The following is a 57,671-nucleotide window of genomic DNA, read 5'->3' as shown; positions in this document are numbered from 1 at the left end:
GGCAGTATCGGCAGGCTGGATAGCCTCAGATGAAAGCTTTCTGAAAGGGAATAAAGTAATCAGTTTTCTGAAGATCCGCGGAAGTTTCGGCTTAACAGGTAATGCCGGGGGCATCGGGAACAATTCATCGAAAACCACCTGGCAGAGCGGCAATCCCTTCATCGGCTATATGGGTAATATCGGTAACGTACCCTTGCAGCCTGCAAATGCAAATCTGCATTGGGAAAAGGGTATTAAATACGATGCCGGTATCGATATGCAGTTGCTGAACAGCCGTTTTTCAACGACAGTTGATTATTATAAGAACACAACCAAAGAGATGCTGCTCTCTATTCCGGCCCCGCTAACTTTCGGCTACAATTCAGCGGCGGGCGACCAGACCTTTCTGGAAAACCGCGGATCCCTATATAACGAAGGGATTGAACTTGCGCTGAACGCAACTATCCTCAAAGGCAAGTTCAGGTGGCAGACAAGTTTCAATATCTCTCATAATATTACCAGGATCACCAGTTTAGGAGGTATTGATCCGAATACTGTATCTGCAGCATCAGGAGATGTGCAGTTGTATGTAGGTAAAAATGCGCCCGTATATTTTCTTGTAGAATCTGCCGGGGTTGATCCTGCGACCGGGGGGGAACTGATCCATGATAAAGATGGTAATACTGTATTGGCCAGCACCCTTAATGCGCAGCAGTTGAATGCTGCCCGCAAACCACAGTATGATAAATCCCCGGCTCCCAAATATTATGGCGGACTGGGAAATAACTTTGATTACAAGGGTTTTAGCCTGAGTGTATTTTTCTCCTACCGCGTGGGGAACTATCTGCTGGATGCCGGCGAACGGGTGATGAGTTATGTAGGGAATATCAGTGTGGCAAATAATTCTACCGTACCCAATATCTTTTTAGGCAACCTGCCGGTATCTATTCTGGACAGGTGGACTACCCCCGGTCAGGTGACAGATATACCTAAGGTTTATTACAACGATCCGGTAAACAATATCCTGCGCAACAGGAATACTACACGCTTTCTTTCTGATGCTTCCTACATCAGGCTGAAGAACGTTCAGTTCAGTTATACGCTTCCGCCAAGCCTGTTGTCAAGACTGAAACTGAAAGCAGCCAGGGTAAATATCACCGGCCAGAACCTCTTCCTCTTAACCAGATTTAAAGGAATAGACCCCGAGTCTGTAACCATACAGACAAACTACCGTGAAAGAAATCTGGGATACGGGATCATCAGAAACGTAGTGCCGCAGTCGAAAACACTGACGGTAGGGCTAAACATTGGATTTTAAAATTTAAAAGAACTGACGATGAAAAAAATATTGTTCTTCATATTAGCGCTCCCCGCACTGACCTTCTGGGGCTGCGAAAAAAAACTCGATATCGTGCCCAACTTTGTGGCAGTAGAATCGGCGGCACTGTCATCCACTGAATCTATTGATGCCGGCCTCAGCTATGCATATTTCCTGTTGCACAGCAACATTGGTACCAATATGACGCTCTGGACAGAGCTGATGTCTGATGAGTTATTCTATAAAGGTACACTCAATAATTACCTGAATTTTTACAACCGCAACCTGAGTGCTGCGGCTGAAGAGCAGATCAGTGGTACCGATCCCAGGGGAGTCAACAATATAAAACAGCGCGAGATGTACAATTGCATCAATTTCGCCAGCCTGATTCTTCGCGCAGCGAAAAATGATGTAGCAGCAGGAGATCCAACGTTTGCTGCAAACAAAGACCGGATCATGGGTGAATGTTATTTCCTGCGTGGCGTGGCTAACTTTGAGCTGCTGAGGTTTTTTTCAAAACCCTGGGGCGCCACATCAGACAATTCACACCCGGGTATTATCATCAACCTGGAACCTGTAGATGACCGGGTGAGCCAGGTGAAGGCCCGGTCCAGGGTATCAGAAGTTTATGCCTTTATTCTGGATGACCTTGCCAAAGCAGAGAGCTTGCTGCCTGATCAGTATAATGCCGGTGTGCATCCCTCCGGATATAATGGAAGGGCATACAGGGATGCTGCCCGGGGTTACCTTGCAAAGGTTTATTTTCAGCAGCAGAATTATGCGGCTGCAAAGGGGGCGATCGACAGGCTTATGGGCGCAACACCAGGAGCAGTTTCAGGCCATGCCCTGGATGCAGATGTCCTGCAGACATTCTCTACCACGGGCCCTAACGATATCAGTCCCGAGATTATCTACCAGAGCACTGCATCCGTTACCGGTATAGGATTAAACTCTTTCTGGTTTAACGGGAATACTGCACTGTATTCCCGGCCAACTACTATCCCTACCAATGTTAATGGTTTGGCAAGTAATGCATTCAAGCTGAACGCCCGGTTCTTCGGGGCAGACCAGCGGAGGGCAAAATTATTTAGTGTGATGACCACGGGCGAGCTCATGCCGATCAAGTATTCATCAAAGGACAATATGAATATTCCTATTATCCGCTCTGCGGAAATGCTGCTCGACAGGGCGGAAATCTATGCTATGGACAACAGTGTGAGCAATGCTGTTAAAGATTGTAACCTGGTACGTGCCCGCGCATTTATCCCTGCCCTTTCAGAAGGCATAAGCCAGCCGGCACTCCTGGATTCCATCCGAATTGAACGAATCAGGGAACTGTGTTTCGAAGGTGACCGTTTCTGGAATTTAAAAAGGCTGAAACTGCCTATCCCGGCAGGGGACAGATCTGCCACAGCATTATTGCCATGGGATGGACTTGAAACCGTATTTAAGTATCTGCTGATTGAGCAGGACAAAAACCCATTATTGGTAAATAACTATTAAACGCTGATTATGAAATATCTATCATATATAGTATTGCTTTGGGGATCCTGCTGTTTCACAGCATGTAAAAAAGATGAGGTTGCAATTTCCGCAAAGGGCATTGAATTTAATCCCATCAGAGCCTACCAGGAAGCCTTACCGGGCTCCATCGCGACATTTAAGGTAAGGGTTAAAACTACTGAGCCGGTCACCAGATTCGGCCTCCGCTTTAAATTTCCAAATACTACAGATTACGTTGCCCTGCCGGCCTATCCGGATTTAAGCCAGCCAGCGGAATTTACACCGGGTTTCGGTGTATTTGAATATGCCCTTCCTCCGGCTGCTGCGGCGACTACTGCGGAAATGAAATTCAAGTTTACAGCTTCTACGGCGAGCCAGTCGTACGAAAGTGAGTATACCGTAAAGATGGTAAGCCTGGGAGAGCGCCGTGCGCGTTTGTACAATCCTGGGGCAGCTTCTTTTTTTAAGTTCAGCGGACTAGACCTGCTGAGCAGTACCGGTGTACCGGCTGCCGCTCCTGATGCAACAAAAGACCTGCTGGCAGCCACTTTTACGGTCACCAATAACATCACCAATCAGCGCTTTACCGTGCTGAGCGGTTTCACAAGCGGCAATGGTACAAAATTCAAACTGGCTACTTTGGCACAGTACAATGCTGTTGCCCAATATGCTGCTGCTTATGCCAGTATTGCAGCGGCCAATGAGTTTAACGGTGCTTCAACACTGGGGGGCGTGCCGGCAACCGGAACAGGACTCCTGGTTGCAGGTACTTTTTACATAGCTAAAATCAACCGCGGCGGGGTATTCAGTTATGCGGGGATATCCCTGAAGAAAATTCCCTCTGCAACATCTGCCGCTACTACTGCCAGTTCCATAGACATGAACAATGAATTCCTGGAAGCGGAGATAAAAAAATAAAGCATTAATGATAAAAATATTCCCATGATAAGAAAATTATTTAGTTTTTTAATCCTGACGGTGATCTCCCTGAATGCCTTCGCACAGGTAAAAAGCAAGATGGTACCGCTAAAGCAGCTTGGTATAACTGCCCTCAACAGGGATAGTCAGTTGGTGCAGACCGGTTATATAGCGCAGCCAAAAAGGCTGATCTCCGGTGCCATCAGTTCTGTATCCGGTACTCAGCTTAAAAACCTGATCGTTCCGAATGTGGAAAGTTCGCTGCAGGGACTCATACCCGGCCTCCATGTGATCCAGTCCAACGGCACACCAGGCAGCGAAACCATCATGCGGATCCGCGGAACCTCATCCATTTTTGCAGAAACTGAACCCCTGTATGTGCTTGATGGCATCCCTGTTTTTGCAGGGCCCCGTGAAGTGGCAGACCAGGGGCTGGCTGGCGGTTGGGGTGCACAGTACAACCCGCTCAGCGATTTCAATATTGCAGATATCCAGTCTGTAGATGTGTTGAAGGACGCTGCATCTACTGCAATGTATGGTGCGCGAGGTGCGAATGGTGTGATCCTGATTACCACCAAAAGAGGTCAGAAAGATAAAACTGATATCAACTTTGACTATTCCCAGGGCGTAACCAGCGTGACAAACCGGATCAACAGTCTCGACGGACCACGATACCTGTCCTTACTGGATGAAGCATGGCTAAACAGCGGGCAGACCGGACAGGGACCGCTGCCGGTAATAACTGGTTTAACCAGAAGCCTCGCCTCTGCAACCAATATCAATAATATGGATCAGATCCTGAACAGCGGGGCACTGAAACAGATGAATTTGTCATTGGCATCAGGAAGTGATAAAACCTATTTTTATCTGTCGGGTTCCTACCGCGATGAAGAAGGTGTGTTAAGGGGAAACAACCAAACGCGTTACACCGCCAGGATGAATGTAAGCAACCAGATCAGCAGGAGGCTCAGCCTTGGTGTCAATCTGGGAATCAATTACATCAACCACAGTGTAATGCCCGTTGGCTACAGTCTGGGGGGCGGGTTTAATGCTGCACAAAGCAACCTGCCAGTCATCCCGCTTTACAATGCCGATGGAACTTATTTCTATCCCAGAGATCCTGTAGCGTTCAATATACCCGGAAACAATGTTGCCTCTTATCAGAGTAAAAAAGAATATTACAACGAAGAGCACACGCGCAGGTTCTTCCTGGCAGCAAATTTCAACTATAAGATCAGTGAAATGCTCAGTTTTGTAACTGATGCGGCGCTGGAACAGTATTACCAGACCCGTGCCAACTACCTGTCTAAACGGCTGCGCAATGGTTCAGTCGGCTCTGGAACAGGAAGGGAAGGTTTTCCAACAGCCTACGCCGGATACGAGAAATATTCCAATAACCTAATTACAGGCCATAGTACTTTGAACTTTAAAAAGAATCAGGGCGATCACCGCATTACGGCGATTGCAGGTGCTGAATATATTTATAATGAAAATCCTGAGTTTTTTGGGGAAGGTGAAGGATATGCCAATGATTTTACCAGGGAACCCAGTGCTGCCGCCTATAAAAACCAAACTACAGGACTTGCCCTGGTAGCCAATACTTATGCCTTTCTTGGTTTTTTTGCGAATGTCAACTACGCATTTAAAAATAAATACCTATTGGGCGCCACCCTGCGGACTGATGGGTCATCACGCTTTGGGGCCGACAATAAATTTGTCACTTTCCCGGCGGTTTCTGCTGGATGGATCCTTTCTGATGAAACATTTTTAAAGCAGAATAAGACGATCAGCATGCTGAAAATCCGTGCCAGTTACGGACAAAGCGGAAACTCCGGAATTGGAAATTACTCTTCGGTTGAACGCTGGTCTCTCAACTCCAACTCCCGTTACCTGCTCCAGTCAGGCATACAAATGCAGAGTTTAGGCAGCCCTGCGCTAAAACCTGAGAAACAAACCCAGCTGGACATAGGACTGGACTACGGTTTGCTCAAAAACCGTATTTCGGGCACAGTAGATTTTTATGATAAAGTAACCAGAAACCTGATCTTAAGTTATGATGCACCCTTATCTGTAGGGGTAAGCCAGCAGGGTTTACTGCTCAATGCGGGTGCATTACGGAACAGAGGTGTTGAACTGAGCATTTCCAGTAAAAATATCACGGGAAGGATTATCCAGTGGAACAGCTCGCTGTCGGTCGCCCGCAATGCTAACAAGGTACTGAAACTTGGTGGCATCACTTCTGAACAACTGAGCTACAACAAAAATATAATTACGGTACAAGGCCGCCCTTTGGGGACGTTTTACCTTGCTGAATATGCAGGTGTGGATGCCGCTACAGGCAGGGAAATGATCTACGATTTAACCGGGAACAAAGTACCTGCCATAAGCGCTGCGCAAATTGATGCCGCCCGTAAACCTCAGTATGACAAACCTTCGGCACCAAAATTCTTTGGAGGATTAAATAATACGCTAAACTATAAAAATTTTGACCTGAGTGCTTTAGTGACATTTTCGTATGGAAATTATGTGCTGGATGAGGGGGAGCGTTACCTGAGTTACCTTAGAGGGAATAACAATTTACGGGAAACGGCCCTGAGCCGCTGGACGCCGCAGAACACAGCTGCAAGTTCTCCGCGTTTGGTTTATAATGATCCTGTTGCCACAAGCAATACCACCCGTTTCCTCCACGATGCCTCTTACCTGAGAATGAAGAATATCACCCTGGGTTATTCGTTTAGGAAATATATAAAAAAGATCAGATTTCTGAAGGATGCCAGGCTGTATGTTTCTGCCCAGAACCTTTTTACCATTACCGAATTCAAAGGATGGGATCCCGAAGTATCAGGCAATTACAGTACCAGCCTGGACCGCAACCTGAACCAGGGAATTACTTATATGGATGTACCCCAGCTGCGCACATTCGCCGCTGGGTTTAACCTCAGTTTTTAATCCTTAAGCGAAGAAAAATGAAACAGAATATCATATACATCCTGCTGATCACTGTGCTGCTTGCAGGATGTAAAAAACTGGATGGTCCTGATCATTCCACACTCACTACAGAAGCAGTGCTGAACACCAGCCGTGACCTGGATAATTTACTCTATGGTGCATATAGTGCTGTAGCGAACGACAATGCTTTGGCTGGATACTGGCGTATCTTCCCGGAAGTCCTTGCCGATCATGTGGACATCAATGTGATAGAAAACCTGCCGGCCGACCCCTATAAGCTGCTTTACGACCGCAATATGGCTCAGGCGCAGTATGCGCAGAGCTGGAAACTGGGTTATACAGCAATTCAGAATGCAAATCTGGTAATCTATGCCATAGAGAATAAGCTGGTGACCAAAGAAAAGGATCCGGAATTCTCTGATTTTAACAGAGACAGAATTGAAGGGGAGTCGCGTTTTATCCGTGCCCTGGCTTATTTTGAGATGGTCCGTTTTTACGGTCATCAGTATGGATACAATTCAGGTTCGACAAACAGTGGTATCGTTTTAAGGGTTAAACCTGCTATCAATGTCACCAATATAGACGAACTGAAAGACGAAGCACGTGCAACGGTTGAAGCAGTTTATCTCCAGATCATCACTGACCTGAAAGCTGCAGAAACGCTTATCCCTTCAGGAAACGATCTTTCACGGCGGGGAAGGGCAAGCAATTATGCTGCTGCGGCTATCCTGGCCCGTGTATATTTCCAGATGAATGACTACCAGAATGCAATGACAGAAATCAATAAGGTTATTGGTGCTGTGCCGGGAACTATACAGACCTATCCCTTGTCCCGCAGTCCGCTTACTGGTCCGATCAATGCTGCACAGGCTGCCGCAAATGTGCTTACTCCCTTTAATACTTCAAGTACCGGAACCACGCTCTCCACAGAAACGATTTTTGATTTTGTAAGCGTGGTTGCTGCCCCTGTAAATGGTGCCATCAGCAGGAAGTACCTCAGGACTGCAGTGGTAGAGCCCCATCTGTCAATCAGCAATGCTTTTCTGGCGGATGCTGTTTTTGGCGTCACGGATGCCCGGAAAGTTGGGCTGATCACTACTGTGGGTGTGAAGAGCTATTCCAGGAAATATGACAGGTTATTGGAGAATATACCGGTTATCCGTTCTGCCGAACTGATACTGGACAGGGCAGAAATCAATGCGATGAATGCTGTTGCAGATCCTGCGGCACATGCAGCTGCAGTAGCGGACCTGAATGTGCTGCGCGACCGGGCCATTCCGGCATATGTACCGGCTACTACCATAACGATCAATGCTGCTACGATCCTGGGCGAAGTGAAAAAAGAACGTATACGTGAGCTTGCTTTTGAGGGCGACCGGCTGCATAACCTGCGCCGCATGCGTGCAAACATTGGCCCTGGAAGCCGTGCCGGTGTTGCACCTGAAGCCTGGAACAGCAATAAACTGCTGTTTAAGATTCCGGATGCAGAGATCAGGTCGAGTCCAAATATTGTACAGAACCCGGATTAAATTATAAACCCAGCCTAAAGAGCTTATTCAATTTAAAAACCTACCTAATCTATATTAAAATGAAATGTTTGAAATTAGTTGCAGCTATTACTGCAATCACGAGTTGTATTTTTTCGGCAGCGGCCGAAGTCGTTCCCAACAGCCTCTTCAGCAGCCACGGGGTATTACAGCGAAACCAGGTGCTGCCGGTATGGGGCACAGCCAGGGATGGCGAAAAGGTGAGTGTTGATTTTGCCGGACAGAGGGCCGAGACTATAGCCAAAGGAGGCAAATGGATGGTGAAAATAAAGCCATTGAAAGCCGGCGGGCCATTTAACATGGTCATCAAAGGAGACAATACGGTTACGCTGACCGACATCCTGATAGGCGAAGTTTGGGTATGCGGCGGTCAGTCGAACATGGCCTACAGGCTCAGCCCTGCAATCTATAACGGCGCGGAGGAAATCAAAAATGCAAATTATCCTCAGATCCGCTTGTACTATGTGCCCAATAAAGTGGCGAGGGAGAATGTTGAGGACATCAAAAGTACCTGGCAGCCCTGTTCGCCGGAACTGATGAAGAACTTTACTGCAGTGGGGTATTTTTTTGCACGTGACCTCTACAAAGAATTGAATGTGCCAATAGGTGTGATTTCTTCTTCTGTAGGGGGAACGCCTGCAGAATACTGGCTGAGCCGTCCGGCGCTGGAGAGCAATCCTGCGCTGCAAAATATCCTGGGTACTTATGATAACCAGGTAGCTACATACCCTGCCAGACTTGAAAAATATAAACGGGAGGAGCCTGTGCTGCTGGAGAAATATACTACTGAGGCCGGAGCCGCAAAAAAAGAGAATAAGCCGGCTCCACGGAAACCAACACCACCACAGAACCCAAAAGAGTCCGGGAACGTAGGCGGACATTTTTACGGGATGATTGAACCTTTGCAGCCTTATGCCATCCGGGGTGTGATCTGGTACCAGGGCGAAGCCAACAGCTCCCGGGCAAAAGAATATCAGTCATTGTTCCCTGCACTGATTGCCGACTGGAGATCGGGATGGGGACAGGGCGATTTTCCCTTTCTCTTCGTGCAGATCGCGCCATTTAACGGTATAAGCCCCGAAATCCGTGAGGCACAGTTACTCACCTGGCAGAAAACACCAAATACTGCAATGGTGGTCACCACAGATTGCGGAAATGCGGAAGATATTCATCCAACTTTAAAACAGCCTGTAGGTGCAAGACTGGCACTGGCAGCAAGGGCACTGGCATACCGGGAAAAAATAGAATACTCTGGTCCGGTTTACCAATCCATGGTGGTTAGAGATGCTAAAGCTATTTTAACTTTCAGCCATCAGAAAAAGCTTGTTGCTAAAGGTGATGGATTAAAAGGATTTGTGATAGCAGGTGCCGATAAAAAATTTGTACCGGCAAAAGTTGAAATTCAGGGAAACAGATTGGTAGTGTACAGTCCTGATGTTGCTGCGCCTGTTGCAGTAAGATATGGCTGGGCCAATTCGCCGGATGTAAACCTGTACAATGAACATGACCTTCCGGCTTCACCGTTCAGGACTGATAGTCAGTAATCCAGAATCAACAGCTTTTGTTTTACATGCCGAAATCAATCTGCTCATGAAAATTATATTTATCCTGCTGCTTTTTGCCGCAAGCACTGCCTTCGGGCAGGATCCCTTTTTACCTTACCTGACCGGCAAGCCACCATTAATAGCGGAAGATTTGGGTACAGAAACGACAGCCGAAGGACTAAGGATTCACCGGCTGGTTTTTCAATCCAGGGTCATTCAGGGGCTTAATGGCCCGATGCCCGTGCTGGTGTACGCAGCGATCGTGCATCCTGCCGGAACGGGCCCGTATCCGGCAATAGTACGTTTGCATGGCGGGGGCGGCAATGCGGATATTCCGGCCGCAATCTCTTCTGCAAAAGAAGGCTACGTTTCACTGGTACTGGATATTCCGGCCATAGCCGGCAAAGGTAAAAACACCAGGAGCAACTTTCCCGACTCAAGAGCTAAGATTGCTGCAAAACCAGATGCAACTTACAGCGGGCTGTTTGATGCAGTATTGGCTGCAGTGCAGTCTTTTTACCTGCTCCGGGCACAGCCTGATGTAGATAAACGCAGGATCGCTATCGCCGGTTCGTCCTGGGGCGGCTATACGGCAACCATGACGGCAAGCCTGCTGGATAAGGATATAGCAGCTACGTATGCTGCATATGGCTCCGGCAATTTCCTGTTGGGGACATATGAAAAGCAGCATATTGAACGGCTTTCTGAAGCTGAAAGGACAGAATGGCTTAAATACCTTGATCCCGGAAAAAGGGCACGTCAGATCACCAAGCCTTATTTAATTGCAACAGCATCTAACGACAGGCACTGGTCCTGGATGGCTGTACAGGCTACCCTGGCCCTGATGAAAGGCCCTGTTCATCAATTTTATTCGCCCAATGACAATCACCAGATGAAATATCCGGGCAGTGCGCTGATGATTCCCTTTTTTAATCAGTACCTGAAGGGAGGCACTCCATTGCCGAAAGTAATCCCGGGAAAAATTGAAAGATTAACAGCTGGCGGAACCTGCATCAGTTACCGCGTAACTGGCACAGCCCATCTGCTGTCATCCAGGATCTATTATACCAATCCTGACGATCAGCCACTCTGGACAGAAAGAAAATGGTCGTTTATTGAAGCAGAACCCTCAGGAAAGGGTTTTCAGGGCATTATTCCTATGACAGGAAAACTCAACTGGTATGTGCTGATTACAGATAATAACCCAAAGCTTGGGAAAGATACAGTGTCTGTTTCGAGCCTGATCCGGGAAAATTAATAGATTGATAGAACTCAATGAATACGAAGATCAAATTGATAAGAAGCTTAATCCTCAAATCCGCTACAATGGCCGTCCTGGTATGGGTATGTTGTCTGCATGCCTTTGCACAATTTGCTGCAGCCAAATTTTCGCCCGTAATTTTTAACAGTAATGAAACTGCCGGACGGGCTGAAGTCTTTGGTGTTCAGGGGGCAGGTTTTGGTGCTGGTGCTGAATTGTGGTGCACAGTAGTCTCCGGAAAGGTAAAATTACTGAAACCTACAGTCAAATTGAAGGTCCTGAGCGCTTCGGAATATAATCTATCTGCCCTGATCCCGGATAAACCTGCTTTTAAAGCAGGCGTTTTAATTGCCGTTTGGGTAAAAAGAACAATGGGAGGAAGGGCCTGGAGCAAACCTGTGTTTTTAAACAGGGCGAGGGGGGTAACGATAGAGTACGATCAGATTATGCCCGGACAGGCATTCCGGATTTTTGGGCGCAACCTCAGATTGAAGGGTTTTATTCCAGTGGTACGATTTGTAGAGGTTAAAACCCGCGAATCATTTCCAGCAAGGGTTACTGGAGGTGATCCTTTTGTACTAAACGTGATTGCACCAGCTGCTATAATGCCGGGCAGTCGCTATCAGCTGGTGCTGAGCAACGGAAACGGAAGCGGCATTGCCGAGGCAGAGAGCACAGCAGAGGAGCTGATGACAGGAATGGCTGCTGCCGCCGATCCCTTTGGTTTAAAGGTACCCTGGGGAACAGAATTTACTTTCTATAAAAATATCTACAATGTAAGATCAGATCCCCGCCTGCAGCTCAAAGCCAAAGGCGATGGAGAGACAAACGACCGGCAGGCGATTCAGCAGGCAATTGACCTGGCCAGCAGGAACGGTGGCGGGGTCGTTTATTTTCCTGAAGGCAAATATAAACTTGATATCCCTTCAGGGAGCGGTTTAATCATGAGATCACGGGTAGTCTTAAAGGGAGAGGGGGATCAGAAAACTTTTATTCAATACGGTTTTGGAACTCCTCCGCCATATCCTGATCCTATAGGTAAGGATGGCTGGCCAAATGCCACTACAGAAGGAGTGGCTATTTTATGGCCGGTTAATACCACCCTAAGCGGTTTATATCAGCTCTGCCTGCAAAACGTAAACACGAGCGGGTTATGGCGGCACAGTTTAAAAACCATGCCGCCGCCGGTTAAAAAACCAGGCGGTTCCGGTTCCAGATTCTTTGCCGCAAACTGCCGTTTTGACTTTTCCGTCGCCTGGGGATTATCATGGGCTTATGTAGACCGTATGATTATTACTGATTGTGATTTCGATAGCAAAGCCCGTATCACATGGCCATGGCTGTGGCATTGTACAGGCTCTACAAACTTCGTAGTGCGCAATAACCGCCTGCGTTACGCGGCGGGGCGTTTTGGATTTAATGACAGTTTTAACGGGATCATTGAAAACAACCACATTACCCGGCTGGGCGACCTGATTAATCCTAAAGGTGAAACCGGTGGTTTTAACATAGATTTTGCACAGGATATAGTGGTGATGAACAACCGGCTTGATGTGGAAGGAAAAGCTATTCCCGATCTCAACCAGGGTGAAACCATACTCAGCCAGGGGGGTAACCCTGAACAAATGTTTGTTGGTAAAGTAAGTGCGGCAACCGCAAATACGCTCACAGACAGCAATCAGCAGTGGGGGCAGATCAAAACGCCTTCGTTGAGTTCATCAGACGCCGTGGCCATTGTATATGGCAGGGGAATGGGCCAGTGGCGACATTTCAAAAGCAACACTAAAAATACTTTACAGCTAACCCGCCATTGGGATGTAATACCTGACGCGACCAGCCGCTATGCTATCATGCACTGGTCTGCAGAAGACTGGCTGGTAAAAGACAATATACTTGAAAATAACAACAGAGGCATCTGGTTCTATTGTGGCAGTACCGATGTTGCTATTACAGGAAATCAACTGAATAACTCAGAAGGGATTTATATCCGCTCCGACCAGCGACTGATCATGGGGCGCTACAATCTAAGCTGGAATGTTTCTGTGACCGACAATCAGGTTATAAATACCAACGGTTTGCGCCCGGCATTTATATGTAATGTTCTGGCGCTTGGGACAAAACCAGATACGCTTTTCGGTGCCGGTAGTATAGGTGTTGAAATCAGAAGGAATCTTGTGCAGGCCCATCAGCCAAACAGTGGGAGCTTTGTGCGGGCTGAAGGTTATTTCAATGAGGTGCTCCCCAAAAATGCTGCAGATAGTATAAAGCCCGGAGTAACCGGAGTGATCGGCACCATATTCGAAAAAAATAAGGCAGTGAATACTGACATTGGTTACCGGCTGTATGGCCCTATTGGCCAAACGATCGTCAAAGATGCAGTTGTTAAAGATGTCCCAACACCCCTTACAAAAGCGGCAGGAACTGTATTTTTAAAAGAAGGTATAACTGAAAGTCCAACTATTGTGCTGAAAGATCATCTCGTCCATCCGGCATTTTCATGGCCGCTGAGTCTGCTGCAATATGAGCTGGATTTTGGGACTGAAGGGGCACTTCAACAGCCTCGGATGCTCATAGAAAAAAGTTCAGGCCGGCAGGTTCCTTTTCAGCTCAGTGAAACTGCAGGCTCCCGATCTGATCAGACAGGTAAAAAAGCAATATTAAGCTTTCTGTCTGATCTTCCTTCCGGAAGCACAAAGACATTTGAACTCCTTCCTGCAACGAAGAAAGTAAAGGCTGCAGGTGCTGTAGTACACGTCACTCAAACTGCTGATGTTTATCAGATCACTAACGGAAAGATCAGGATCGAGATTCCAGCTCATCCGGGAAAAAAAATGACGGCAGCCATCAGACGCTATGGCAATACTGTTAACTGGCTTGGTCATGGTGAAATCCCTGCATTGCCGGTAAAGGAAATTAAAGTGGACGCATTATCGGCCGGGCCGGTCCATGCAGTTTTCCGGATCAGCTACACTTTTGATGCTGACAGGCAGTATAATGTGCTGGTAAAACTAACTGCCGGAATGGAGTTTGCAGAACTGGAAGAAGAAATGAAGGGTTTTAACCCCGGTGAAGGGCTTTCCTGGAAGATGGTTTGGGATGGGATCAGACCAGAGGGTCGTTATGTTTCTACCCGTGTGGAGCAGCCTGGTAAAAAACAAATCCAGTCTGAAAGCATGATCTGGGAACCTATGGAAGGGCGGAAATTGAATGGGACTGCCCATCAGCATCCTGAATTTCCTTCTGATCAGCAGAATGGAAAAGAGGGATTGCTTCCTTTCCGGATATCTCCCTATGACAACTGGCTCTCCTGGTGGCGCATGCCTTCAGCAGCTTTCCGTAGCGAAAGGGAAAATACAACAATTGGCCTGTTCATTAAGGCCAATGAAAAATGGAATGACGGAAAGTATGCGCTCTGGGCTTCCAAAAAAGACCTTAGCATCAGTTTTCACTGGAATAACTCTATTTTGGATTATACCTTTCCAATGGTTACAGGTACACGTTCAACTGCATTGGCAGCGTATGGAAATGAGAGAGAGCAGAATCATGGCGGCAACCAGTCACTGGCGTACATAGATGAGCTCAGGCGCTGGTATGGCTGGATCCCGCTGGATAAAGTTAAAAACTGGATCCTGAATTATGATGCCCCCGAAACCGGATATCCCCGGTTCTTTAAACCTGAAAACGCTGCAAAGAATTTAACGGTGGCCTCACTTGAATCATCTTTGTCAGATCAACTGGGGATTATTCGCAGCGGTTCAGAAAGGATCAATGGTCCCAATCCGGTAAGTTCCCGGATATATTACGATCAGATTGTGCCGGCTTTTGACCTTAATGCGGGGAAAATGTCAGTGTCACAATACCAAAAGCTGAGGAGCTGGTATTTATTTGTGAGTTATCTCTATCGGGATGAGGCGCTGATGCCTGTGCGCAACCTGTTGAGCGGGCATCCAAACTTTTTATCAGATATCAAAGGCGTAACCGGCCTCGCAGCATTTCTCTTTCCGAAACATCCTGAAGCCGCTCAGATGGCAGATCATTTTGGAAAAGTAGTGCAGCTGAACTTCAATTACCATATCCGTCCTGATGTGCCTGCATGGGGATCTCTGGGAGGCAGGTGGACAGAAAATCTGGCGACATATACCTGGGCAGCATTAACTCCTGCAGCGCGTACAAATTATTTACTGCAGCACCATTTCGATGGCAAGAACAGGATGCTTCAGCCAGGCGTTTCTATGCTGGGCAACTGGCTGCTAAACGCAGTGAGTTCTCCCCTGACTAAGCTGGATAATAAAAGAGTGTATCCTCCTCAGGGCGCGCATGCACGTTCGGGGGAAGATGGACCACCAGATGTGCTGCGTGTACTGGGACAGGAACTGACCTATTATGATCCGCTGCTGAGTGAACACCTGCTTTGGTTCACAAGAGCCGGGGACAAACCCTTTGAAAGTACAAAGGAAAAGAATAAAGCATGGAGAGATCTGCTAAGCGGAGAATGGGAAAACAACAAAGGCAGCAATCCCAGACTGAAGTCTGCCAAGTTTACCGGGTATGGTTTTATACTGCGAAGTGCTTTTGGTACCAAAGATGAAATGTATGTGAACCTGCAGCAGATTGATGAAGGCCCGAATTACCGCTGGGGGAGGGCGGCAATGGGGGGCAATGGAGTGATTTATTATTATGCCGGGGGGAAGAGATACAGCCACAACGGTGCCGAAGATGTTGGCGACGGCCCCTTTGGAGATACCGAAAGGATCAGCAACTTTGGTGTAAAAAAACCGGGAGGCTACCGCTCTATAGGTGCCTACAGGAGTGTTGGCCGCAATGATCTTACTGAACCCCTGTATGATTTTGGCTTTGCGCAGTTCGCCAGTATCAGGGGCAATAAGGAGATTTCCGGAGCGTATCATTCACGGAGTGTTCTGCAGTCGGCCGCAGATTACATTGCTGTATTTGATGAAGTACCGGATGAAAAAACAGAGGGCAGGTTTTCCTGGTTTGTGGGTGCTAATGATGAATTCCCGTATATCCATCAGGTGACGCCAGGGGCCCCCGCCTCCGATGCAAACCTGCTGCCATCAAAAAGTAATTACCATACTGATCCAGCTGTAATGCCTACCAAAGGCAGGTATTATGATGGAAAAGGTAGTTTCTTAACTGTCGTTACGCACAAGCCGGAAATCAGGGTAAAAAAAACTGATTTTGGCTGCATTATCCTCAAGAATGAGGGTGAGACTGATCTGGTTTTCAGGGCTCTGAAAGCACTCCGCTTTGCAAATGATGGCCTGAGTTTTAAAGGAAAGGCAGGTATCATTCAGATGCGGAAAGGGATAACTTCTGCCGCTTTATTTGAGGGCTCTGAACTCAGTGTTCCCGGGCTTAAAATTGAGCTTGCCGCTGAAAACAAAGCCGGCATAAGTATGCAAAGCATGCTTTCCGGTTATACTGGTACCTTTCAGAGCCAGGCCCCAGAGAAGGTGGTTTTTACAGTTGGTAACCCAAAACTCAGCTTTTATCTTGATGGAGAGAAGCTGAGTGATGAGTCTCCGGGAACAAAGAGCCATGAAACGCGCAGAAGCTTTTCTTTTCCATCGGGAAAACATACCTGGACCTGGAGCAATGCCGGTGTAAGACCGGCAGCACCAGAAATCACAACTACCATCATTGGCAATCAGCAGGTGCTGCTGAAATGGAACCAGGTTGCCGGTGCAGATAGCTACCGAATGGAGCTGAGCAAAGACGGAGAACTAAACTGGGAAACTGTAGGGGATCAGCTTAAAGGGGTTACAGCATCAGTCGCTGATCTGAAAAACAACAGCAAGATCCATCTGCGTGTAATTGCACAGGGAAAGGGAGGGGACAGTGAGCCCTCTGATGCCTATCCTGCATATATTACCGGCCAGCCGCCTCACGCACCTGAAGGTCTGCTACTGGATCTGAACAGTTCACAGGTAAAACTCAGCTGGGGGAGCATTCTTGGTGCAGGATCTTACAGGTTATACCGCAGAACAAAGGCAGTTAAATCTGATTTTAATAAAATTTACGAAGGTGCAGACACATTTTTTGCAGATCAGAAACCGTCATCAGGACTGATATATGAGTATCGGGTTACCGCAATAAACGGTAATGGGGAAAGTAGTTACAGTCCCCTTGCCACAACTGACCCCAAAAGTTTTATCAACTGGGCGCCCAAAGGCGGAGAGGGTTTCAGGAGAGATACCGAGAACCATGAGAACGGATTTCCTGAATACAATCCTTTTAAAGAAGATGAAATGCCAGTCTTAATCTATCCTATAAACAAAAAATAACAGACATGATAACAATTTTAAAGCCGATAATAGCTTGTGGGCTCTTCAGCGTCTTATTCCAGCCATCATTTGCCCAGAAACCCAGGTCTATTGAAAACAAGAGCCCTCTTGAGATTGTGGTAACCGTCGCCAACAGAATCATCAGGGAAACCCCTTTCAAATTTCAGCTGGTGCTGGAACCAAATCATACGGCATTTGATTTTGTTCAGTATGTGGATTTTGGGAAGACATTTGGACTGGGCATTCCGGCTGTGGCTTATGCTTTAAGTGAGTTTGATAGTAAAGTGGATACTGCTTTCGTCATTCAGGTGAGCCACAACGACGCCCTCAAAATCTGGCTCAATGATGAAGTAGTCTATCAAAAGGAGGGTGCAAGGCCATTAAAGATAGCTGCGCTGGAAAGAGATATTGCCCTCGAGAACGAATTCCCTGTAAAACTCAAAAAGGGGCAGAACAGGATTTTGCTGAAGTCTGAAACCAGGGGGAAAGAATGGACCTTTTATATCCAGCCTAAAGGTGCGTTGATTGAAGAAAGGATTCCCTGGAGTCCTAAACTGAGCATAGCAAAACTACCTGGTATCACGGCGGAAATAGCCAGACTCAGCAACTGGCTGGTCGCCGGGCCTTTTATGATCTCCGGCCAATACCCCTCAGACACAGCCTACGGTCCTGAGAAAGGATTTGAAATTGGTAAGCTCTATACTGACGGCGTAAAAGATATCACCTGGACCATTCCAAAGATCCAGGTCTTTGCGGATGTGATCAATCCAAAACCATACTGGGGGACTTATTATAACTGGAATTATCATGCCGGTGGCCTGGCCTGGGCAATGTCTAATCTGGCTGAAGCCACCGGGATAAAGAAATATGATGATTATTCCAGGCGCTGGACAGATTTCATGCTGGAAAAAAAGCCTTTTATAGGTTACCAGGTAAATAAGATGAACGGCTTCCAGTCTACCCATCACCAGCTTTTTAACACTCCATTGCTGGATTTTACCGCCGCTCCGGCCATGCCTTTTATTTACCGCCTGGCCAGACATAAGAATTTTGACAACCGCAAACAGTACGAAGCATTTGTGAATGACGTTAAAGACTATGTGGTAAATCATCAGATCAGGTTGCCTGAAGGAAATTTCACCAGAGAAACCCCCGAGAAATATACCACCTGGGTAGACGACATGTTTATGGGCATACCCTTTCTGGTACAGGCTTCACTGGAAGCCGATGACCCGAAGGAAAAAACAGCTCTGTTGAATGATGCTGCCAGTCAGGTACTGGCCTTTAACAAACAACTGTTCAATCCTGCGGCAAATTTGTACCAGCATGCGCAATATTCCAGGCGGAAAGCCAGGCTGCCTTACTGGTCAAGAGCCAACGGATGGGGAATATGGGCTAGTACCGAAGTCCTGCTGCGGCTGCCTGAAAATCATCCCATGCGTAAACAGATAATGGATTACTACCAGCGTCATGTCAATGCACTGGTTAAATTACAGGACCAGAAGAGTGGCTGCTGGCATAATGTACTGGATCGTCCTGATTCCTATGAAGAACTTTCAGGAACGGCTATCATCGGTATGAACATCGCCCGTGGCATCAATCAGGGCTGGCTTTCTGGGCAAAAATATCTTCCATCTGTAAGAAAAGCCTGGAAATATATTGCTTCCTGCATTGAACCGGATGGAACTGTCAATAATATTTGTGTGGGCACAATGAGCAGCGAGAATGTAAGTGATTATATGAACAGACCCAAAACAGACAATGATTCGCATGGGCTGATCGGTCTGGTGTTTGCCGGGATTGAAATTGAAAGGCTATTTAAACAGACGAAAACTGATATCTTTAATACTATTCCTTAATATCATCAGCTTATGAGGTTTACAGATATGAAATACATCGCATTGCTGATCCTGAACTTGCTGATGAATGCTGCCGCAGTTCAATCGCAGTCACAAGCGCAAGAAACAACGACTAAAGCACCTGATCCACCTATTGCAATTCCATTTGAACTGAAAGAAGCGGGATATGTAACCCTGGTCATCGAAGATCATAATGGCGTACGTGTAAGGAATCTGGTTTCGGACACATGGTTCAAAGCCGGGAAAAATACCGCATGGTGGGATGGCCTGGACGATCTGGGACGTGATGTGGAAGCCACACATCACGGGCTATATCATATTCCAGCCAGGTTTGTTCTTCCGGGCAAATATAAAGTAAGAGGTCTGGTACATGCAAAAATCAATACCAGCTACGAATTTTCTGTATATACTACAGGTAATCCGCCATGGAGCACCAATGATCATACAGGTGGATGGCTTGCCAATCATACCCCTCCACAGGCTGCCCTATTTGTTCCTGCCCGTCAGAGTCCGACCGGCCAGCCACTGGTATATCTTGGAAACTACATTACAGAAGGTCCGGATGGTTTAGCCTGGGTTGATCTCAATGGTAAAAAACTGGGAGGGAAAAAATGGATAGGAGGAGCATGGACTGCAGCACCGTATTTGGCAAGAGACGCAGGGGAGAAGGCAGTGGCCGGAGTATGTGCGTACGTTGCTTCAGTCTGGGAAACGGCAAAAAAATCGGGAGAAGGAGAGTTGCGGATCAATGCTCTAACCAGCGGATCGGAGAAGAAAGTGCTTTTGCAAACTATTGGTCCGGTCTCCCCAAATGATGATAAAACCGCAGAAATAGGTGGATTGGCGGTCAATAATGCTGTAGCTGTGCTGAGCCTGACTTTAAAAAATCAGTTACTGGCAGCAGATCTGGTCACTGGGAAAATCATAGGTTCCCGATCTTTGAATGCACCACGTGGACTGGCATTTGATGTGCAGGGACGGCTCTATGTGCTATCAGGCAAGCAACTGCTGAGGTTCAATTCTTTAGCAGAGCTGACAGGTAGCGCTGCTCCTCAAACCATCATCTCCAGAGGGCTTGAAGCCCCAGTTGGCATAACACTGGATGCTGATGAAAACCTCTATATCAGTGATGGGGGAGACAGTCACCAGGTAAAGGTATTTAATCCAAGGGGCAGACTGCTCCGTTCAATTGGTAAACCGGGACTGCCGAAAGCAGGTACTTATGATGAACTCCATATGAATAATCCTGCGGGTATGACCATTGATGATCAGCAGCAGCTTTGGGTAACAGAAAATGATTATCTGCCAAAAAGAGTTAGTGTGTGGTCGCTCAGCGGGAAACTACTGAAAGCATTTTACGGCCCTGCCAAATATGGTGGAGGAGGTACAATAGACCCTGCAGATAAAAACAAATTTTACTATGCAGAAGAAACGCGGGGTGCTATGGAATTTCAGCTGGACTGGAATACAGGTACCTCCCGGCTAAAGCGTATACTTTATCGGGCCGGTGCAGGCACACTGCCGCTCGCATTCAGAAGTGGGGGCCCGGAAACCGCTTTGTACCATGATGGAAAACGTTACTTTACCAACTGCTACAATTCCAACCCAACCAGTGGCAATACTACAGCATTCATCTTTGCAGAACGCAATGGGATTGCTTACCCGGCAGCAGCAATGGGCAGGGCAGATAACTGGGATGTGTTAAAAGAAGAGCGCTTCAGAACTTTGCTCCCGGCGGGAGTAGATTTGAATGCAAAGGGAGACCGGTCGCTTGCATTCTTTATCTGGGTAGACCTGAATGCCGATGCGCAGGTACAGCCTGCAGAAGTAAATTTTGAAAAAGGGTTTGCGATGGGAGTAACTGTCATGAACGATTTATCTTTCTGTATTTCACAGCTGGATGGTAAAGCGCTGCAGTTCCCGGTGCAGAATTTTACTGCAGAGGGAATACCTGTATATAAATCAGCGCAAAGGAAAATCCTGGCTGAGGGTGTTCAGGCCTCTGCCTCATCAGGCGGAAACCAGGTGTTAAGCACTGGAACTGGCTGGACAGTAGCATTGCAGGGAATATTGCCCTTTCACCGCTACTCTGTTAGTGGTGCAAAAGATGGCAAGGCGATGTGGAGTTACCCCGATTTATGGCCCGGCCTGCACGCTTCTCATGAGGCGCCAATCCCTTCTTTCCCCGGCGAACTGATTGGAACAACCCATCTGCTGGGCGGTTTAATGGAAAATACAGGTGCTGAAGCTGAGGCCTTATGGGCTGTGAATTCTAACCACGGCATGGTATATATTTTTACAGCTGATGGCCTGTTTGTGACCACGCTGTTTGAACCTATGCGTACAGGAAGACGCTGGCAAATGCCTTCGGCAGATCGCGGAATGAGCCTTGATGGTTTAAGCCTCTCAGAAGAAAATTTCTGGCCCACGATGACAGTGTTGCCAGGAGCTGAAGTTTATCTGGTAGATGGAGGACGCAGCAGTATAGTGAAGGTAGATGGATTAGAAAGTATTCGCCAGCTGCCGGCAACAACGATCAGCGTAAGTAAGGAAGATCTTGATAAAAGCCGTCTTTTCCTGGCCAGGGCAGAAGCTGTACGCCAGGACAATCAGGGAAAAAAGATATTGCTTGTATCGCTCGGCGATCAGCCAATGCAGGTAGACGGAAAATTCGACGATTGGAGGGCTGCGGAATGGGCTGATATAGACAAACGTGGTGTAAAAGCCAATTTCAATTCAAATTCCAAACCTTACGCTATCAAAGGGGCGATTGCAATTGCGGGTGACAAACTTTATATGGCCTGGCAGACAGGTAATGCTGAACTGCTGAAGAACTCCGGGGAAATGCCTGTAGCCCCTTTTAAAACGGGAGGAGCATTGGATCTGATGATCAGTTCAGATCCGGCCGCAAAGCCTGGCAGGATAACAGCTGCAGCAGGGGATCAGCGCTTGCTGGTTACCATGATCAAAGGGAAGCCAAAGGCATTATTGTACCGTGCGGTGGTTACCGGCGCTAAGGAAGCAGATAAAGTTCCTTTTTCTTCACCCTGGAGGACTATAGTTTTTGATCAGGTAACGGACGTAAGCGACAAGATACAGTTTGCAGCCGGCAAAGATGGGGAATATGAAGTATCTGTTCCTTTGGCTGTACTGCAGTTAAAACCTGTCGCAGGGATGCATGTAAAGGGTGATATCGGAATCCTGAGGGGGGAAGAGGAACAGACAGTATCAAGGGTTTACTGGAGTAATAAAGCTACAGGAATAGTTTCGGATGTGCCGGCAGAAGCGGAGCTGATGCCGGGGCTCTGGGGAGATTTCGAATTTAAATAGTTAAATAGCCTGTCAATCAAAAAAGGACAGCCATGCTGTCCCTTTTTATATAAATCGTCTGTGCCACACATCGGTGCGGGATAAAATTCAGGCCTAATTCGCTGTTTCAGAATAACTCATAACAGGAGCAGTTGTGCCAGGTGCTTTTTTTGCACCCCCTCTGTTGGAACGCGCTGTTCTCGAATACACCGAGATTTCCCTGTTGAACAGGAACTGAAATAATAATCTGGTATAGGAAGTATGGTATCCCAGGCTTTCATAGTGATCATCAGCAATAGCCTTTAGTTGTGGCAGCTTATTCCAGGGTACGGAAGGAAAATCATGGTGTTCATTATGAAAACCTACATTCAGGTTAACCACATTTAACCTGCCGTAATAACTTTTGGTTTCCTGGTGATCTCCGTGAGTTAAGAAATGTTCCTGAACCCATCTTGCTCCCAGCGGGTGTAAACCTACAGAGAAGAAAAAGCTTAGCGTTAAATACAATAGGGCAGTCCAGCCGAACAGTGATACGATGGCCACTGCAAAAATCACCTGAACGGCAATATTGATCACTGTCCAGGTATCAAAAAGATTGATCTCCTTTAAGCGCATTGGTCTGAGTGCCTGAAAAATAGGATAAAACAACAGCCACACTGCTTTACCTGCAGTTGAATTGTTAATGAGTTTGGCTTCCCAGCGGTTTGGCATATCAGCATCCAGTTCTTCAACACCCTGGTAAGAGTGATGTTTCATATGGTATTTTGTGAAGGATACCGCACTTGGGAATATAAGCGGCAGATTGGCAAGTATACTGCTCACTACATTTGAGGTCTTATTTTTAAATACCAGGTTGTGTGAACATTCATGGATACAGATAAATAAGGTATGGCAGGCAAAAGCACCTATGAAATAAGCTGCAAGCGCACTCCACCACCAGGCCTGGTTTTGTAACACTCCTGCCAGGGCAATCTGCAGCCCTACACAAAAAAGGATAATCAGAAAGGTATAGGGATTTCGGCCAATCAGCGCCCTGATCTCCGGATGTTCTTTGATAATCGTCTTTGTGCGCAGTTTATGCGGTTCCACTTCATCCGACCAGTTAAAGCTTGTTTTTTTCATCATAGGTAGTAGTTTTGCTAGGAAAGAGTAAGATATGGTTTTAACATGACATACGACTATTTTCAGGTGCCAAATTTAGCTTAAATTAAGTAAATGTATTGGTATTCAAATAAAACGATTAAGCTTTAGCTTTTAAAAAATTGTTTTGATTTGCCTGATCTATGCCGGTAAATTTTTAAATGGAATCTATATATTTGCATTCATCATGAAAGTAAAATACCTATTACTGCTGCTGAGCGTAGCTGGATGCTTCGCCTCTTGTTCTAAAGATAGTTTTGATGCTGATGCACAGTTCAGAACCGATACTACGGCTATCCGTAAGTTTATTACAGATAACAAAATTCCTGCACTGAAAGATAAGTCGGGCGTATTTTATCAGATTATTGCGCCGGGTAGCGGTTCAGTAACCTATACTGCCAATACTTCAATTACCGCTGAGTATGAAGGAAAATTATTGGACGGTACTGTATTTGATGCTACTAAAGCTGGTGCACCCGTTACATTTGCATTGGGTGGCGTAATAACAGGATGGCAGATTGGAATACCATATATCCAGAGTGGGGGGAAGATCCGCATGATTATCCCATCAGGATACGCTTATGGAAATACCAATACCGGGGCAATCGCTGCAAATTCTATACTTGATTTCACAGTTTCGCTTTCAGCAGTTAAATAGATACAGTTTTCATCGGGGTTTGAAGATAGAGGTATATCTTTCTTCAAACCAAAGGATGGCTTCGTTTTTCTCCTGTGCGCGGTAGGCCAGTACAACCTCTGTGCTGATTGACAGGTGTGAAAGATCTATATACCTGATTTTTAAATCCGGAAACTGTTCTTTAATTGCCGATGGCAGGATAGAAACTCCCGCCCCATGCTGCACCATTCTCAGTATGGAATGCACGTTATTCGCTTCATGCGTAATTTCGGGTGAAAAGCCCATGCGCTGGCATATCTCAATTAATTTCTGGTAGTATACCGGGGCATAATCCCTGTTAAAAAAAATAAAAGGCTGCTGTGCCAGGTAGGTACTCCAGTCGCTGTTGTTTTTCAGTTCAGGAGCATCATAGGGAAGGGCTATAAGGAAAGGATCCTGAAAAAGTGAAACAACTGTTAGCTTTTCTGAATTGACAGGTGCCCGCATAATACCAATATCAAGCTTGCCTTCTTCAAGCGCTTTTACCTGTTTTACAGTAGGAATCTCGAACAGCTTTACAGTCAATAGTGGAAAAATACCGCGCATCTCTTTCAGTGTATCCATCAGTTGCTGATGATAAGTGGAACTGATATAACCTATCTTCAGCTCCCCGCTCATATTGTCATGCAGCTGCTTCACTACATTTTTGGTTTCTGCAAGCTGTGAGAAAATGCTCTCTACCTGTTTCCTGAGATATATCCCGGCCGGAGTGAGGGAAACTTTCTTATTGTTGCGCTCAAAAAGTCTTGCACCAAGTTCCTCTTCCAGTTCCCTGATTTGTCTGCTTAAGGGAGGCTGCGATATAAACAGTTTTAATGCCGCTTTTCTGAAATGCAGTTCTTCGGCAACAGTCTTAAAATAGAGGAGATGTCTGAGTTCCATGATACTTTGCTGATATCAATAATTGACAAAATTGATATTTTTCAAATATCATTAATATCTCTAAGTTTATAAAATATTCAAAGGGAAATTGAATAAATGTTGCTCAATAAATAATAATAAAATGGAACAGAACAACTTAAAGCCTAAATCTTCTGTAGAAGAGATACAAAAAAGATTTGACCAGGACGTAGAGCGTTTTTCAAACCTCGATACCGGACAGCAAACGACAATTGATGCTCCGCTCACGCTTGAACTCACTACAAGTGCAGCTGCCACAGTAACACCTGCAGCGGTAACTATGCTGGATATCGGCTGTGGAGCGGGGAATTATACGCTTAAAATGCTGGAAAAGATTCCCGGACTGGACTGCACCCTGATTGATCTGAGCATGCCCATGTTACAAAGGGCGCATGAACGTGTATCAGCCGTAACTACAGGGAATGTAGAAATTTTACAGGCAGATATTTTAGTGGCCGACTTACCGGAAAACCATTATGACATTGTGCTTGCAGCTGCTGTTTTGCATCATTTGAGAGCAGATAGCGACTGGGAAAGCGTCTTTAATAAGATTTACCGCTCACTGAAGCCGGGAGGCAGCTTCTGGATTTCTGATCTGATCAGTCATCAGCCCGGGGAGCTGAACCAGCTTTTTGAAGCAAGATATGCCAGTTACCTGGAGCAGCTTGGTGGCGCTGAATACCGCGATAAGGTGCTTGCCTATATCGATGCTGAAGATTCACCGCGTTCTGTATCCTACCAGCTGGACCTGATGAAAGCCGCCGGATTCAGATACACAGACATTTTACATAAAAATGCCTGTTTCGCTGCCTTTGGTGGAATTAAATAAGGATTTAACCTGAGCAAAATCAGGATACAAACAGTTCCCTGATTTTGCCGTAGGATAGATCTGAATAATTGTCGATATATAAGTTGCAGGGCGGAAGTTCTTCTATTGTATGGCTGCTCAGCACACCTACAACCCGCATACCTGCGTTTAAGGCTGCTGATACGCCCGAAAAGGAATCTTCAAATACCAGGCATTGTTCAGGAATTACTCCCAGATTAGCTGCAGACTTAAGGTAAACCTCAGGGTCTGGTTTGTGTTTTTTTACATCTTCGCTTGCCAGGATAGATCCGAAATGGGTACGGATGGGCACTTTGCCCAGTATCAGATCCAGGTTTGCACGCGGTGCAGAAGTCGCAACTCCAAGCTTAACGTCATTGCTTTTCAAATCCGTCATAAAGTTCACAATTCCGGCAATCGGTTCAATATGTGGTTCATAGATCTTGCGGAACAGTCCTTCTTTTTCTTCTTCCATCTGCAGGAACTCTTCTCCGGTTACTGGTCTTTTAAGAAAATGGCTGAGAATATAACTGTTACTCTTGCCAAACATATGTTCGGCAAACTCTTCGTTAGTTGGGGAGAGGTTTCTGGCAGAAAAAAATTCGCGGAAGGCAAGGGAATGATAAGGGTTGGTGTGGCAGATGACCCCATCCATATCAAAAATTACTGCAATTTCATTGTTCATGCCGCAATTTAGTATGTTTTGCCAAGGTCTTTATCAAAGTATTCACATTTAATCTATCCTTAACGACGCGAATATTTCTCTTTTTATCGTTGTATAATAAACCAGATATATGAGAAAACTTTTATCGGTTATCCTGACTATCATTGTGTTGGCCTTGCATTCAGCCACCTTTCTGGCCCTGCACGGAATGGAGTGGGGTGTAATCAGTGGGGGCGGGCATGTGATTGTGTACGGCATCGACTCCCTGATCGGATGGGAGGCCGGAGAAAACCAGATCTTTGTCCCTAAGAATACTTATACCGGTACTGCAGGCCTGTTCAGTATCATTAACCGGTTTGGCCCGAATGCCATTGCCACACTTGCACATCCCAAAACCAGGGATTACAATAACATTTCTGCCCTTTATGATCCGGCCGCTGATAGCGCCATTGTCGGCTCTGCTCTGGCAAGCGGATCAGCATTTTCCACTAATCTCAGTTATAACCCCGGGAAGTGGAACAGCACCAAAGGCAATGCTACCAGTAGTTCAGGAACATTGACTTTTAGTCATGATGCACTTGCCAATCCTGCCACGGGTTTTTATTATGGCGATATCACCGAAGCTGATGGCAGCCGTATTATTACTTCTCCGATCTGGTATACCAGGGCCATGTAAAACAGTGATTCACCGGTATTGGTGATTTCACAGTCTATATTTTTTGCCAAAATTTGCAGAATGTTTTCAAAAACGTCTGAAATATATGATGTGATCATCATCGGTGCCGGCCAGGCTGGTCTTTCTGCCGGGTACTTTCTGAACAAACATGGGCTCAGTTATGTGATCTTTGAGCGGGGCAGCATTGGTGAGTCCTGGCTGAACCAGCGCTGGGATTCCCTCAGACTGGATACCCCCGCATGGATGAACTGTTTGCCTGGCGATCTGCCTGAGGTTGGAAAAAGAGATCAGTTTATACCTTCACAGGATTTTCATGCAGGGCTGACAAAATATGTGGAAAATAACCGTATTCCCGTTAAGGAACACTACCGCGTGACTGCTCTGGACAAAGACGACAGCACAGGCTTCTTCAATGTGGAAACCGATCACAACGGAGAAATGGAGATCTGGCTTGCCAAAAAGGTAATTGTTGCCTCCGGCATGCTGAATGAGCCTAAAACACCGTCAATCAGCAAAACGCTGCCGGCAAATATCACACAGCTTCATTCTTTCCATTACAAGAATCCTGACCAGCTGCCTGCAGGAAATGTTCTGATCGTTGGGAGTGCAAAATCCGGTGCCCAGATTGCCGAAGAAATAGCTGCCACCGCACATAAAGTTTATCTTGCAACCAGTAAAGTCGGACGTTTACCGCGCCGGTACAGAGGGGCAGACATCACTGATTGGTTTGTAAGGTCAGGGAATTTCGAACTGAGAACTGATGAACTGGCGGATCCCTCAATAGCCCTCAATGATGTTCCATTTCTAGTCTCGGGCGATGGTCCGCTGGGACATACTTTAAGTTTACAGGGCCTTTACAGGGATGGGGTAACGCTCCTGGGAAGTCTGCTGCGCTGGGAAGAAGGGAAACTCTATTTTGACGACAGTACGAAAGCAAACATCCAATTTGGAGATCAGATATCTGCGAAGATAAAGCAAAGAGTAGATGAATATATTCAAAAGAATGGTATTGCGGCTTCTCCTGCAGATGTTGACGATGCCGATCTGCCAGATCCGGAGGGATTAAGTGTCACTACGGATACGCAGCTGGATATCGCCGAACATGGAATTACTACAGTGATTTGGGCTACAGGTTTACGCGGAAATTTCGGCTGGCTAAAACTTCCGGTATTTGATCAGCAGAGTAAACTTGTTCACGAGGAGGGAGTTTCTCCGATCAGGGGTTTATTCTTTCTGGGATTTCCCTGGCTCCGCACACGCAAATCCGGCACGATATATGGGTTGCAGGACGATGCTGCCTATATCACAGATCAGCTGGCCGCACAGTTATCCATTGATTAACTGTGTTGTACCTGCCTTCAATGCATATTTTGTAAAAAGATGAAGGCAGATTTTTAACGGATAGAGTTGCGTGTTCAGTTCCGGCAGGGATTTCTGCAAGCAGCTGATAGTAGTCTGCTTTGCCTTCTTTGATATTATTCTCCCTGCATACCCAGATTTTTACCTTATCAGCTTTATCCAGCGCTTTCCAGCAGATATCCAGGCTGCCCTGAATGTAATTCACAACTGGCTGGGCTACCGAAACGGGGCCTGTTAATGAAATCCCATCAATTTCCCTTTTTTGCGCTACAGGGATATCAATGTGCATATATGCTGCGATGCTTGGCATAATATCTACGATGCCGGGAAAGTAGTATTGCTGATAAGTATTCAGCTTAGCTGCATTGGTCACTATCCAGGTTGAACGCTGTCTTTCAGATTGTCCGCCATGGTTACGGCCGGTTTTTTCATCCCTTCCATGATCTGAGGTGATAAAGATCAGCCATTCCTCGTTAAAATTCTGTTCCCTGTACTGTATTGCATTCCAGATCCTGCCCACCTGCTGGTCCATCAATTCTACTGCATGGGTATACTGGGGACTGTCGCCATACATGTGTCCCATATCGTCTGTATATTCCAGGTATACCCATGAAAGATCAGGAGCTTTTGTTTTGATGCGTGAAACAGCCTCATCTATAACTTTTTCATCGATGCGGTGCATAAAATCACGCATTTTATCATGTTTGAAGTTTAGGGTATCCAGTTCATATCCATCTGCATGCTCGTCGACATGCAGCTGATTGGTAGCTGCCAGGCCATCACCTGCTAATTTTGTACGGTTATCCTGCCAGCTGGAAAAGATTGCAATTTTTTTATCAGTATACTGATCTTTAAATAACCTGAATATAGTTGGGTAGTTATAATTGGGCGCTTTGATATCATTGTCCCACACATTGTGTTTATTCACCCATGTACCTGTCAGTAAACTATTGTAACCGACAGCCGAAATAGTGGGAGTCTGTGAGTACGTATCTTTACCACCGCCAACATGCGCCCTCATGTATTTGCCTTTTTTGGCGATCAGGTTGAGGTTTGGTGTAGCAGTTCGCTCTATAACATCAGCAGATATTCCGTCGGCAATAATAAACAGGGTTTTCTGTACTTTCTTTTGCGCATGGCTGGATACGCTCAGAGATAATAAAAGGATAAACAGAGAACTGAACTTTATAGACTGTGTCATTTCTTAAGGAAATTATTTGAAACGAATTTAAGTGAAGAAAAAGAGGTGCAGGTTAAACTACTGTTATTTTTTAAAACAACATCAGCTACCGGTTGTTTACCAGAAAATTAGACACTTAAAAGTAATCGCTATGAAAAAGCTATTTGCAATGCTGCTACTTGCAGCCTTTTCTCTCAGCACATTTGCAGGGGTATCTCCTCAGCAAGACACTACTAAAAAAGTTCAAAAACACAAGATGAAGCCGAAATCCAAAATGAAAAAGAGCACCAGAACAGATACAATGCGGACTGACACGCTGAGAAAAACGAAGCCTTAATCTCTTCAAAATTAACGAAGCCCGGTTTGAACATTCAAACCGGGCTTTTTATTGTATTTCGTTGATAGGATTATTGTTACTGTTGCTGCTGGATCTGCTGCATCAGTTCGAGGTTCCGGCGGTAACTATTGCTTTGTCCAACCGGGATTTCAGGTTCAGGATCCAGAAGTTCCTCAACGGGATCAAGTGTTTCAGTCACTCCGTCATCATAACTCACAATCACCTGAACGGTCAACTTATGACTCGAAGGACCTTTGTAAACGCCTTTCACCGGTGAGCAGTCGGTAAAACTTCTGCCATAGGCAAGAATTACATAAGTTTCACTGGCAATACAGTTGTTGGTAGGATCAAGCCCAAGCCATCCGTAGGAAGGAATATAAGCTTCAACCCAGGCATGCGTAGCACCCTCTCCGCGCATACCATCCTTATTGGGGCAAATATATCCACTCACATATTTTGCAGGGATATTTACCATGCGCAGCATCTGTGAAAGGATGTGGGCGAAATCCTGGCATACACCGGCTTTCAACTGCCAGATCTCATCGAGTTTAGTCTGTACAGTAGTTACCCCCTGTATATAATTGAACTTTTCGTAAACAAAGGTGCAGTAGTTAAGGGCTGTCTGGTAAGGGGTGCCTATTTCCGGTATGCTATCACTGATCATTGACCTTAGTTCCGGTAAACCGTCAAAAGCTTCCCATTTAAGATAGTCTATGTAGGGCACCTGGTACCGCAGGCGCTGGATTTCATCCCATTCCATAGCACCAAACATAGTTTCCGCAGGAGGTTCCTTAGCTGTAGTTGTAACAGTCAGTTCAGAATAGATCTCCAGTTCCCTGTGGCGTTCACTATAAGTGAAAAAGCCAACTTTGTTCCCGTAATAATCAACAAATGTATCTACCCGGGGTTTTCCTGAAATTTTAAGGTCATGTTTCAGTACTTTCTGGTGCTCATCTTCTTTGGGATATAAAATGATATGGTTCACACTGTCCTTTACCAGGGATTCATAAGTGTATTTAGTGATATGTTTGATATTAAATTCCGGCATCTTTACAAATTTTAAGACAGTGAAAAACAAGTTTGGTTGAATGCATTTCCTATACCATAGAGCTCAGATTTGATCTCGGCCAGGAACAAGTGCAGGTCGTCCTGCTTCAGTCCTTTGAGCGCGCTGTACTTTACCTTACTTTGCAGTCTCCCTATCAGAAAACCCAGGTCACCCGGATTGATATGCCCGTCAACCTTTAAACGGTCAAAGTATTTGTTCAGCTGGTTCATTGAATAAATTACCGATCGCGGGAATTCATTGTTCAGGACCACCTGCGCCAGTACGTTCTCTGCTTCAATGCCCTGACGGTAAGTTTTTAAATACAATTCGTAACCGCCTATAGACAGCAACAGGTGTTTCCAGTAACTCGTATTGGTAAGGAGATCGGGATTATGATCTACCGATCCAAACTTGATATCCAAAACATCGACCGACTGTATACTGCGTTCAAGGTATTTGCCGATGCGCATAAAACTGCTGCATTCATTTCTGGGCATAGTTACCTCAGTAGTTCCATAAAACAGAGTACCCTGTTTGATCAGGATATCCAGTACCGAAATCGGATCATCCTTTTTCAGCATCAGCTTCAGCTTCGGATCTTTTACGGTATGGTAATATTCGTTTAAGCACTGCCATACATCCTTGGTAATGTGGTCTTGCACACTGCGGGCATTTTCCCTTACCTGTGTGATAATATTGATAATGGAATTTGGATTGTTCCTGTCCGTTACCATAAACTGCAAGACAGCGCGGCTGTTGAACTCAATTCCTTCAGCACCTTCAGGTTCCGGGCCACAAAATATGCGGATCACCGGGCTCCATGAAAATTCTGACACTGCATCCTGCGATGCAGCATAATTTATTTTAAGCATGCGCAACATACCATCCGTTCTCTCTACATAACGGCTCATCCAATATAAACTCTCTGCAACCCTGCTTAACATATTAATATGATCATTTAATTTATGAAAGTACCCATGTATCTTTACTGCCGCCGCCCTGCGAGCTGTTCACTACCAGTGAGCCTTCTTTTAAAGCTACACGTGTCAATCCGCCGGGAACAATGGTTATTCCACTGGGGCCGCATACGGCAAAAGGCCTGAAATCTACCCGCCGTGGCTGCATTACCCCATTCATATAACAAGGTGCAGAGGACAGGCTGATTGTTGGCTGGGCAATAAACTGCCGCGGATCTTTCATGATCTCGATCTTATACGCCTCAATTTCCTCAGGCGTAGCTGCATGCCCCATCAGCATGCCATAGCCGCCACTGCCGTTTGTTTGTTTTACGACCATGTTGTTGATATTCTCAAAAACGTGTGCCCGCTCATCTTTATTACCCAGCTGGTAGGTCGGTACGTTTTTCAGCAGGGGCTCCTCATTCAGGTAGTACCTGATCATGTCCGGTACATAGACATAAACAGCTTTATCATCGGCTACGCCATTACCAACTGCATTTACGATAGTGACATTGCCCCTGCGGTATGCATTCATCAGTCCGGCGACACCAAGCATACTGTTAGCATTGAAAACCAATGGATCCAGGTACTCATCATCTACCCGGCGGTAAATTACGTCCACTTGCTGCAGGCCTGCTGTTGTTTTCATATATACTTTATGATCTTCAACGATAAGGTCAGGTCCTTCAACCAGTTCAATTCCCATTAAGCGGGCGAGGGTAGTATGCTCAAAATAAGCTGAGTTGAAGCTACCTGGACTTAGTAATACAATCGTGGGATTATCAATCTGACGGGGCGACAGTTCCCTCAGGTTATTGTATAATACATTCGGATATTCTGTTACGCTCCTGACCTTGCACTGCGGTAGCAAATCGGGAAACAGTCTTTTCGTAATCTCGCGGTTCTCCAGCATGTAACTCACTCCCGAAGGTGTACGCACGTTGTCTTCCAGGATATAGTAGGTACCATCGTTATCCCTGATCAGGTCAATACCTGCGATATGGATATAGATATCATGAGGCACCTTTACATTACACATTTCCCTGAGAAAGTGGGGACATGAATAGATGATCTCGATGGGTACGATACCATCTTTGATAATAAACTGATCACTGTAAACATCTTTCAGGAACAGGTTTAAAGCTGTTACCCTTTGTTTAATGCCTTTTTCGATATATTCCCATTCATCAGAATTGATGATCCTCGGGATAATATCAAAGGGGAAGATCTTTTCGATGCCTTCTCCGCTGTTGTATACAGTGAACGTGATACCCTGGCTCATGAAGAGTACCTTGGAAAGCTCTTCTTTTTTATTCAGCTCTTCTGTAGATTCCAGTTCCAGGTAATCCATGACCACTTTGTATTCAGTCCTGACCTGTTTCAACTGATCAAACATTTCATCCCAGGTATTGCTGGGCATATTATACAATTCTGTATGCGTATTTTTAGTCATTTTAGCCGGATAATATAAATGCCTGGTAAATTATTTGAAATCTGTGTAGGGGTATTCAGTTTTATTTTGTTAAAATATGAATATTTGCCTGTTAAAAACAAGTTTATTATTCACATAACAACTCAAAATATTATTTATACTAATAAAATGATTTTTTTTTCGGAGTGATCGATATATTTAGCGCTATATTTAAAATGAAAGGTATATTATGACGTATTGTTTGGGAATAAAAGTTAAGGACGGATTAGTGGCAATTGCAGATACAAGGGTTACTTCAGGTACAGATACCACAGAAAAAAAGAAAATATATTTATATCAGAAAGACAAGTACTCACTCTTTATTATGACCAGCGGACTCCGCTCTGTGAGGGATAAGGCCGTATTGTATTTTAAGGAACGGATTGATGAGGGTATAGAGCATAATAAGCTTTACAAGGCGGTAAATGATTTCGGTGAGCAGGTGAAAAGGGTGGCAAGGGAAGACAAAGAGTCGCTGGAAGCGTCGGGCTTTAAATTTAACCTGAATACTATCATCGGCGGGCAGCTAAAGGACGATGAAGAACATAAACTATTTTTATTGTATCCTGAAGGGAACTGGGTAGAGCTGGGGCAGGGAGCACCATTTGTGATCGTAGGAAATTCGGGGCATGGCAAAGCGATACTGAACAGAACACTGACCAATGAATCGAGTATGCACCTCGCATTGAAAAGTGGCTTTCTTTCTTTTGATTCTACGCGTGTAAGCGCAAATGATGTTGACTTTCCCATCGATGTGGTCCTTTATCAGAACAACAGTTTTGAAATGATCGAACAAAGGTATACAAAAAAAGATCTTGAAAATATTTCAGAGCAATGGGCAGAAGAGCTGAAAACAGCGCTTACCAAAATTCCTGATGGATGGATGGACACAGCTTTCAGTAAAATGCACGTATCTAATGAAAACGAAATATGAAATTTGAGGTATCGGCAACCGTCGCCTACAAAGCTTTATCAGCTTCAACGCTGATCTTAAATATACAACCTTTCAGATCGGGAAACCAGGTGGTGCTGGAGGAAAGTTTTGAAACCAGTCCCTCACTGAAGATGAAAGAACTGAATTCCATTTCGGGGGAGAAGAGGTTCAAGATCATCGAAATACCAGAAACCGGGGATATCAATATAAGTTATAAGGCTACAGTGGAAAATCAGTTCAGGATCATTCCCGCTGAACAGCTTGACGATGTGCCAATCAGTTTAATGCCGGCATCTGCACTGAATTACCTCAATCCAAGCCGGTATTGCCAGTCGGACAGGTTATACAGATTTGCTTATCATCAGTTTGGGAGTAACCAGCACGCTTATCAAAAAGTAATGGCCATCCGCGACTGGATATATACCAATGTACAATATGGAGGATTTACCACAGCACAAACATCAGCATATGATACTATTACTGAACAGATAGGGGTATGCCGTGATTTTGCACATTTAGGCGTTGCACTTTGCAGGGCGCTGACCATCCCTGCGAGATATTTTACCGGATATGCTTACAACCTGACTCCGCCGGATTTTCATGCCTGCTTTGAAGCCTATCTTGGGGGCAATTGGGTGGTTATAGATGCTACAAAACTGGCTCCTCTGAATGGTCTTGTGAAAATAGCCACGGGTGTGGATGCCGTTGATACGGCATTTGCCAGTATATTTGGAAACCTCCAATTTTTGAATATGAATGTCAATACCGTTTCATTAAATGCTGAGTTTGAGAAACTCGACTTTGATTCGGCTTTGCAGGGATACTCTTATATTTAGTCAGGCTTCACGTCTGCCCCTTGGATGATCTTTTTCTTGAATGCCAAGATCTTTGAGACATCTGTCATATCCATCTTCGAAACCCTGCTTGAGTAATCTGCTATGCTCATCCGAATTAAGCTCACGCACCTTATTAAAATAATCTGAAGATATAGCATGCATCGGTATCATACGCACCTTAACAAGGTGCCTGTTTCTAAGTATTTTCATAGCTATAGGATCTGGTATAAATGTAATACGTAAAATTGATGTTCTTAGTTTGACGTTTTTTCTATTTTCTTAAATTAATTTAAAAGCTCACAATTATTTTTATTTGCGATAATGAATTTATAAAATATTATCAGGAAATACTCTTGGTTCTCGTAATTGTTTTACGGATATGTGTATTTGTCACAAAATAATAGAAGATGATATATATAATTAGAGGATCTTTGAAATTTTCGCCATAACAATGAAGGCCTGATCTTCAGGCCTTCAGTTGATTGAGCTGCATAAACAAACTCATTATTTTGCTTCCGAAATTATTGATGCGTCCCGGTGGTTTCCATATATCTGATAATACGGTAAAAGGTTTCGTTTACCGGGGTTGCAATCTTGTGTGTTTTACCCATTTCCATGACTGCGCCGGCAAATATTTCTACTTCGGTCTTCCGGTTTGCTTCGATATCCTGCAGCATGGAAGTTTTCCCATCCGGAGTAAGTGTTTCAATGATTTTGATGAATTCGGTGATATCGGCTTCGCTAAGCTCAACTCCATAATATTGCGAAAGCTGTAAAACTTCACGTGCTGCCATGAGCATCAGCTCTCTGGCTGGGGAAGGCTTTTGAAATTCGCCATATGGCGCTTTCAATATCGTAGAAGCCTGATTGATTCCAACATTCATCATAAACTTTGTCCACAATGCCCGTTCGATGTTTTCCGGCGTTAGAAAAGGAATCTTCGCCCGTTCAAAAAGATCCTTCAGCGCAAGTACCTTTACCGTACTGTTACCATTGCCTTTGTCACCAAATACAATCCTGCCCATATTTGAATACCGGAACACCATACCTTTACGCATAGCATCCATTCCAACAGCATAGGCGTGTAGCAGATGTTCAGTACCTACCACTGCTCCAATCAGCTCTTCGCTACCAATACCATTTAAAAGAGAAATGATGGTTGTATCCGGACCAACGAAAGACCTTATATCCTGTATGGCCTGGCTCAGCGCGTGAAATTTCACGGTCACAATGATTAGGTCGGCATAAGGTACAGGATCTCCCGGGGAAATATACTGGAAGCTACGCTGCTCAGCGTTAACGGTAAACCTGGATCTCCGGTATTTCTCCATCCGCTGTGGATCTGCGATAATCTTCACGCTATCCTGATCAAGGTCCTGAAGCTTTGAAGCGTACATTGCGCCCAACGCGCCGAGACCTACTATGTATATATTATTTAAAGCTTTGAAAGACATCCGGTAAAAGTATGAAACGCTTATTCAACAGTAATGATAAATGTATAATTTTACTACCAGGTTACTCTGCTATTTACCCCCATATAAGTACTAAATTGGGGATTTTTGCAGGTGGTTGTGATTAGCTAAACCGAATTGTTTCTTTTATTTTGAATTTTCGTACATTTAATTAGTCTGATTGCCAGATTTAAGTGTCTTTACCTTGAATCAGCCTGAATTTTATTAATTATAATATGAAAAGAAGAGAACTTGTTAAAAGTTTAGCAGCACTGCCATTGGCAGGAGGTATTATCGGCAGTGGATTATCTGCATTTGCTGCAGAGAAACCAGCAGCACCGACACGTGATTTTTTTAAGGAACTGGGCGTAACACCTGTTATTAATGCAGCTGCAACGATGACATTTTTATCAGGTTCACTAATGCTTCCGGAAGTGATGGAGGCCATCAACTCTACGAGTCACCATTTTGCAAACATGTATGAACTGCAGGACAAAGTGGGAGCGAAGATCGCTGAAATGCTTCATGTTGAAGCCGCAATGGTTACCTCTGGCGCAGCCTGTGCAATGTTACTGGGAACAGCTGCATGTATCACTGGTTTGGATGAGAAAAAAATCAAAATACTTCCAAACTTTGTTGGCGAACGCCCGGAGGTGATTATCCAGAAGTCGCACCGCTATTTATTTGACCAGGCAATTACCACTACCGGCGCAAAGTTTGTTGAAGTGGAAGGTGCGGAAGAAATGGATAAAGCTTTTAACGCAAATACAGTGATGGCTTTATTTTTCAATGCTGGTGAAGTAGGGAAAAACCCAATCAGTCATGAAAAATTTGTCGAGCTGGCAAAAAAACATAAAGTTCCTTCATTTATAGATGCAGCCGCAGATGTTCCTCCGGTAGAGAACCTGTTCCGTTTCCAGAAAATAGGTTTTGACCTGGTTACTTTTTCTGGCGGAAAAATGATGAGAGGACCTCAGAGTGCTGGTGTTTTGTTTGGCCGTAAAGATCTGATCGAAGCCGCAAGAGCAAACCATAGTCCTAACGAAGCACCTATCGGCAGACCGATGAAAGTAAATAAGGAGGAGATGTTCGGCATGTATGCTGCATTGAAATCTTATATAGAACGAGATCACAAAAAAGAATGGCAGGGATGGCTTGACCTGGCAGCACGTATGAATAAAGCATTTGAAACTGTTCCAACTGTAAAGTCTAAAACTGTAATCAGCCCGGGACCTGCAAACGCATTTCCCGGACTTGAGGTGACCTGGGACCAGTCAAAGATTAAAGTTACCGGTGAAGATGTTAAAACCGCTTTAAAGAACGGTACACCAAGTATTGTCATCAACGGTAATAAAAACGCACTGCATGTAGGTATTGTATTGCTGAAGCCTGAAGAGGTTGATATCGTAGTCAACCGCGTGAAGGAAGTGTTACTGAAGACTGTTTAAAATTAGCTAACCAAATTTTACTGTGAACAAATTTAATATCTACAAGCTGTCTTTGGGTTTAGCAGCCTTGTGTGTACTCACTGTTATAGTACTTCTATTTACAACTGGTCTTGCTCAGGCAGGACCAGTTGTAATTGCTTTCTTTATTTTGCTGGCTATCGGCTTCAGGGGCTATCCAACACTAAAAGGCTTTGCTTACACTGTCATCATTTTTGCTGCTGTCTCTACAGCACTTTATTACCCTTCTTATTTTGTGCAGTATGAAGGCTTTAAATTTGCCGTACTGATTACACCACTGATCCAGGTGATCATGTTTGGGATGGGTACATCTATGAGCCTTGATGATTTTGTGGGCGTGGTAAAAATGCCCAAAGGTGTTTTTATTGGTGTATTCAGCCATTTCCTGATTATGCCCCTGCTGGGATTTACCCTGGCTAATGTCAGTGGCTTTGAGCCGGAGATTGCGGCGGGTATTATCCTTATCGGCTGCTCGCCGAATGGGATGGCATCCAATGTGATATCTTATCTCGCGAAGGCGAATTTAGCACTTTCTATTACGATTACAGCAGTTTCTACGCTGCTGGCGCCACTGTTGACACCGCTTTTAATGAAGTTTTTTGCAGGCGCATTTATAAAGATCGACGTGATACATATGATGCTGGATATCCTGAAAATGGTAATCGTTCCTATCGCTGCCGGATTGGTAGTGAACAAGCTTTTAAAAGGGCGGGATAAATGGCTGGAAACTATCATGCCTTTGATATCGATGTCCGGAATTGCATTTATCATCGTGATCATTACCGCTGCCGGGCATGACAGCCTGCTGGATATAGGTTTCAAACTGATCCTGCTGGTATTGATTCATAACTTGTTGGGTTACACGTTGGGCTATTGGTCTGGCCGCTTATTCAAAATGAAGGAGCGCGACTGCCGGACAATGGCCATAGAGGTGGGTATGCAGAACGGGGGACTTGCCTCCGGACTAGCCAAAGAAATGGGTAAAATGGCTACTGTAGGACTTGCACCTGCAGTATTCGGGCCCTTGATGAACGTAACAGGATCTATCCTTGCTTCATACTGGCACCGCAAACCTATTACGGATGAAGTAATTCCTGAAGAAGAGATTGTTCCTGTAACGTAAATTGATTACTGAAGTATTAAACTTCAGGATCTCTCATAAAATGACTGTCATTAACGGTGTCCAGGGGGATATAGAGACGTTCCCACTGGTCGCCGTCAATGATTTCCCAGCTATGGCCGGGGCCTGTAACATCTTCGGCAATCAGAATAATGCCCGGTTCTACAATAAAGGTTGATCCGTCAGAAACTTTAAACCGGAGTTTTCCCTTAAGTGTAACCACATATTGCCTGCGCGGAGCAGGATGCGGAACCTTCTCATAGGCATCAACTTTGGTCTGGCCAAAGAAATAGCTGACATCAATTTTAATCTGGGTAGGTAAGGTGCCGGTTTCAAATGCACATTCCGTTTCGCTGGTATTGTAAAGTCTGATCGCTTTCAGTGCTGAATTATTGTTGTCTTCCATAAGCTGGAGGCAAATTACGGTTTTTGATAAACTTCTGCTTCAATAATATCCAGCGTACTTTTAGGATCTGATGCCGGCCGGTTAATTCCGTCATCCAGGTTCTTCCCGTTCATTTCCTTGCCAATAGCCGTGTTGCCCTCGCTTGCCCCGCTATCTGTTAATTGTATGGTTAAGGTTTTGCCTTTTGCTGGTTTGAGTATTGCGGTGAAGTATCCGAGGCTGGTGGTCGTAATTCCTTTAAAAACTTCCTGCTGATCGACAAGTATGCGGATAGGATATTTTTTTGTCCTGAAGCCATTCAGTTTCAGGGTTACTTCCGTTACTGTGCTTTCTTTTTCCAAATCATACCTGATCCATGCGCTGGAGATCTTTCCGTCATTCGTCCAGTCACTCAGTTCATTGTCATCGTAGCTGAGGACTGCTTTTTCAGTATTTGCTCCGGCGGTTGCGCCAACGATCTTAACTGCTTTACGGCTTACCGTAAAAGATGCACCCGCAGGTGTTGCACCTCTTTTGGTATAGGATTTTAAGCCATCCGAAGGAAAGGTCTTGGAAAGACCGTTTGTTACCTGTACCGGCAGGGATTCAAAAGTGATGGTCTGTGCTTTCAAACCGGCCGACTGTGCGCTGAGACTGATCTTTCCGGCGGTAGTAGTAGAACGGATCAGTACCCTGTTAACTCCACATTCTACAGGTAAATCTTTTGAGAGGATATAATTGTCTTTTCCCTGTGCAATACCTCCGCGCCATTCGGCAGGGCCCTTGACCGAGAAGTTTACCATGTTAAGTGCATCCGGGCAGCGGTTGCCATCTTTGTCAACAACTTCAACCTGTACCAGCGTCAGATCGGCACCGTCAGCCTTGAATCCAGCCGGGTTGCTGATTGGTGTTAAACGAAGTGCAGCTGGCATTCCCGATGTTTTCAATTGCGTTTGGGCCAGCTTCTTGCCTGCAGAATTGTATGATACAGCTTCCAGCATGCCCGCTTTCCATTCTATATTTTTAAATGTAAATAGAAAGGTATTGCTGCGCTTACCGAAACCGAGCGACTGGCGGTTGAGCAGCAGTTCTACTTTATCACCTGCGGAAACAACAGTAATATCTTTTTTTACACCTTTTTTGTAATTCCAGTGACCGATAAGGTGAATACCTGTTCGTTTAGGTTCCACCCAACCGTCCCACATCACCTGATGGGCAAAATAGCTGTCTTTGGGAATGCGCATGGCATCTACCTCACCGCTGCGGCGGTAGTTTTCTTCTCCGCGGTGATGGGTGTTGGAATCAGAGAAAATGATATTTACACCACCAGAGCTTACACGGCTGCCTGTTCCCGGGCGCTCTGCATAATATTCATTCCAACGCATCACGTCTTCTATAGCCTGAGAATCCTGGTTGCGGTTGTAGTCACTCGCATTCGCTCCTTTGTATAAAGGGCCATCGCCGTTTTTATGATAAGGCGTGGTGTATTCATCCCAGTATTTCCTGAGTGCTTCGTCCCTGGAATATTCCATCGACCAAAGTGGTTTGCCTGCACTCTTATTGATATACAACATTTCCCCGCCATATTCTGCCTGGTCAATATCCAGCATCTCGCGGGAGCCGATTGCCCTGCCGCCATGCGCATCATACAGGTTGCGGATATCTCTCATCTGCTGCATATGGGCAGCGCTGATGGATTCATTGCCGCTTTCATAAAACAGGATGCTTGGATTGTTGCGGTTGTAGATGATGGCATCCTGCATGACAGTTTTCCGCTGATCCCATCTGATGCCTTCTACGTCTTTTTCTGAATCGCCGGCAGGCATTGCCTGGATAAGGCCGGAGCGGTCGCAGGATTCAATATCCTGCTTCCAGGGAGTGATATGCATCCACCGTACAAGGTTGGCATTGCTTTCTACCATCAGCTGATTGCTGTAATCGCTCAGCCAGGCTGGTACAGATAGACCCACTGCAGGCCACTCGTTACTTGTCCGCTGTGCATAGCCTTTCATCATCAGCACACGGTCGTTCAGGTATACCATTCCCCCTTTAAATTCTGCTTTTCTGAACCCCGTTTTTGTCGTCAGGGCATCTATCGTAATGCCTCCGCTGATTAATTTTGTAGTAACTGAATACAGGTATCCGTAGCCCCAGCTCCAGAAATTTAGATTCCCTACCAGTGCCTCTGCGCTGAAAGTCTTAGTCTCAGCAGGCTGTATGTTTTGGTCTGCGCCGGCAAAAGTGCTGACGATATTATTATCAGCATCCCTGATTTCTACCTCAAAACGGATCACTTTTGCCTCCGCATCTTCATTTTTCACTTCTGATGAAGCCACTATAGTCGCAGAGCGACCTTTGATATCAAAGTTTTTTCCATAGATATAACTTCCCGTCGTGTTTAGCGAAGAGTAGAGCGGGAGGGTCTGATAAGTTTTTCCTGTTACATATAGTTTTACGTTTTTGGAGATGCCACCATAGTTTGCGTTGAAGTTCTTATCATTCCATTGATAACCTGAGCCCGAAGTTTTCTCTTTATAATCCCAGGCATTATCAATCCTGACTGCGATGATATTATCCTGATCATTCAGCAGATCAGTGATATCGAAACCAAAAGCCATCACTCCATTTTCATGACGGCCAATGAATTTGCCGTTCAGGTAAAACTCGCCGGCCTGGCGTATTCCCTCAAATTCCAGAAAGATCTTTTTACCGTGGCTGTCAGCAAGGTGAAAGTGCTTTCTGTACCAGCAGATTCCGGTGGAAAGGTCTTCTATTGATTTTCTAAAAGCTTCATCCTCATTCCAGGCATGTGGAAGGGTCACTGATTTCCAGGAGCTGTCGTCAAATGCGCTGGCTTCTGCTTTTGCAATATCACCAGGTGCTAACTTCCAGCCCGGGTTAAAGTTATATGTGCTGCGTGCAGGAGGATCTGAGGGTGTTTTTGTGTTTGACCATGAGTCGGTGACGGTTGTCAGGATGGAAAACAGGATGATGAAAGATGTTCTGATAACACTCATTGGGATCAGGATAAAGGGGAATGATTTGGTTAGACTCTTATCTTTTACAATGGATACAAGTTTCACATGATTCTCCGGTTTGGCAACCTGTGCCATCCTGATTTCAAGAAGCTACTGTTTTTCCAGGATGCTTTTTAAGGTAATGAGACTTGCTTCTAGATCATTGCCCAGCATCTTGTCGATAAACAGATTGGTAAAATTGAGGGGATAGGGACTGGTTCCCTTCATTTCCCATTTGACACGGGTTTGGTCGGCCGCAACAAAATAGGTAGTGATGGGCGTATAGGCTATGCTTTCGAAGGGTCTGATAAACCGCACTTCCACATCAATGCCTTCTCCTTCGTTAATTTTGATAATTTGCTGGGCACCCTTTCCGGCAGCTTTATTTCCGTCCCAGGCATAGGTGAAACCTACAGTGCCATCGGTCCCCATTAGATTTTTTTTCATATGAGGGTCCAACATTACCCATTTGCTGTAGTATTCCTGGTTTTTGAGGAACCTGATATAGTCAAATACGGACTGCCTGTCTTTGTTGATCGTTATCTCTCTTTCTACATGGTATTCTTTTTTGATGAATACGGCGAGGATAAGCGGAATGGCAATAATCACTACCAGTACAATCAGTATTTTAACAATGATATTCATATATTCAGGTTTTATATCCGGCAACTTTATACAAACATATTATCTGATGTATTCAAAGTTAGGGTGCGAACAAGTCAATCTTTGTGGTGGTTCGCGACATTGTTCGGTTCCTGTTTGTCGCGTTTGCCCCCTTAAGTTGACTGATGCAGCAATCCTGTTAGAGAAACTGTCAGCTTATCTTAGCTGTACTTAAACTAACCAAAATCCTAAAGTTATGACACAAATTATCGCATACCTCACATTTGACGGCAACTGTGCCGAAGCCATGAACTTCTATAAAGACTGTACCGGCGGAGAACTGATGATCAGTCATGTTGAAGATACACCTGTCGAGGGAGCCTGCGGACAGGCAGCCCCTGGAGCAGTGATGCATGCCCATCTAAGCAAAGGCAGTCTGCAACTGATGGCCTCAGACATGATGATGGGTGGAGAACTTATCCGCGGCAATGCTGTGGCACTTTCTTTAAATTGCAGCAGCGAGGAAGAGATCAGAAGTTATTTCGACAAGCTTTCCGCCGGCGGGACCGATATTCATCCTTTGAAACTTGAATTCTGGGGAGCACTTTTTGGCATGTTTACCGATAAATTCGGGCTGAGATGGCTGCTGAACTTTGATAAGAACTAAAAGCAACAATTGTAGTAGAACTACAGGAATGTAATTCTTTCGGTAAGTTTTATTGTCATGGTAATATTATCCATTTATTTTAAGGGTTTATCCATTTGAATAGATGATTTGGCTGATTAGGTTTAACAAACTTAAACCAAATATAAATACTATGCATTTTTTTACTTACCGGCGGATAAAGTTATTCGGTTTTTTTCTGCTATCGGCGGCATTTTTCTTCAGCCTGGATGTATATTCCCAGGAACCATTGCAGGTGACAGGTCAGGTACGGTCTTCAGATAACGGTTCTCCGATGCCCGGAGTGTCCGTTACGGTTAAAGGGACCCAGAGGGGTGTGAGTACCAATAGTGATGGTAAATTTATACTTACAGCTCCGTCTGGAGCTGTACTTTTATTTACGGCTATCGGTTACGAAAGTCAGTCCCTACCGGCAAGAAGCATGGTCAATGTAGCATTGAGGCCTGTGGCAAGTGATCTTCAGGAGGTTACAGTCGTCGGGGTAACCATCAGAAAAAAGGACCTGACCGGATCGGTAGCGGGAATTACAGAAAGTACAATAAAGGAACTTCCTGTAACAGATATCAATCAGGCTATTCAGGGCCGTATTCCGGGGGTGCTTATTCAGAATAATAATCCCCGCCCGGGAGGCAGCGCCACGATCAAAGTAAGGGGGAATAATTCCATTCAGTATGGTTCAAACCCCATCTACGTAGTAGACGGACTTGTGATCGAAGACGGTTTTAATACCATCAATCCCGATGATATTGCCAGTGTGGATGTATTGAAAGATGCTTCTGCGACTGCTTTATATGGTGCCCGCGGAGCAAACGGAGTGGTATTGATTACCACCAGGAGGGGAAAGAATGGTGAAGGCAGAGTGGAATACAATGCCTGGACCGGCGTAAAATCATTTGCCCGAAACATAGACTACCTCAATGCACAACAGATCGCCGACCTGAGGATAGATGCCTATGCGAATACTTATATGGATAATAATCCAACGGCAAACAGGCAGGATTACATCAATACACTCATTGGTGCGAATTCTCCTGCATTCAGTGCTGCTGAACTGGCCGTTAACAGATCAGGGCAGTCCTATAACTGGCTTGATGAGATTACCAGAAAAGGCATACAGCAGAATCATACAGCTACCTTTTCCAAGGGAACAGATGACGGTTCTATTTACGTCAGTTTCAATTATACCAATCAATCCGGCTTACTCGAACAATCCAATTACAGAAGATATGGCGGGCAGATCAATTTGGAACAGAAGATTAAGCCATGGCTGAAACTAGGCACAAACACAGGTTTTTCGCGCACAAATGAATCTTATATCGATGGAGGCGTTTTTGGCATCGCTGCAAATGCAAACCCCTTATTGGCTATTGATGAGAACCTGCTCTATCTGAGCTGGAGAGGAATTACCAATACCGATCTCTACAATCCTATACGCAGTTTAAAAATAGACAGTAAAGGAAACCAAAGCCGGTTGCTGACTAGCAATTATCTGGTAGCTACCCTTATCCCCGGTTTAAATATCAGGACTGGTGTTTCACTTGATGCGAGGAGCCAGGATTACTTCAACTATGTGCCTAAGAGCCTTGGCCAGTCTATTCGTAATTCTACCAGCGGAAGCGCTACACAGAGAAAAGAAAGCTGGATGAACTGGCAATGGGACAGTTCTCTTTCCTATGATAAATCTTCTGGAAAAAATAACTTTTCCGGCCTCCTCAGCTTCGGGTTGACCCAAAATAATTACAATTATAACCAGGTGGACGCAAGAGGTTTTGCTACTGATGAGTTTTCATATAAATACCTGGGCGGGGCCTACCTGAAAGATCAATTTCAGCTTGCCTCTGATTTTTCTACCAATTCACTGATCAGTTATATTGCCAGGTTTAACTACAACTATGACCAAAAGTATTTTGCTACACTGACAGGTAGGTATGATGGCTCATCAAGATTTGGCAACGGCAACAAATGGGGACTGTTTCCGTCCCTGGCACTGGCATGGGACATAGCAAAAGAGGATTTTTTTAAGGGCTTGAATATGGACGCTCTTAAACTCCGTGCAGGTTATGGGATAGCGGGGAATCAGAATATTCCAAATTTCGCCTATAATTCCCTGTACCGCCCTGTTTTTACAAATGGATCGGTTACTTATGTATCTGACGGCCGTATGGGAAATCCAAACCTGAAATGGGAGAAACAAAAGCAATTGAACCTGGGGCTGGACGTAGGAGTGTTGAAGAACAGGTTATCATTCAGTGCGGATTACTTTATCATTCATAACAATGATCTGCTTATGCCCAGGACATTATCCACAACAACAGGATTCAGCAATACCATTGAGAATGTGGGTTCCCTGTTGAATAAAGGGGTTGAGTTTAATGTGAACGGAAAGATCATTGCCAAAGAGGATTTTCAATGGAACGTGAGCGCCAACATCTCTTCCTATAAGAATAAGATTACCAAGCTATTTGGCAGCGTAGACGCAATATACGCTTATGGAGGATTTACCGGCGTCGAGATACAGAGAACGGGCAACCTGTTTCTGAACCAGCCGCTAAATTCTATTTACACCTACAAGTTTGATAAGATTGCGCAGGAATCAGATATGGACCGCATCAAAAATATTGATTATGGAGGACGTACCATACATCCGGGGGATATTATTCCGGTAGATGTGAATGGTGATAGCAAGATTGATGATGCCGACAGAGTGGTAGTAGGTAAACTTGATCCGAAGTTTTATGGTGGGTTTTCTTCAAATTTCAGCTACAAAAATCTGTCTCTCAATGCTGTTTTTAATTACAGCTATGGCGGTAAAGCCATCAGCGGACTGTATGAGGGATTGCTGACAGGTACAGGTGAATATGCTGGTATTTCTGATGAGCTGGACCGCTGGACACCTGAGCATACCGATACAGATATACTCAGGGCTTACCGTGGTACAGGGCGCTTTGGTGTGGGAGAGACAGATTATGCGGTTCAGAATTCTTCCTTCCTCAGGATGTCAGCCTTAACCCTGTCCTATAATTTTGCGGATAGTTTCCTGACGAAGGCAAAGATGAGCAATCTGCGGCTGTATGTAACTGCAAACAACTTGCTGACCGTTACGAAATACAAGGGATATGATCCTGAGGGGGGTGATGTTTATCCTACTTCCAAAATGTTCGTTGCCGGTATAAATGTTGGATTTTAATAGCAATCAAAATGAAACAGAAATATAGTTTAATCATTCTGGTATGTGTAATCATACTGTATGGTTCATGCAAGAAATTTATTGTGGAAGACCCGCAAACGGCTCTGACGGAAGAACAGATCTTTAGAAGCCTGGACAATACGGAGCCATTTGTTCTGGGCTTATACACCAGCTGGAGGAATACTAAGAAAGACCGTGGTGGTTTTATGTTTATCCTGGGTACAGATGAAGCACAACAGGGGGCATTTCAGGTACAGACTGACGATCGCCAGGCGAGTTTGGATAAGTACAGTGGTTTTCTCACCGCAAGTAATACTGCCCTGGCAGAACAATGGAACAGCCGCTGGCCTGTTATTTCCGGAGCAGCTAAAGTAATATATGGGATGAGCCAGAATACCGAAAACAATCAGGCAAGAAGGGAAATGCTGCTTGGTGAGGCCAGTTTTATCCGTGCGGCGTTAACTTTCGAAATGGCGCAGTATTGGGGGCCAGTACCAATTCTCGATCAGGAAAAAGCAAAAGAGTACGGTTTGAAACGGCAGCCTCTTTCATTAGTTTACAGCACCATTATAGCCGACCTGCAAAATGCGGTTAAGTTTCTGCCCGTTACGCAGTCTGACAAAAGGAGGGCCACCAGGGGGGCTGCCCAGGCGCTGCTTGGTAAAGTTTACCTTTATGCCCCGCAGGAATCCGGGCTAAGGGATTATACAAAATCAAGAGACACCTTTAAACAGCTGGTAGAAAGTGGTACCTACAGCCTGCTGGCAAATTATGCCAATCTCTGGAACCCCTCTTTTCCTAACAGTACCGAATCTATTTATGAATTTCAGTTCAATAATGTCTACCCTGATAACAATCAGACGCAATGGCAAATGGGCTCAAGGTCGCTGGCAGACATTGATCAGTATGCTTATTTTGGCGGATATGATTTACTGGTGCCAACTCAGTATTGCTACAGTAATGTGACCAATGGAGGGTTATGGGAAGAGGGTGATCTGCGGAAAGCAGAAAGTATCCGTTATGATTTTACTTATAAAGGAACGGTTCCTAAACTTAACCCCGCGTTTGGTGGCGACGAACTTGATCCGCATGTCAGGAAATACGAAGATACCCGGACCGATGGTAAACTGAGCTTCTGGTATTCGGGAAAAAATATTTTCTATCTCCGTTACGCTGATGTCCTCTTGTGTTATGCAGAAACACTTAATGAAACTGGCAATACAGCCCAGGCAGCAGAACTGGTCAACAATACCGTGAGAACAAGAGCATGGAACGGAACGCTGCCTGCAGCCCAGAGATGGAACCCGGGGATGTCTCAGGAAGAATTCAGAACCAGGATAATGGATGAAAGAATGCGCGAATTGTGTTTTGAAGGCTGGAGGCGGATGGACCTGATCCGCACAGGTAAACTGGTGGAACTGGCTAAACTCAGAAATAAGTGGACAAAAGCATCAGGAACGATACAGGCATATCACAACAGGTACCCTATCCCACTGCAGGAAATCAAGCAGAATGAGGATATCAGCGAATCAGACCAGAACCCGGGGTATTCTAACCAGTAGCTTACTTCTTGTGCCGCTTTTTATACTGTGAGGGGGATGAGCCGGTGATACTTTTAAATAATCTCGAGAAATAGTACTGGTCATCAAAGCCAAGTTCCTTACAGATTTCTTTGATACTCCTGTCAGTAAAATATAGATACTGACAGGATTTTTGAATCTTAAGCTGGTTGAAGTAATTAATGGGAGATGAGCCGGTCTTTTGTTTAAAGGATCTGGAATAATGGGAAACAGAGAGGTGCTGCTGGGCCGCCAGGTCCTCAATTCCAAATTTTCCATTCAGGTGCTGTTTCATATAGAGAATAGAATTGCTGATTGAATCTGTATTGTAAATTGAAGGGTTGGCCTCTTTGTAGTAGATAAGCGAAGAAATGAAATGCAGCATATTGAAATTCATGATCTCCATTTCTTTTTCATTCAGGCCATGTTCTACAATAGAATAAATCTGCTCAAAGAGTTTGATCCTGTTTTCATCATAAGGAATAGGATGGACGCTTGGTTCGGCATTTTCAAGAGAACGCCCGTATATGCTCTCAGAAAGATCTCCCATAAAATGTACCCAGTAAATGCTCCAGGGGTTACTTTCATTACTGTGGTATCTGTGAGGTGTGTTTTTAGGAATGATGAAATAGCTGTTTGGGTACAATTCATAGGGAATGCCATTGAGATAAATGACACCTCCCCCCTCTGTACAATAGATAAGTATATATTGTGCGCTGCCGGATTTCCGTTCCCTTTCATGGTAGAAAGCCCTTGGATAATATCCTATAGCAGTAAGGTAAAAGTTCTTTGTAAGGGGCGTCCCGGAGATCTTGCGTTTAATATTTGGAGGAAGAACGATCATCTGCTGCCCTACGAAACCTTCTTTCACACTTTTTTTATTATCCGGCGTTCGATTCTCCAATTTTGTGTGAGTTAAGTTAATATTTGATTTAATGCTAATTTAATAATTTTAAAAATAATACCGTAATTAATTAAGTGTTGCCGGAGTTGTATTGTCCATCCTTTTTTAAAATTTATCCATTTTAAAATGTACGGTCTTGCAATAAGTTTACAGTACCAACTATAAACCATGAAACTTAAAATCATCCTCAGCGGTATCCTTCTTTTTCTTGCAGGGTTGACTCATTTGCAGGCGAAAGATTATCTGGTCAAATCTCCGGACGAACAACTGAAAATAAGGGTGAGGGTGAAGGACAGCATTACTTACGCAGTACTTTTCAACAATACTGAAATAGTTGCACCATCTTTAATTTCAATGTCGCTGGAGAACCGCGTGCTGGGCCGGGGAGCTAAAATTAAAGACGCCAGGTCATACCAGATCAGGCTGGAGCTCAAACCGGTTTATGGAAAAACAGCATCGCTCAGTAATAACTATAATGAGATAGTAATCGATTTCTCAGATCAGTATTCTATCATCTTCAGGGCTTATGACAAAGGGGTTGCTTACAGGTTTGTTACCCGTATCACTGACAGTATAAACGTAATAAGCGAACAGGCAGGATTCAATCTGAGCGGAAATCCTCAAGTGATTTTTCCTGAGACCGATACTTTTACATCCTGGGAAGTGCCGTATAAAACTTATCCATCAATAGGGCAGATCCCGGACGGTAAAAAGGCATTGACACCAACGCTGTTTTGCAATCAGCAATCAGGAGTAAAGGTAGCAGTTGCAGAATCTGATGTTTTTGATTATCCGGGAATGTACCTTGAAAAACACCAGGGAAAGATCATGGGCAAATGGGCAAATTATCCATCGCGTACGGAACTGGGAAGTTGGGGCAACTTTGTTTCTGTGGTAAAGGAAAGGGAAGGCTTTATTGCCCGCACTAACGGAAACAGAAGTTTCCCCTGGAGGGTAATCATTGTAGCAGCTGAGGATAAAGACTTGCTGAACAATCAGCTCGTCTATCAGCTTGCGGCCCCTTCCAGGATCGCTAATACCTCCTGGATCAGACCAGGCAAAGCTGCATGGGAGTGGTGGCATGATGCGCTCCTGCCGGGTTCGCCGCTTCCTTCTGGAATGAACAACAGAAACACTGCTTTATATGATTATTATATAGATTTCGCTGCTGCCAGCCATCTGGAATACCTGATGATTGATGCAGGCTGGTCTGATAATTATGATCTCAGGAAAGTAAAACCCTATGTAGATATCCGGGAAATCATCAACCGGGGAAAAACTAAAAATGTGGGCGTATTCCTGTGGTGCGTGGCTACAACTTTGATGAAAGACCTGGAAGGCAATCTCGATTTTTTACAGTCCATAGGGGCAGCCGGAATTAAGGTTGATTTCTTTGACCGGGATGACCAGCTGGCCCTGCAGTGGATGGAAAAAATTGCAGGTGCTGCAGCAGAGCGGAAACTGATGATTGACTTTCATGGCTGTACTAAACCTACAGGCCTGCAGAAGACCTATCCGAATATTGTGAATTATGAGGCTGTGCGTGGAGCAGAATGTTCTAAATGGGACTATACCGCTAATCCTGACCAGCACTTGCTGGTCCCTTTTATCCGCATGCTGGCGGGACCACTTGACTACACACCAGGATCTATGCGAAACAGGACGAAAGCAAGCTTTAAGCCAGTAGATCCCGGATTACCCTCCACCCAGGGGACACGCTGTCATGAACTGGCGATGTATGTGGTTTTTGATCAGCCCTTCGCAATGTTATGTGATTCGCCCACGGAATACCTCAAATATCCGGACATTATGAGATTTCTTTCTTCCGTACCCACTGTTTTTGATGACAGCAAAGTCCTAAATGCTAAAGCCGGGAGCTATGCAGTGATGGCAAAAAGAAAAAATAATAAATGGTTTATAGGGGCCATGACAAACTGGGATGCACGATCGTTAACTGTTGATCTTTCTTTTTTACCTGATCACAAAACCTACATAGCAGAGCTATATACGGATGCTGCCGATGCGAATCAAAATGCAGAACAGTATGTTTTCAAAATGGTAAAAGTGACAAAACAATCAAAGATTGATCTGTCTTTAGCGAATGGTGGAGGGGCAGTTGCTGTGCTGCGGCCGCTGGATTAGATCAAATTAACAAAATTCATCTTTTAACAACCAAATATACAATGACCAACAATCCCATAGCTTTTAACACCAGGTATATTCTCGGCATTTCTTTCATATCGGCCCTGGGTGGCTATCTTTTTGGTTTCGACTTTGCAGTGATTTCCGGGGCCCTGCCTTTTTTAAGGCTGCAGTTCATGCTTGATCCATGGTGGGAGGGTTTTTTAACAGGTTCGCTGGCACTGGGCTGTATTGCAGGGTGTTTGCTTGCAGGAAAACTTGCCGACCGGTATGGTAGAAGACCCGGGCTTATGCTGGCGGCGGTTATTTTTGCGGGATCATCTGTTGGTATTGCGCTATCATCAGGACTTACTTTTTTTGTGATCATGCGTTTTGCTGCGGGCATAGGAGTTGGAATGGCTTCAATGTTATGCCCTATGTATATTGCCGAAATTTCACCGGCGAAAGTGAGGGGTCGCAATGTGGCGATCAACCAGTTGACAGTAGTGATTGGGATTCTGGTGACCAATGTGGTAAACTATTTTCTGGCAGATCATGGGGCAGACTCCTGGAGGTGGATGTTTGGCCTTGGTGTGGTTCCGTCTTTAATTTTCCTCCTGGGGGTGATGTGGCTGCCCGAAAGCCCGCGCTGGCTGTTTAAAGCTGGACAGGAAGAGAAAGCTTCCGCGGTTTTAAATAAGATCGGCTCTGCAGTGTTTGCAGAAGAAACTGTTGCTGCCATCAGCAAATCGCTGGCGGGAAATCAAAAACATTCCTACCGCGCAGTGTTTGAAAAAAGTGTACGTCCTGCTGTCTTTGTAGGAATTGTGCTGGCCGTATTTCAGCAATTCTGCGGCATCAATGTCGTATTCAATTATACTTCTACCATATTTGAGTCGGTTGGTGCAAATCTGGACCGGCAGCTTTTTGAAACCGTGGCCATTGGCCTGGTTAACCTTGTTTTTACATTACTTGCCATGTGGCAGGTAGATAAACTTGGACGAAGGCCGCTGATGCTGGCCGGTTCGCTGGGTTTATCTGTTGTTTACCTGGTTCTGGCTTTTTTGCTGCAGCATCACTATCCGGCAGGAATGGTATCCATATTTGTGCTGCTGGCAATAAGCATGTACGCCATCTCACTGGCACCGGTTACCTGGGTGCTCATTTCTGAGATATTTCCCAATAAGATCAGGGGCATGGCCTCATCTGTAGCCATTGTCTCTTTGTGGGGAGCCTATTTTATACTCGTATTTACCTTTCCCGTGATGGCAAAAAAACTGGGTACTTACGGACCTTTCTATCTGTATGCAGGTATCTGCTTTCTGGGTTTTCTGTTTGTGATCAGAAAGGTTAAGGAAACAAAAGGGCAAACACTGGAGGAACTGGAAGAACAATTAATCAGACATTAATATGAATAGAAATAAAAGATAAAAATGGAAGAGTTTTATGTAAACGTTTGGGAAGAGACTGTCACCATTCCTACCTATGGGGTGGGGAAACCGGATAAGAACCCCATGTTCTTTGAAAAACGTATTTACCAGGGCAGCAGTGGCGCGGTTTATCCGAATGCAATTATCGAGAAGATCTTCGATGAAAAAGAAAACCGGGACTATAAAGGACTGTTTCTTGAGAATAAATATCTAAAGCTCATGATCCTTCCAGAGCTGGGCGGAAGAATCCATATGGCCTATGACAAAATCAGGAACAGGCATTTCATCTATTATAATCAGGTGATCAAGCCTGCTTTAGTAGGTTTGACAGGCCCCTGGATATCAGGTGGTATAGAATTTAACTGGCCTCAGCACCACCGTCCGAGCACGTTTGAACCTGTTGATTACCTGATCCGGGAAAATGAAGATGGCAGTAAAACGATTATGGTCAATGAAGTTGAGCGGATGTTCCATACAAAAGGGCTTGCTTCCTTTACCTTATATCCTGAAAAGGCGTATATCGAGATCAGTGCCAAACTGATCAACAGATCAGCTCTGCCGCAGACCTTCCTTTGGTGGGCAAACCCGGCAGTGAAAGTGAACGATCATTACCAGTCGGTTTTCCCGCCGGATGTCAACGCGGTATTTGACCATGGCAAACGCGATGTCTCTGCCTTTCCAATTGCTACGGGCACTTACTACAAGGTAGATTATTCGCCGGGGACAGATATTTCGAGATATAAGAATATCCCTGTACCCACTTCGTATATGGCAATCAATTCGGAGTATGATTTTATGGGAGGATATGAGCACGATACAAGGGCCGGCCTGCTGCATGTCGCCAATCATCATGTTTCTCCGGGAAAGAAACAATGGACCTGGGGCCACAGTGATTTTGGACAGGCATGGGACCGCAACCTCACCGATGAGGACGGCCCTTACATTGAACTGATGACAGGGATGTTTACCGATAACCAGCCCGATTTTACATGGCTGATGCCCAATGAGGAAAAATCATTCAGACAATATTTTCTGCCCTACAGTGAACTGGGAATGGTAAAAAATGCAACCAAAGATATTCTCATTGCTGTAGATACACAGGAAGATCTTGTTATAGTGAAAATCTATGTCACTGCTGTTCAGAAAGGGATACATATCCGGTTGAGTTATAAGGACAAGCTGATTGCTGAAGCAGTAGCTGACATTGATCCTGCAAACATATACAGCGGTGAGTTTAATGTTGCGGGGCCAATAGAAGAGGAACAATTACTGCTGATCCTTTATTCTGTTGCAGGAAAGGAACTGATAAAATATGCGCCTGCGCTGAATAAGAAGAATAAGCTTCCTGAACCGGCTAAAGCAGCCAGCGATGCCGGCGACCTCGAAAATACAGAGCAGCTTTTCCTAACAGGACAGCATCTTGAACAATACCGGCACGCCACCTACAGTCCGGTACCTTATTACCAAAAAGCACTCGCTATTGATCCCGGGGATATCAGAAACAACAATGCATTAGGGCTATGGTATCTCAGGAGGGGGCAGTTTGCGAAAAGTGAAGCCTTTTTCAAAAGGGCAATAACTACCCTTACTTTGCGGAATCCCAATCCCTGCGATACAGAGCCCTACTATAATCTGGGTTTGTGTAAGAAATACCTTGGCCATGAAGATCAGGCTTATGATGCTTTTTATAAATCAACCTGGGGAAATGGATGGAAAGCTAGCGGGTATTTTGCAGTGGCACAGATTGACATTAATCGCGGAGATGCGGAGCTTGCTATCGAGCACCTCAGCCTGTCGCTTGCCAACAATGCCAACAACGGAAAGGCTTATGTATTAAAGTCGGCCGCTTACCGGAAACTGGGGCAGTATGATGCGGCAGAAGCTGTCGCGGGGTACGCCTTAGAAAGAGATCCTTTTAACCTCGGTGCTTTCTATGAGTTGTCCGAAGCCCAGCGTACTTTACAGGCCGGTAAGGATGCGATAAAAGAGCTGCTGCTGGTTGCAAGGGGATATGACCAAAGTTTTATCACTTATGCACTGGATTATGCTGCTGCAGGATTATATCCCGAAGCGGCAGGTCTGCTCAGCAATGCTATTAACCCTGCAGGCACGAGCCCTATGGTCTACTATCATCTGGCTTTTTTCTACCATAAAATGAAGGATGCGGTACGAGCCATATCGCTGCTGGAGAAAGCATCTGCAGCAGATCCTTATTTATGCTTTCCAAACCGGCTGGAAGAGATTCATGTACTGAGACTGGCATCAGAACTCAACACAGCCGATGCCAAAGCTCCTTATTACCTGGGAAACCTGTTTTATGACAAACGCCAGTACGAGGATGCAATCTCATGCTGGGAATTATCTGCCAGACTGGACAGCAGTTTCCCCACTGTACTCAGAAACCTTGGTATCGCCAGTTTCAATAAACGACATGACCGGGAAGGGGCACTCCGCTATTTTGAGAACGCCTTCGGACTTGACAGTACTGATGCACGTGTGCTGATGGAACTTGATCAGTTATACAAAAGATTGAACAGAAAGCCGGAGGATCGTTTACAGTTTCTGGAAGATCAGATCAAAACCGCAAACCTGCGAGATGATGTTTATCTGGAACGAATTGTACTGCTTAATTTTGCGGGACAACATGAAATAGCCCTCGAACTCATCATGGGCAGGCAGTTTCATCCATGGGAAGGTGGAGAGGGAAAAGTTTCGGGACAGTATGTGCACACGCTGACTGAACTTGCAAAGAAGGAAATCAGGTTAGGGAATTTCGGTGAAGCAATTGATTTATTGGAACGCGCACAACTTTATCCGCATCAGCTGGGAGAAGGTAAACTTTTTGGTACACAGGAAAATGATATCTTTTACTGGCTGGGGCTCAGTTATGAGGGAATTGGCAACCGGGAGCAGGCAGTTTCCTTTTTCCGCAGAGCTACAGTAGGACTGCACGTACCTTCGGCCGCAGTGTTTTACAATGACCAGCAGCCGGATAAGATCTTCTATCAGGGACTTGCCTGGCGTAAACTGGGCAAACTGGAAAAAGCTACTGAGATATTTGACAGACTGGTGGTGTACGGTAAAGCGCATCAGAATGATCATGTCCAGATCGATTATTTTGCAGTATCTCTTCCTAACCTGCTGATCTTTGAAGATGATATGGATCTGAGGAACCGGACGCATTGTCTTTTTATGCAGGGCTTAGGTTATCTCGGATTGAAGCGGGGGGAAGAAGCAAAAGCGGCCTTCTCAGCGGTCCTCACTTTGGATGCTGCCCATTTAGGTGCAAAAAGCTATTTGGATGAATATGCTCATCTATCTGAAAATTAGCCTGCAGATTTTTAGTAAAATGATTATATTTCTTTACCTAGAACTCTTTCGATATGAAGCAATTAAAGCCAGTGCCCAATACTACGTTTTGGTTTGTATGTTTAATTTTCCTGAGCGCCCCGGTATTCGCCCAGTCGGTGATTATACCGGTTGAAACAGAAAACAACGCAATGGTGCTGTCTGTGGGCGCCAAAAAAGAAGTGAATATGATCTTCTTCGGCAAAAAGCTGGGCAATCCGGCTGAGTATGGTCTTATTCCCGGAGCATATAAACAGCATGAAGACGTAAGCGATGAACTCAGTTCAGCCTATACACCCTCAGGTTCGCGCAGCTTGCTCGAACCTGCAATTACGGTGACACATTCCGATGGAAATAACTCCCTTAATCTGCGGTACCAGAGCCACAAAGTGATAAAGCTTGCCGAAGATGTCAATTTGCTGAGCGTGCTTTTGAAAGACCCTGTTTACAATTTTGAAGTAACGCTGTTCTATAAATCTTACTTTAAGGAGGATGTGATAGAGCAATGGAGCGAAATCAGGCACAAAGAAAAAGGACTGGTTGCGCTGCATAAATATGCTTCAGCTAACTTGTATCTTAAGGCAGATAACTACTGGCTGAAGCAGTACCACGGTAACTGGGCGAGGGAAATGCAGCCTGAGGAATCTAAACTCACTCATGGAATAAAAACCCTGGACAGTAAGCTGGGCACCAGGGCTAATCTGTTCCAGCCTTCTGTATTTATGGTTTCCCTGAATAAGCCCGCCGGCGAAGATGAAGGCAGTGTATTGTACGGTGCCATGGAGTGGAGCGGTAATTTCCGCATCGACCTGGAACTGGATTATCAGGATAACCTGCGCATCATCGCCGGAATGAACAATTATGCATCTCCCTACCCGCTGAAAGCGGGTGAAACCT

General features: G+C 45.2%; 38 protein-coding genes (1 of these 38 running past the window's edge). 26 read left to right on the top strand and 12 right to left on the bottom strand.

Annotation, left to right across the window (positions count from 1 at the left end):
* From ABWY16_RS21080 to ABWY16_RS21035, 10 genes are all read left to right on the top strand, one after another.
* Positions 1–1,297, top strand: partial view of a SusC/RagA family TonB-linked outer membrane protein gene (locus ABWY16_RS21080; RefSeq protein ID WP_353906643.1) — the final stretch only. Its footprint begins 1,922 nt before the window's first position; 1,297 of the gene's 3,219 nt are visible here — the last part of the coding sequence; its start codon lies off the left edge, out of view; it ends in the stop codon at positions 1,295–1,297.
* Positions 1,298–1,315: 18 nt separating this feature from the next.
* Entirely contained in the window at positions 1,316–2,800 is a 1,485-nt protein-coding gene (locus ABWY16_RS21075; RefSeq protein WP_353906642.1) for a RagB/SusD family nutrient uptake outer membrane protein, read from the top strand.
* A 9-nt stretch (positions 2,801–2,809) separates the two neighbouring features.
* Positions 2,810–3,718 (top strand): hypothetical protein, encoded by a 909-nt coding sequence (locus tag ABWY16_RS21070; protein ID WP_353906641.1) that lies wholly within the window; start codon positions 2,810–2,812, stop codon positions 3,716–3,718.
* 24 nt (positions 3,719–3,742) lie between these two features.
* A complete protein-coding gene (locus ABWY16_RS21065) occupies positions 3,743–6,667 on the top strand; it encodes a SusC/RagA family TonB-linked outer membrane protein (RefSeq protein ID WP_353906640.1) in 2,925 nt (974 codons plus the stop codon).
* A 17-nt stretch (positions 6,668–6,684) separates the two neighbouring features.
* Positions 6,685–8,196, top strand: a complete 1,512-nt coding sequence (locus ABWY16_RS21060) for a RagB/SusD family nutrient uptake outer membrane protein (protein ID WP_353906639.1) — start codon at positions 6,685–6,687, stop codon at positions 8,194–8,196.
* 68 nt (positions 8,197–8,264) lie between these two features.
* Positions 8,265–9,758, top strand: a complete 1,494-nt coding sequence (locus ABWY16_RS21055; RefSeq protein WP_353906638.1) for a sialate O-acetylesterase — start codon at positions 8,265–8,267, stop codon at positions 9,756–9,758.
* Positions 9,712–11,016, top strand: coding sequence for an alpha/beta hydrolase family protein (locus ABWY16_RS21050; protein ID WP_353906637.1), 1,305 nt, complete (start codon positions 9,712–9,714; stop codon positions 11,014–11,016). The genes ABWY16_RS21055 and ABWY16_RS21050 overlap by 47 nt, the downstream gene beginning before the upstream one ends.
* Before the next feature lie 17 nt (positions 11,017–11,033).
* Positions 11,034–17,324, top strand: a complete 6,291-nt coding sequence (locus ABWY16_RS21045; protein WP_353906636.1) for a glycosyl hydrolase family 28-related protein — start codon at positions 11,034–11,036, stop codon at positions 17,322–17,324.
* Between the two features lie 5 nt (positions 17,325–17,329).
* Entirely contained in the window at positions 17,330–19,183 is a 1,854-nt protein-coding gene (locus ABWY16_RS21040) for a glycoside hydrolase family 88/105 protein (protein WP_353906635.1), read from the top strand.
* 12 nt (positions 19,184–19,195) lie between these two features.
* Positions 19,196–22,513, top strand: coding sequence for an NHL repeat-containing protein (locus ABWY16_RS21035; protein WP_353906634.1), 3,318 nt, complete (start codon positions 19,196–19,198; stop codon positions 22,511–22,513).
* Positions 22,514–22,606: 93 nt separating this feature from the next.
* On the opposite strand, the gene ABWY16_RS21030 is transcribed toward ABWY16_RS21035, so the two are convergent.
* Positions 22,607–23,617 (bottom strand): fatty acid desaturase, encoded by a 1,011-nt coding sequence (locus tag ABWY16_RS21030; RefSeq protein WP_353906633.1) that lies wholly within the window; start codon positions 23,615–23,617, stop codon positions 22,607–22,609.
* 202 nt (positions 23,618–23,819) lie between these two features.
* Between ABWY16_RS21030 and ABWY16_RS21025 the strand changes: the two genes are divergently transcribed.
* Positions 23,820–24,290, top strand: coding sequence for an FKBP-type peptidyl-prolyl cis-trans isomerase (locus ABWY16_RS21025; RefSeq protein ID WP_353906632.1), 471 nt, complete (start codon positions 23,820–23,822; stop codon positions 24,288–24,290).
* A 9-nt stretch (positions 24,291–24,299) separates the two neighbouring features.
* On the opposite strand, the gene ABWY16_RS21020 is transcribed toward ABWY16_RS21025, so the two are convergent.
* The gene (locus ABWY16_RS21020; RefSeq protein WP_353906631.1) at positions 24,300–25,190 is read right to left on the bottom strand and encodes a LysR family transcriptional regulator; all 891 of its coding nucleotides are present in this window, start codon (positions 25,188–25,190) and stop codon (positions 24,300–24,302) included.
* 121 nt (positions 25,191–25,311) lie between these two features.
* Between ABWY16_RS21020 and ABWY16_RS21015 the strand changes: the two genes are divergently transcribed.
* Positions 25,312–26,037 (top strand): class I SAM-dependent methyltransferase, encoded by a 726-nt coding sequence (locus tag ABWY16_RS21015; RefSeq protein ID WP_353906630.1) that lies wholly within the window; start codon positions 25,312–25,314, stop codon positions 26,035–26,037.
* Positions 26,038–26,056: 19 nt separating this feature from the next.
* On the opposite strand, the gene ABWY16_RS21010 is transcribed toward ABWY16_RS21015, so the two are convergent.
* A complete protein-coding gene (locus tag ABWY16_RS21010) occupies positions 26,057–26,719 on the bottom strand; it encodes an HAD family hydrolase (protein ID WP_353906629.1) in 663 nt (220 codons plus the stop codon).
* A 109-nt stretch (positions 26,720–26,828) separates the two neighbouring features.
* Between ABWY16_RS21010 and ABWY16_RS21005 the strand changes: the two genes are divergently transcribed.
* Together ABWY16_RS21005 and ABWY16_RS21000 are read left to right on the top strand one after the other, a co-directional pair.
* Positions 26,829–27,374, top strand: a complete 546-nt coding sequence (locus ABWY16_RS21005; protein ID WP_353906628.1) for a hypothetical protein — start codon at positions 26,829–26,831, stop codon at positions 27,372–27,374.
* Between the two features lie 60 nt (positions 27,375–27,434).
* Entirely contained in the window at positions 27,435–28,715 is a 1,281-nt protein-coding gene (locus ABWY16_RS21000) for a flavin-containing monooxygenase (RefSeq protein WP_353906627.1), read from the top strand.
* On the opposite strand, the gene ABWY16_RS20995 is transcribed toward ABWY16_RS21000, so the two are convergent.
* Complete coding sequence (locus ABWY16_RS20995; protein WP_353906626.1) at positions 28,678–29,934, bottom strand: alkaline phosphatase family protein; 1,257 nt, start codon at positions 29,932–29,934, stop codon at positions 28,678–28,680. The two genes, ABWY16_RS21000 and ABWY16_RS20995, sit on opposite strands and share 38 nt — an antisense overlap.
* Before the next feature lie 130 nt (positions 29,935–30,064).
* Between ABWY16_RS20995 and ABWY16_RS20990 the strand changes: the two genes are divergently transcribed.
* Positions 30,065–30,250: a hypothetical protein gene (locus ABWY16_RS20990; RefSeq protein ID WP_353906625.1), complete on the top strand. Its 186-nt coding sequence runs from the start codon at positions 30,065–30,067 to the stop codon at positions 30,248–30,250.
* A 76-nt stretch (positions 30,251–30,326) separates the two neighbouring features.
* On the opposite strand, the gene ABWY16_RS20985 is transcribed toward ABWY16_RS20990, so the two are convergent.
* From ABWY16_RS20985 to ABWY16_RS20975, 3 genes are read right to left on the bottom strand one after another with little or no spacing between them, the layout of a single operon-like run.
* On the bottom strand, positions 30,327–31,298 hold the full coding sequence (locus ABWY16_RS20985) for a transglutaminase family protein (protein WP_353906624.1): 972 nt from the start codon (positions 31,296–31,298) through the stop codon (positions 30,327–30,329).
* 11 nt (positions 31,299–31,309) lie between these two features.
* On the bottom strand, positions 31,310–32,242 hold the full coding sequence (locus ABWY16_RS20980; RefSeq protein ID WP_353906623.1) for an alpha-E domain-containing protein: 933 nt from the start codon (positions 32,240–32,242) through the stop codon (positions 31,310–31,312).
* A gap of 19 nt (positions 32,243–32,261) precedes the next feature.
* Positions 32,262–33,710: a circularly permuted type 2 ATP-grasp protein gene (locus tag ABWY16_RS20975; protein WP_353906622.1), complete on the bottom strand. Its 1,449-nt coding sequence runs from the start codon at positions 33,708–33,710 to the stop codon at positions 32,262–32,264.
* A gap of 208 nt (positions 33,711–33,918) precedes the next feature.
* Between ABWY16_RS20975 and ABWY16_RS20970 the strand changes: the two genes are divergently transcribed.
* Both ABWY16_RS20970 and ABWY16_RS20965 read left to right on the top strand, forming a co-directional pair.
* A complete protein-coding gene (locus tag ABWY16_RS20970; RefSeq protein ID WP_353906621.1) occupies positions 33,919–34,662 on the top strand; it encodes a proteasome-type protease in 744 nt (247 codons plus the stop codon).
* The gene (locus tag ABWY16_RS20965) at positions 34,659–35,498 is read left to right on the top strand and encodes a transglutaminase-like domain-containing protein (protein WP_353906620.1); all 840 of its coding nucleotides are present in this window, start codon (positions 34,659–34,661) and stop codon (positions 35,496–35,498) included. The genes ABWY16_RS20970 and ABWY16_RS20965 overlap by 4 nt, the downstream gene beginning before the upstream one ends.
* 521 nt (positions 35,499–36,019) lie before the next feature.
* On the opposite strand, the gene ABWY16_RS20960 is transcribed toward ABWY16_RS20965, so the two are convergent.
* A complete protein-coding gene (locus tag ABWY16_RS20960) occupies positions 36,020–36,952 on the bottom strand; it encodes a ketopantoate reductase family protein (protein ID WP_353906619.1) in 933 nt (310 codons plus the stop codon).
* A gap of 233 nt (positions 36,953–37,185) precedes the next feature.
* Here ABWY16_RS20960 and ABWY16_RS20955 point away from each other — a divergent pair, with 233 nt between their 5' ends.
* The gene (locus ABWY16_RS20955) at positions 37,186–38,397 is read left to right on the top strand and encodes an aminotransferase class V-fold PLP-dependent enzyme (RefSeq protein WP_353906618.1); all 1,212 of its coding nucleotides are present in this window, start codon (positions 37,186–37,188) and stop codon (positions 38,395–38,397) included.
* Between the two features lie 22 nt (positions 38,398–38,419).
* The gene (locus tag ABWY16_RS20950) at positions 38,420–39,538 is read left to right on the top strand and encodes a bile acid:sodium symporter family protein (protein ID WP_353906617.1); all 1,119 of its coding nucleotides are present in this window, start codon (positions 38,420–38,422) and stop codon (positions 39,536–39,538) included.
* Positions 39,539–39,554: 16 nt separating this feature from the next.
* Here ABWY16_RS20950 and ABWY16_RS20945 read toward each other — a convergent pair whose 3' ends face one another.
* Genes ABWY16_RS20945 through ABWY16_RS20935 form a run of 3 tightly spaced genes read right to left on the bottom strand, consistent with a single transcriptional unit; the run spans position 39,555 to position 43,582 of the window.
* Positions 39,555–39,941 carry a cupin domain-containing protein gene (locus ABWY16_RS20945; RefSeq protein WP_353906616.1) on the bottom strand — a complete coding sequence of 129 codons (387 nt, stop codon included), beginning with the start codon at positions 39,939–39,941 and terminating at the stop codon, positions 39,555–39,557.
* 14 nt (positions 39,942–39,955) lie between these two features.
* Positions 39,956–43,033, bottom strand: coding sequence for a glycoside hydrolase family 2 protein (locus tag ABWY16_RS20940; RefSeq protein ID WP_353906615.1), 3,078 nt, complete (start codon positions 43,031–43,033; stop codon positions 39,956–39,958).
* Positions 43,034–43,048: 15 nt separating this feature from the next.
* Positions 43,049–43,582, bottom strand: a complete 534-nt coding sequence (locus ABWY16_RS20935; RefSeq protein ID WP_353906614.1) for an SRPBCC family protein — start codon at positions 43,580–43,582, stop codon at positions 43,049–43,051.
* A 214-nt stretch (positions 43,583–43,796) separates the two neighbouring features.
* On the opposite strand from ABWY16_RS20935, the gene ABWY16_RS20930 reads away from it, so the two are divergent.
* The 3 genes from ABWY16_RS20930 to ABWY16_RS20920 all read left to right on the top strand — a co-directional run bounded on the left by ABWY16_RS20930 (position 43,797) and on the right by ABWY16_RS20920 (position 48,974).
* Entirely contained in the window at positions 43,797–44,207 is a 411-nt protein-coding gene (locus tag ABWY16_RS20930; protein ID WP_353906613.1) for a VOC family protein, read from the top strand.
* A 151-nt stretch (positions 44,208–44,358) separates the two neighbouring features.
* Entirely contained in the window at positions 44,359–47,412 is a 3,054-nt protein-coding gene (locus ABWY16_RS20925) for a SusC/RagA family TonB-linked outer membrane protein (protein ID WP_353906612.1), read from the top strand.
* Positions 47,413–47,423: 11 nt separating this feature from the next.
* Positions 47,424–48,974 carry a RagB/SusD family nutrient uptake outer membrane protein gene (locus tag ABWY16_RS20920; RefSeq protein WP_353906611.1) on the top strand — a complete coding sequence of 517 codons (1,551 nt, stop codon included), beginning with the start codon at positions 47,424–47,426 and terminating at the stop codon, positions 48,972–48,974.
* Position 48,975: 1 nt separating this feature from the next.
* Here ABWY16_RS20920 and ABWY16_RS20915 read toward each other — a convergent pair whose 3' ends face one another.
* Positions 48,976–49,875: an AraC family transcriptional regulator gene (locus ABWY16_RS20915; RefSeq protein WP_353906610.1), complete on the bottom strand. Its 900-nt coding sequence runs from the start codon at positions 49,873–49,875 to the stop codon at positions 48,976–48,978.
* A gap of 168 nt (positions 49,876–50,043) precedes the next feature.
* Here ABWY16_RS20915 and ABWY16_RS20910 point away from each other — a divergent pair, with 168 nt between their 5' ends.
* The 4 genes from ABWY16_RS20910 to ABWY16_RS20895 all read left to right on the top strand — a co-directional run.
* Complete coding sequence (locus ABWY16_RS20910) at positions 50,044–52,017, top strand: glycoside hydrolase family 97 protein (RefSeq protein WP_353906609.1); 1,974 nt, start codon at positions 50,044–50,046, stop codon at positions 52,015–52,017.
* A 41-nt stretch (positions 52,018–52,058) separates the two neighbouring features.
* Positions 52,059–53,405, top strand: coding sequence for a sugar porter family MFS transporter (locus ABWY16_RS20905; RefSeq protein WP_353906608.1), 1,347 nt, complete (start codon positions 52,059–52,061; stop codon positions 53,403–53,405).
* A gap of 24 nt (positions 53,406–53,429) precedes the next feature.
* Positions 53,430–56,756 (top strand): DUF5107 domain-containing protein, encoded by a 3,327-nt coding sequence (locus ABWY16_RS20900; protein ID WP_353906607.1) that lies wholly within the window; start codon positions 53,430–53,432, stop codon positions 56,754–56,756.
* 53 nt (positions 56,757–56,809) lie between these two features.
* Positions 56,810–57,671 (top strand): glycoside hydrolase family 36 N-terminal domain-containing protein (locus tag ABWY16_RS20895; RefSeq protein WP_353906606.1); only part of this gene is annotated, 862 nt, incomplete at its 3' end.

It is taken from the genome of Pedobacter sp. (assembly GCF_040513095.1).
In the GTDB taxonomy this organism is placed as follows: Bacteria; Bacteroidota; Bacteroidia; order Sphingobacteriales; family Sphingobacteriaceae; genus Pedobacter.
This window is presented reverse-complemented; position numbering and strand designations above follow the sequence as displayed.

Excerpts from the sequence above, each read along its gene's own strand:
- ABWY16_RS21070 (WP_353906641.1), top strand. The coding sequence starts at position 2,810 with ATGAAATATCTATCATATATAGTATTGCTTTGGGGATCCTGCTGTTTC.
- ABWY16_RS20985 (WP_353906624.1), bottom strand. The coding sequence starts at position 31,298 with ATGCCGGAATTTAATATCAAACATATCACTAAATACACTTATGAATCC.
- ABWY16_RS21060 (WP_353906639.1), top strand. The coding sequence starts at position 6,685 with ATGAAACAGAATATCATATACATCCTGCTGATCACTGTGCTGCTTGCA.
- ABWY16_RS21075 (WP_353906642.1), top strand. The coding sequence starts at position 1,316 with ATGAAAAAAATATTGTTCTTCATATTAGCGCTCCCCGCACTGACCTTC.
- ABWY16_RS21045 (WP_353906636.1), top strand. The coding sequence starts at position 11,034 with ATGAATACGAAGATCAAATTGATAAGAAGCTTAATCCTCAAATCCGCT.
- ABWY16_RS21050 (WP_353906637.1), top strand. The coding sequence starts at position 9,712 with ATGAACATGACCTTCCGGCTTCACCGTTCAGGACTGATAGTCAGTAAT.
- ABWY16_RS21035 (WP_353906634.1), top strand. The coding sequence starts at position 19,196 with ATGAGGTTTACAGATATGAAATACATCGCATTGCTGATCCTGAACTTG.
- ABWY16_RS21065 (WP_353906640.1), top strand. The coding sequence starts at position 3,743 with ATGATAAGAAAATTATTTAGTTTTTTAATCCTGACGGTGATCTCCCTG.
- ABWY16_RS20920 (WP_353906611.1), top strand. The coding sequence starts at position 47,424 with ATGAAACAGAAATATAGTTTAATCATTCTGGTATGTGTAATCATACTG.
- ABWY16_RS21010 (WP_353906629.1), bottom strand. The coding sequence starts at position 26,719 with ATGAACAATGAAATTGCAGTAATTTTTGATATGGATGGGGTCATCTGC.
- ABWY16_RS20960 (WP_353906619.1), bottom strand. The coding sequence starts at position 36,952 with ATGTCTTTCAAAGCTTTAAATAATATATACATAGTAGGTCTCGGCGCG.
- ABWY16_RS21025 (WP_353906632.1), top strand. The coding sequence starts at position 23,820 with ATGAAAGTAAAATACCTATTACTGCTGCTGAGCGTAGCTGGATGCTTC.
- ABWY16_RS20980 (WP_353906623.1), bottom strand. The coding sequence starts at position 32,242 with ATGTTAAGCAGGGTTGCAGAGAGTTTATATTGGATGAGCCGTTATGTA.
- ABWY16_RS20930 (WP_353906613.1), top strand. The coding sequence starts at position 43,797 with ATGACACAAATTATCGCATACCTCACATTTGACGGCAACTGTGCCGAA.
- ABWY16_RS20990 (WP_353906625.1), top strand. The coding sequence starts at position 30,065 with ATGAAAAAGCTATTTGCAATGCTGCTACTTGCAGCCTTTTCTCTCAGC.
- ABWY16_RS20925 (WP_353906612.1), top strand. The coding sequence starts at position 44,359 with ATGCATTTTTTTACTTACCGGCGGATAAAGTTATTCGGTTTTTTTCTG.
- ABWY16_RS20965 (WP_353906620.1), top strand. The coding sequence starts at position 34,659 with ATGAAATTTGAGGTATCGGCAACCGTCGCCTACAAAGCTTTATCAGCT.
- ABWY16_RS20970 (WP_353906621.1), top strand. The coding sequence starts at position 33,919 with ATGACGTATTGTTTGGGAATAAAAGTTAAGGACGGATTAGTGGCAATT.
- ABWY16_RS20910 (WP_353906609.1), top strand. The coding sequence starts at position 50,044 with ATGAAACTTAAAATCATCCTCAGCGGTATCCTTCTTTTTCTTGCAGGG.
- ABWY16_RS20935 (WP_353906614.1), bottom strand. The coding sequence starts at position 43,582 with ATGAATATCATTGTTAAAATACTGATTGTACTGGTAGTGATTATTGCC.
- ABWY16_RS20995 (WP_353906626.1), bottom strand. The coding sequence starts at position 29,934 with ATGACACAGTCTATAAAGTTCAGTTCTCTGTTTATCCTTTTATTATCT.
- ABWY16_RS20905 (WP_353906608.1), top strand. The coding sequence starts at position 52,059 with ATGACCAACAATCCCATAGCTTTTAACACCAGGTATATTCTCGGCATT.
- ABWY16_RS21015 (WP_353906630.1), top strand. The coding sequence starts at position 25,312 with ATGGAACAGAACAACTTAAAGCCTAAATCTTCTGTAGAAGAGATACAA.
- ABWY16_RS20900 (WP_353906607.1), top strand. The coding sequence starts at position 53,430 with ATGGAAGAGTTTTATGTAAACGTTTGGGAAGAGACTGTCACCATTCCT.
- ABWY16_RS21040 (WP_353906635.1), top strand. The coding sequence starts at position 17,330 with ATGATAACAATTTTAAAGCCGATAATAGCTTGTGGGCTCTTCAGCGTC.
- ABWY16_RS21005 (WP_353906628.1), top strand. The coding sequence starts at position 26,829 with ATGAGAAAACTTTTATCGGTTATCCTGACTATCATTGTGTTGGCCTTG.
- ABWY16_RS20975 (WP_353906622.1), bottom strand. The coding sequence starts at position 33,710 with ATGACTAAAAATACGCATACAGAATTGTATAATATGCCCAGCAATACC.
- ABWY16_RS21030 (WP_353906633.1), bottom strand. The coding sequence starts at position 23,617 with ATGATGAAAAAAACAAGCTTTAACTGGTCGGATGAAGTGGAACCGCAT.
- ABWY16_RS20945 (WP_353906616.1), bottom strand. The coding sequence starts at position 39,941 with ATGGAAGACAACAATAATTCAGCACTGAAAGCGATCAGACTTTACAAT.
- ABWY16_RS20955 (WP_353906618.1), top strand. The coding sequence starts at position 37,186 with ATGAAAAGAAGAGAACTTGTTAAAAGTTTAGCAGCACTGCCATTGGCA.
- ABWY16_RS20940 (WP_353906615.1), bottom strand. The coding sequence starts at position 43,033 with ATGGCACAGGTTGCCAAACCGGAGAATCATGTGAAACTTGTATCCATT.
- ABWY16_RS21020 (WP_353906631.1), bottom strand. The coding sequence starts at position 25,190 with ATGGAACTCAGACATCTCCTCTATTTTAAGACTGTTGCCGAAGAACTG.
- ABWY16_RS21000 (WP_353906627.1), top strand. The coding sequence starts at position 27,435 with ATGTTTTCAAAAACGTCTGAAATATATGATGTGATCATCATCGGTGCC.